The sequence below is a fragment of the Ferdinandcohnia sp. Marseille-Q9671 genome (genome assembly GCF_976954385.1).
This window is the reverse complement of the sequence record NZ_CDRJTA010000004.1, coordinates 1-57,671: the sequence shown is the minus strand read 5'-3', so window position 1 is coordinate 57,671 and position 57,671 is coordinate 1. Positions and strand designations below refer to the sequence as shown.

51 protein-coding genes and 1 riboswitch (1 of these 52 running past the window's edge) are annotated in these 57,671 nt (G+C 36.7%); of the genes, 16 read left to right on the top strand and 35 right to left on the bottom strand.

Annotated elements, in window-relative coordinates; all coding sequences use genetic code 11:
- From ACWNMY_RS15615 to ACWNMY_RS15600, 4 genes are all read right to left on the bottom strand, one after another.
- Positions 1 to 214 carry the 5' end (the start) of a vWA domain-containing protein gene (locus ACWNMY_RS15615; RefSeq protein ID WP_449539185.1) on the bottom strand. It extends 422 nt beyond the left edge of the window, so the window shows 214 of its 636 coding nt (coding positions 1-214); the start codon lies at positions 212 to 214; its stop codon lies off the left edge, out of view.
- An 84-nt stretch (positions 215 to 298) separates the two neighbouring features.
- Positions 299 to 1,294 (bottom strand): macro domain-containing protein, encoded by a 996-nt coding sequence (locus ACWNMY_RS15610; RefSeq protein WP_449539184.1) that lies wholly within the window; start codon positions 1,292 to 1,294, stop codon positions 299 to 301.
- A gap of 53 nt (positions 1,295 to 1,347) precedes the next feature.
- Positions 1,348 to 2,238, bottom strand: a complete 891-nt coding sequence (locus ACWNMY_RS15605) for a hypothetical protein (RefSeq protein ID WP_449539183.1) — start codon at positions 2,236 to 2,238, stop codon at positions 1,348 to 1,350.
- A gap of 122 nt (positions 2,239 to 2,360) precedes the next feature.
- The gene (locus tag ACWNMY_RS15600; protein ID WP_449539182.1) at positions 2,361 to 2,975 is read right to left on the bottom strand and encodes a LysE/ArgO family amino acid transporter; all 615 of its coding nucleotides are present in this window, start codon (positions 2,973 to 2,975) and stop codon (positions 2,361 to 2,363) included.
- Positions 2,976 to 3,084: 109 nt separating this feature from the next.
- Between ACWNMY_RS15600 and uvsE (ACWNMY_RS15595) the strand changes: the two genes are divergently transcribed.
- A complete protein-coding gene (gene uvsE / locus ACWNMY_RS15595) occupies positions 3,085 to 4,038 on the top strand; it encodes a UV DNA damage repair endonuclease UvsE (RefSeq protein ID WP_449539181.1) in 954 nt (317 codons plus the stop codon).
- Between the two features lie 92 nt (positions 4,039 to 4,130).
- The gene (gene uvsE / locus ACWNMY_RS15590) at positions 4,131 to 5,096 is read left to right on the top strand and encodes a UV DNA damage repair endonuclease UvsE (RefSeq protein ID WP_449540462.1); all 966 of its coding nucleotides are present in this window, start codon (positions 4,131 to 4,133) and stop codon (positions 5,094 to 5,096) included.
- A gap of 62 nt (positions 5,097 to 5,158) precedes the next feature.
- Here uvsE (ACWNMY_RS15590) and ACWNMY_RS15585 read toward each other — a convergent pair whose 3' ends face one another.
- Positions 5,159 to 5,584, bottom strand: a complete 426-nt coding sequence (locus tag ACWNMY_RS15585) for a YugN family protein (RefSeq protein WP_449539180.1) — start codon at positions 5,582 to 5,584, stop codon at positions 5,159 to 5,161.
- Positions 5,585 to 5,763: 179 nt separating this feature from the next.
- Between ACWNMY_RS15585 and ACWNMY_RS15580 the strand changes: the two genes are divergently transcribed.
- The 4 genes from ACWNMY_RS15580 (at position 5,764) to ACWNMY_RS15565 (ending at position 7,669) form a co-directional block, all read left to right on the top strand.
- Complete coding sequence (locus ACWNMY_RS15580) at positions 5,764 to 6,012, top strand: transcriptional regulator SplA domain-containing protein (RefSeq protein WP_449539179.1); 249 nt, start codon at positions 5,764 to 5,766, stop codon at positions 6,010 to 6,012.
- Positions 6,009 to 7,037 carry a spore photoproduct lyase gene (gene splB / locus ACWNMY_RS15575; RefSeq protein ID WP_449539178.1) on the top strand — a complete coding sequence of 343 codons (1,029 nt, stop codon included), beginning with the start codon at positions 6,009 to 6,011 and terminating at the stop codon, positions 7,035 to 7,037. The genes ACWNMY_RS15580 and splB overlap by 4 nt, the downstream gene beginning before the upstream one ends.
- Positions 7,038 to 7,133: 96 nt before the next feature.
- Complete coding sequence (locus ACWNMY_RS15570; protein WP_449539177.1) at positions 7,134 to 7,277, top strand: hypothetical protein; 144 nt, start codon at positions 7,134 to 7,136, stop codon at positions 7,275 to 7,277.
- Between the two features lie 26 nt (positions 7,278 to 7,303).
- The gene (locus tag ACWNMY_RS15565; RefSeq protein ID WP_449539176.1) at positions 7,304 to 7,669 is read left to right on the top strand and encodes a carboxymuconolactone decarboxylase family protein; all 366 of its coding nucleotides are present in this window, start codon (positions 7,304 to 7,306) and stop codon (positions 7,667 to 7,669) included.
- 536 nt (positions 7,670 to 8,205) lie between these two features.
- Here ACWNMY_RS15565 and ACWNMY_RS15560 read toward each other — a convergent pair.
- Positions 8,206 to 9,201 carry an LLM class flavin-dependent oxidoreductase gene (locus ACWNMY_RS15560; protein WP_449539175.1) on the bottom strand — a complete coding sequence of 332 codons (996 nt, stop codon included), beginning with the start codon at positions 9,199 to 9,201 and terminating at the stop codon, positions 8,206 to 8,208.
- A 210-nt stretch (positions 9,202 to 9,411) separates the two neighbouring features.
- Between ACWNMY_RS15560 and ACWNMY_RS15555 the strand changes: the two genes are divergently transcribed.
- The gene (locus tag ACWNMY_RS15555) at positions 9,412 to 10,749 is read left to right on the top strand and encodes an FAD-dependent oxidoreductase (protein WP_449539174.1); all 1,338 of its coding nucleotides are present in this window, start codon (positions 9,412 to 9,414) and stop codon (positions 10,747 to 10,749) included.
- A 55-nt stretch (positions 10,750 to 10,804) separates the two neighbouring features.
- Here the strand turns inward: ACWNMY_RS15555 and ACWNMY_RS15550 are convergent, their stop codons facing one another.
- From ACWNMY_RS15550 to ACWNMY_RS15525, 6 genes are all read right to left on the bottom strand, one after another.
- Positions 10,805 to 11,581: a formate/nitrite transporter family protein gene (locus ACWNMY_RS15550; RefSeq protein ID WP_449539173.1), complete on the bottom strand. Its 777-nt coding sequence runs from the start codon at positions 11,579 to 11,581 to the stop codon at positions 10,805 to 10,807.
- 139 nt (positions 11,582 to 11,720) lie between these two features.
- The gene (locus tag ACWNMY_RS15545) at positions 11,721 to 12,698 is read right to left on the bottom strand and encodes an L-lactate dehydrogenase (RefSeq protein ID WP_449539172.1); all 978 of its coding nucleotides are present in this window, start codon (positions 12,696 to 12,698) and stop codon (positions 11,721 to 11,723) included.
- A gap of 177 nt (positions 12,699 to 12,875) precedes the next feature.
- Complete coding sequence (guaD, locus tag ACWNMY_RS15540) at positions 12,876 to 14,240, bottom strand: guanine deaminase (protein ID WP_449539171.1); 1,365 nt, start codon at positions 14,238 to 14,240, stop codon at positions 12,876 to 12,878.
- 168 nt (positions 14,241 to 14,408) lie between these two features.
- A complete protein-coding gene (locus ACWNMY_RS15535; RefSeq protein ID WP_449539170.1) occupies positions 14,409 to 14,633 on the bottom strand; it encodes a DUF378 domain-containing protein in 225 nt (74 codons plus the stop codon).
- A 140-nt stretch (positions 14,634 to 14,773) separates the two neighbouring features.
- On the bottom strand, positions 14,774 to 15,829 hold the full coding sequence (locus tag ACWNMY_RS15530) for a C45 family autoproteolytic acyltransferase/hydolase (RefSeq protein ID WP_449539169.1): 1,056 nt from the start codon (positions 15,827 to 15,829) through the stop codon (positions 14,774 to 14,776).
- 51 nt (positions 15,830 to 15,880) lie between these two features.
- Entirely contained in the window at positions 15,881 to 16,060 is a 180-nt protein-coding gene (locus ACWNMY_RS15525; RefSeq protein ID WP_449539168.1) for a hypothetical protein, read from the bottom strand.
- A gap of 672 nt (positions 16,061 to 16,732) precedes the next feature.
- Between ACWNMY_RS15525 and ACWNMY_RS15520 the strand changes: the two genes are divergently transcribed.
- Positions 16,733 to 17,497: a TerC family protein gene (locus ACWNMY_RS15520; RefSeq protein ID WP_449539167.1), complete on the top strand. Its 765-nt coding sequence runs from the start codon at positions 16,733 to 16,735 to the stop codon at positions 17,495 to 17,497.
- 288 nt (positions 17,498 to 17,785) lie between these two features.
- On the opposite strand, the gene pdxR is transcribed toward ACWNMY_RS15520, so the two are convergent.
- Positions 17,786 to 19,222 (bottom strand): MocR-like pyridoxine biosynthesis transcription factor PdxR, encoded by a 1,437-nt coding sequence (gene pdxR / locus ACWNMY_RS15515; RefSeq protein ID WP_449539166.1) that lies wholly within the window; start codon positions 19,220 to 19,222, stop codon positions 17,786 to 17,788.
- A 683-nt stretch (positions 19,223 to 19,905) separates the two neighbouring features.
- On the opposite strand from pdxR, the gene ACWNMY_RS15510 reads away from it, so the two are divergent.
- Genes ACWNMY_RS15510 through ACWNMY_RS15495 form a run of 4 tightly spaced genes read left to right on the top strand, consistent with a single transcriptional unit; the run spans position 19,906 to position 24,333 of the window.
- Entirely contained in the window at positions 19,906 to 21,387 is a 1,482-nt protein-coding gene (locus ACWNMY_RS15510) for a spore germination protein (RefSeq protein WP_449539165.1), read from the top strand.
- An 8-nt stretch (positions 21,388 to 21,395) separates the two neighbouring features.
- On the top strand, positions 21,396 to 22,490 hold the full coding sequence (locus ACWNMY_RS15505; RefSeq protein ID WP_449539164.1) for a GerAB/ArcD/ProY family transporter: 1,095 nt from the start codon (positions 21,396 to 21,398) through the stop codon (positions 22,488 to 22,490).
- A 4-nt stretch (positions 22,491 to 22,494) separates the two neighbouring features.
- Positions 22,495 to 23,625, top strand: a complete 1,131-nt coding sequence (locus ACWNMY_RS15500) for a Ger(x)C family spore germination protein (protein WP_449539163.1) — start codon at positions 22,495 to 22,497, stop codon at positions 23,623 to 23,625.
- A gap of 24 nt (positions 23,626 to 23,649) precedes the next feature.
- Complete coding sequence (locus ACWNMY_RS15495; RefSeq protein ID WP_449539162.1) at positions 23,650 to 24,333, top strand: DUF421 domain-containing protein; 684 nt, start codon at positions 23,650 to 23,652, stop codon at positions 24,331 to 24,333.
- Positions 24,334 to 24,580: 247 nt separating this feature from the next.
- Here the strand turns inward: ACWNMY_RS15495 and ACWNMY_RS15490 are convergent, their stop codons facing one another.
- The 17 genes from ACWNMY_RS15490 to ACWNMY_RS15410 form a co-directional block, all read right to left on the bottom strand.
- Entirely contained in the window at positions 24,581 to 25,903 is a 1,323-nt protein-coding gene (locus tag ACWNMY_RS15490) for a Na+/H+ antiporter NhaC family protein (RefSeq protein ID WP_449539161.1), read from the bottom strand.
- 42 nt (positions 25,904 to 25,945) lie between these two features.
- Complete coding sequence (locus tag ACWNMY_RS15485) at positions 25,946 to 26,710, bottom strand: SDR family NAD(P)-dependent oxidoreductase (RefSeq protein WP_449539160.1); 765 nt, start codon at positions 26,708 to 26,710, stop codon at positions 25,946 to 25,948.
- Positions 26,711 to 27,004: 294 nt separating this feature from the next.
- Positions 27,005 to 28,108 (bottom strand): 5-methyltetrahydropteroyltriglutamate--homocysteine S-methyltransferase, encoded by a 1,104-nt coding sequence (locus tag ACWNMY_RS15480; RefSeq protein ID WP_449539159.1) that lies wholly within the window; start codon positions 28,106 to 28,108, stop codon positions 27,005 to 27,007.
- 205 nt (positions 28,109 to 28,313) lie between these two features.
- Positions 28,314 to 28,415, bottom strand: a riboswitch (SAM riboswitch).
- 200 nt (positions 28,416 to 28,615) lie between these two features.
- A complete protein-coding gene (locus ACWNMY_RS15475) occupies positions 28,616 to 29,878 on the bottom strand; it encodes a mechanosensitive ion channel family protein (protein WP_449539158.1) in 1,263 nt (420 codons plus the stop codon).
- Between the two features lie 244 nt (positions 29,879 to 30,122).
- Positions 30,123 to 32,720 carry an ABC transporter permease gene (locus ACWNMY_RS15470; protein ID WP_449539157.1) on the bottom strand — a complete coding sequence of 866 codons (2,598 nt, stop codon included), beginning with the start codon at positions 32,718 to 32,720 and terminating at the stop codon, positions 30,123 to 30,125.
- Positions 32,717 to 33,400 (bottom strand): ABC transporter ATP-binding protein, encoded by a 684-nt coding sequence (locus ACWNMY_RS15465; RefSeq protein WP_449539156.1) that lies wholly within the window; start codon positions 33,398 to 33,400, stop codon positions 32,717 to 32,719. The genes ACWNMY_RS15470 and ACWNMY_RS15465 overlap by 4 nt, the downstream gene beginning before the upstream one ends.
- A 154-nt stretch (positions 33,401 to 33,554) precedes the next feature.
- The gene (locus tag ACWNMY_RS15460; protein WP_449539155.1) at positions 33,555 to 34,550 is read right to left on the bottom strand and encodes a sensor histidine kinase; all 996 of its coding nucleotides are present in this window, start codon (positions 34,548 to 34,550) and stop codon (positions 33,555 to 33,557) included.
- A gap of 1 nt (position 34,551) precedes the next feature.
- Positions 34,552 to 35,241 (bottom strand): response regulator transcription factor, encoded by a 690-nt coding sequence (locus ACWNMY_RS15455; protein WP_449539154.1) that lies wholly within the window; start codon positions 35,239 to 35,241, stop codon positions 34,552 to 34,554.
- A 423-nt stretch (positions 35,242 to 35,664) separates the two neighbouring features.
- The gene (gene xylE, locus ACWNMY_RS15450; RefSeq protein ID WP_449539153.1) at positions 35,665 to 37,086 is read right to left on the bottom strand and encodes a D-xylose transporter XylE; all 1,422 of its coding nucleotides are present in this window, start codon (positions 37,084 to 37,086) and stop codon (positions 35,665 to 35,667) included.
- 329 nt (positions 37,087 to 37,415) lie between these two features.
- Entirely contained in the window at positions 37,416 to 38,981 is a 1,566-nt protein-coding gene (locus tag ACWNMY_RS15445) for a response regulator (RefSeq protein ID WP_449539152.1), read from the bottom strand.
- Between the two features lie 20 nt (positions 38,982 to 39,001).
- Complete coding sequence (locus tag ACWNMY_RS15440) at positions 39,002 to 40,423, bottom strand: sensor histidine kinase (RefSeq protein ID WP_449539151.1); 1,422 nt, start codon at positions 40,421 to 40,423, stop codon at positions 39,002 to 39,004.
- Positions 40,416 to 41,420, bottom strand: a complete 1,005-nt coding sequence (locus ACWNMY_RS15435; RefSeq protein ID WP_449539150.1) for a sugar-binding protein — start codon at positions 41,418 to 41,420, stop codon at positions 40,416 to 40,418. The genes ACWNMY_RS15440 and ACWNMY_RS15435 overlap by 8 nt, the downstream gene beginning before the upstream one ends.
- Before the next feature lie 230 nt (positions 41,421 to 41,650).
- Positions 41,651 to 42,991, bottom strand: a complete 1,341-nt coding sequence (locus tag ACWNMY_RS15430) for an MATE family efflux transporter (RefSeq protein WP_449539149.1) — start codon at positions 42,989 to 42,991, stop codon at positions 41,651 to 41,653.
- Positions 42,992 to 43,253: 262 nt separating this feature from the next.
- Positions 43,254 to 44,738: an extracellular solute-binding protein gene (locus tag ACWNMY_RS15425; RefSeq protein WP_449540461.1), complete on the bottom strand. Its 1,485-nt coding sequence runs from the start codon at positions 44,736 to 44,738 to the stop codon at positions 43,254 to 43,256.
- 817 nt (positions 44,739 to 45,555) lie between these two features.
- Positions 45,556 to 46,062, bottom strand: a complete 507-nt coding sequence (locus ACWNMY_RS15420) for a DinB family protein (protein WP_449539148.1) — start codon at positions 46,060 to 46,062, stop codon at positions 45,556 to 45,558.
- 30 nt (positions 46,063 to 46,092) lie between these two features.
- Entirely contained in the window at positions 46,093 to 47,061 is a 969-nt protein-coding gene (locus tag ACWNMY_RS15415) for an NAD(P)-dependent alcohol dehydrogenase (RefSeq protein WP_449540460.1), read from the bottom strand.
- 130 nt (positions 47,062 to 47,191) lie between these two features.
- Positions 47,192 to 47,776 (bottom strand): Crp/Fnr family transcriptional regulator, encoded by a 585-nt coding sequence (locus ACWNMY_RS15410; RefSeq protein ID WP_449539147.1) that lies wholly within the window; start codon positions 47,774 to 47,776, stop codon positions 47,192 to 47,194.
- A 220-nt stretch (positions 47,777 to 47,996) separates the two neighbouring features.
- Here ACWNMY_RS15410 and ACWNMY_RS15405 point away from each other — a divergent pair, with 220 nt between their 5' ends.
- The 3 genes from ACWNMY_RS15405 (at position 47,997) to tnpA (ending at position 50,167) form a co-directional block, all read left to right on the top strand.
- Positions 47,997 to 48,389 (top strand): GntR family transcriptional regulator, encoded by a 393-nt coding sequence (locus ACWNMY_RS15405; RefSeq protein WP_449539146.1) that lies wholly within the window; start codon positions 47,997 to 47,999, stop codon positions 48,387 to 48,389.
- An 18-nt stretch (positions 48,390 to 48,407) separates the two neighbouring features.
- A complete protein-coding gene (locus ACWNMY_RS15400) occupies positions 48,408 to 49,499 on the top strand; it encodes a DUF1648 domain-containing protein (protein WP_449539145.1) in 1,092 nt (363 codons plus the stop codon).
- Positions 49,500 to 49,696: 197 nt separating this feature from the next.
- Positions 49,697 to 50,167, top strand: coding sequence for an IS200/IS605 family transposase (tnpA, locus tag ACWNMY_RS15395; protein WP_144929329.1), 471 nt, complete (start codon positions 49,697 to 49,699; stop codon positions 50,165 to 50,167).
- 165 nt (positions 50,168 to 50,332) lie between these two features.
- Here tnpA and ACWNMY_RS15390 read toward each other — a convergent pair whose 3' ends face one another.
- The 5 genes from ACWNMY_RS15390 to pqqB all read right to left on the bottom strand — a co-directional run bounded on the left by ACWNMY_RS15390 (position 50,333) and on the right by pqqB (position 54,868).
- Complete coding sequence (locus tag ACWNMY_RS15390; protein WP_449539144.1) at positions 50,333 to 51,607, bottom strand: MFS transporter; 1,275 nt, start codon at positions 51,605 to 51,607, stop codon at positions 50,333 to 50,335.
- A 158-nt stretch (positions 51,608 to 51,765) separates the two neighbouring features.
- Entirely contained in the window at positions 51,766 to 52,899 is a 1,134-nt protein-coding gene (gene pqqE, locus ACWNMY_RS15385) for a pyrroloquinoline quinone biosynthesis protein PqqE (RefSeq protein WP_449539143.1), read from the bottom strand.
- Positions 52,877 to 53,197: a pyrroloquinoline quinone biosynthesis peptide chaperone PqqD gene (pqqD, locus tag ACWNMY_RS15380; protein WP_449539142.1), complete on the bottom strand. Its 321-nt coding sequence runs from the start codon at positions 53,195 to 53,197 to the stop codon at positions 52,877 to 52,879. The genes pqqE and pqqD overlap by 23 nt, the downstream gene beginning before the upstream one ends.
- Positions 53,198 to 53,224: 27 nt before the next feature.
- The gene (gene pqqC / locus ACWNMY_RS15375) at positions 53,225 to 53,959 is read right to left on the bottom strand and encodes a pyrroloquinoline-quinone synthase PqqC (RefSeq protein WP_449539141.1); all 735 of its coding nucleotides are present in this window, start codon (positions 53,957 to 53,959) and stop codon (positions 53,225 to 53,227) included.
- Positions 53,960 to 53,962: 3 nt separating this feature from the next.
- Positions 53,963 to 54,868, bottom strand: coding sequence for a pyrroloquinoline quinone biosynthesis protein PqqB (gene pqqB / locus ACWNMY_RS15370; protein ID WP_449540459.1), 906 nt, complete (start codon positions 54,866 to 54,868; stop codon positions 53,963 to 53,965).
- A 458-nt stretch (positions 54,869 to 55,326) separates the two neighbouring features.
- On the opposite strand from pqqB, the gene ACWNMY_RS15365 reads away from it, so the two are divergent.
- Complete coding sequence (locus ACWNMY_RS15365) at positions 55,327 to 56,871, top strand: LysM peptidoglycan-binding domain-containing protein (RefSeq protein WP_449539140.1); 1,545 nt, start codon at positions 55,327 to 55,329, stop codon at positions 56,869 to 56,871.
- Positions 56,872 to 57,671: the final 800 nt, after the last annotated feature.

Genomic DNA, 57,671 nt, shown 5'->3' with positions numbered 1-57,671 from the left:
CATACTCCTTATTTGTAATAGGTGATATCCCTTTTACATTTATGCGATCATGCAGCAACTCATACTGGTGATCAAACAATACTGTCGTTACAATTGCTTCTCCCTCTTCCTTCTTTTGCTTTTGAAGCATAGAATTATATCCACCAATTGTATCTGCTTCAAGACCAGACATGGATCCACTTTTATCTAAAATAAATACTAATTCTGTTTTCATCTTGTTATTCCTCCGTTCTTGTCTACTACATGATTAGAATAACAAGATTACAAACCAAACGGGTCGCTTCAAAAGCGACAAATGTTAAGCCCCAAGTAGCGGTTGATCAAACATAAATAATGCTTCATTTATTTCATGGATATTATAGTTTCCTTTAGTTATAAAAAATTCAATGATTACATCGAATTTACTACTATGTGTCAATGTATAGCCTGCTGCCGATAGCAAATTTATCGTTTCATTCAAATCCAGTTCCAAGGCAATTGCAAACGCAATGGCCGTTTTCTTTTTTGGTGTGTATCCTGTCTCATTCCGAATCTTTGAAAATAAGCGACGATCGATATTGGCTCTTTTATAGGTTTCTACATCCGTCATCTTTTTCTCATCAATTAACCGAAGGAGACGGTCTGAAAAGGACTCATCTAGCTGGTTTACAAGATCAACTAAGTTTTCCACAGAATGATTTTCATCAATTTCATAAAGTTTATCCTGTAGAGGCTCCTGAAAAATTAGTTCTTCTCTCCTACGTTCAAACGTACTCTCCATTTCCTCCACATAATGCTCATCAATATATTGATGAATGGATGTAAATACTTTTTTACTTAAACCAAAGGATGCTTTATCAAATACAACAAGATATACAAGCAAATCATGTTGTAGTAAAAATTCACTAATCGTTGATACTGCAATTTGTAATGCTTCCTCTTTTGGATAACCGAAGATTCCAGTCGAGATCAGTGGAAATGCAATGGATTCACATTGATTTTTGATCGCGAGTTCCAAAGAATGTACGTAAGATTTTCTTAATAGAATTGCTTCATTGTGACCTCCACCTTGCCAAACTGGACCTGGTGTATGAATAATATAGGTTGCAGGAAGATTAAAACCATCAGTGATAACAGCTTGTCCGACAGAACAACTACCAATTTCATCACATGCTTCTTGAAGTTTTTCAGCACCTGCTGCACGAAAAATCGCCCCACACACACCGCCACCCATTTTCAACTCTGCATTCGCAGCATTTACAATCGCATCCACACTCATCCTCGTAATATCATTACGAACAATCTCCAATGGCATGAACTACTCCTCCTTGCTGGGACAGGGGGACAGGTTCCCTGTCCCACATTATTTTACGAAAAAACAACTTTCTCAAAGGTCTCGCCATTACTATATACTACTTTTATCACCAGTTTCATATTTTCAAACTGTTTTAGTTGAGTCAATTGGAACATATGCTCACCAAATTCGGGCTGTTCTGTAGTAGATTTCATTACTTCCTCAGCTATGAGTGTATCACCCTGATACGTTAGAAGATGTGCCTCATCGATACCAACAGTCGATTCGTTTATTTGAAAACTAGACATGACGATATCCATCTTTTTTTCATAAAAATGCGTATCTATTTGGAGGATTCCGTAATAACTTGTTCTCAATTCATCTAAGTATTCCGTATGAATCTCGCTGCTTTTAACCAAATCGCCATAAGAAGCTGTTACATAAAAGTTTATTGTGTTTTGTTGAGCTTCAATTGCTTCCTTCTCTGATACGTCTTGGCTATAGACTGAATCAGAAGTACTATGACTCACGTGCCATTGTGGTTCAGTATCCACATCAATTGCCACCTCGGCTTGAAAAAGTCCTTTCTGAACCTCTTTTGCCGATAGTGTAGTGTATTGTTCGCTATTTCCAATTGAATAATGGAATTCAACCTCCGAATTTTCTTGTAGTTCCTTCACTTGCCACGAAAATCTCGCTTTTGCCTTACTATCGTTTATGGGTTGATGTTTCAAATCCATTGTTATGTGACTTATCCAGCTTTGCTCTTCTTTAAACTCATTTAGTATTTGATTAACATGACTTGCTTGCCCATCCATGTTTGAATGAATGTTTGCTTCCAAATTTATCAACGAATTCTTTATTTCACTCATTCTATTAACTAACACAATGTTCAAAATAAGACTGCTCGCCAATGCTACAGCTACTATTATGCGAAAGTATATTCCTACCTTCTCTTCCCTCAACCTATTCCCCCCAGTATCGCATTCTACTTTTTCCATTTCCTTCTACTTCTTCCTAATCCTGAATAAATCCTTCTATAAGTCTCTTTTTTAACAGGAATTTATTTGTAGGTGAGTGGCAAAAATCATACGAGGATAAGCAGTTGATATCCCAAGTAGATTGCCATCACCCACACGATAATAGCCGAAACCTGGTTAATTCGTCTGAATAACAACGCGTTCCCACTTAGTTGTCCAACCTTCCTGCCGACAAAGGCAAGGGCAAAGAACCATAACCAGGATACGGTAATGCAAGCTATAGTAAACATCCACTTTTCGTAACCTTTATAAACGAGAGAACTCGTTCCAATTACCCCGATGGTATCCATTATTGCATGTGGATTAAGCAGTGATACAGAAAGAGCAAATGTAATCTGACGTCTAGCCGTAAATGGAATTTCGTTTTGATTTTCTATGTCTCCTGTACTTCTCCATATAACTAATCCCATGTATATCAAAAATAAAAAACCAACACTAAATAAGAGAATGGATACCCATTCATACCCGAATACTATTACAGAAACCCCGGTAACTGCTAACGAAATTAAGATCGTATCGCATATACTTGCCGTTATGATGGCAGGTAGTACATAGGTAAATCTCTTTTGTGTAGCACCTTGATTAAAAATAAATACATTTTGCACTCCTAACGGCAGTATTAAACCAAACGCCAAAAGAATTCCATGAAATAAAGCTACCATTTGTTATTCCTTCCTTTATCGCTATTTATATTTGCATAATATAGAAGCATTTTCCTAACATTAACTATATCAAGTAGCTGAAAATTTTCTATTAAAAAGAGGCAATCAAATGAAAATTCGTTTTGGTTATGTAGCAAATGCTTTAGATTTATGGGAATCGAGTCCTTCGAAGGCATTAACTTTTACAAGATATGCAGCACTTCCGAAAAATGAACGAATGGATAAATTAAAGTCGGTAACAGCTCAAAACTTACAAAATACAAAAAGAATTCTACATTACAATATTGCACATGAAATAGAAGTCTATCGCCTTTCAAGCTCACTAGTTCCTCTTGCAACTCATCCAGAGGTAATGTGGGACTTTGTTACTCCATTTAAAAAGGAATGGAATGAGCTTGCTGAACTAATCGAACAATACAATATGCGAGTTAGCTTTCACCCAAATCAATTCACACTCTTCACCAGTACAAGAGACGAAGTAACAGATAATGCATTATTGGACATGGAATTTCACTACAAGATGTTGAAAGCTTTGAATGCCCTTGAAAAAGGTGTCCTTAACATACATATTGGTGGGGCATATGGAGATAAAGAAACATCTCTCAAGCGGTTCCACAAAAACATCCAACGAATTCCACAAGAGATTAAAAAGCAAATGACCCTTGAAAATGATGATAAGACCTACAATGTCGAAGAAACACTACTGGCCTGTGAAAAGGAAAATATCGCGATGGTACTAGACTATCATCACCATATGGCAAATCAAGGAGACCTTGACCTACCACTATTTTTAGAACGTATTTTTACTACATGGGAAGATAGGGAAACAGTACCGAAAGTGCATATATCATCGCCAAAATCAGAAAGTGCCTTCCGTCCCCATGCTGATTATGTATCACTCGAATTTATCATGCCTTTCTTAAAAATGGCCAAAGAACTCGATCAAGACTTCGATATCATGATAGAAGCAAAACAAAAAAACCTTGCTATGCAACGTCTAGTCCAAGACATATCAGCAATTAGAGGAGTAAAGCGAATAACAAGTTCATCCGTAGAATGGTAAACATGAGACAGGGTATAGATGGGTCAGGGGGACAGGTTCCCTGACCCAATACTGGTGATTAGAATCGTCCCAAAAGAAAAGAGGTGACTATGATGACAATTGTTCGTCTTGGTTATGTTGCAATGAGCACGGAACTTAAAAATGCATCCCCATCAAAAACCATGACCTTTGCTCAATTTCAAAAGATTGAGGACAGGGAAGCAGCAATACGCAAATTGGAGCGAATTGCCCTTACAAACCTCCATAATACACTTAGGTTATTAAAGCACAACGCAGCTTCCAATATACATTTCTATCGTTTAACATCTCGGCTCATTCCTTTAGCCAATCATGAAGAGCTCCTAAATTGGAATTATATAAAACCACTACGAGAGAGTCTTCGTGAGATTGGAGATTTTGTGAATAAACATAATATGAGGATCGATTTTCACCCCGACCACTTTGTACTGCTAAATTCCTCACAAACACATATTTTAAAGAATTCAATAAGTACACTGAAGCTACATTATTTACTGTTGAAGGGAATGGGAATTGATTCAACTCATCGCTGTGTCATGCATGTGGGGGGGAACTACAAAGAAACAGAGGCTTCACTTGAACGTTTCGTGACGAATTGGATGGACGTTCCAACCAAAATTCAAAAGATGATTATGCTCGAAAATGACGACACATCTTTTACCCTAGAGGATACACTCTACCTGTGTGAGAAATTAGAAATACCACTTGTTTTTGATTATCACCATCATCTCGCCCATCACGAAAATAGTGGGTGGGAATCACATTGGGAACGAGTTATTCGGACATGGGAACATTCCCCCCTTCCTATAAAAATGCATATCTCAAGTCCAAAAAGCAAAGAGGCATTTCGTCATCACTCAGATTATGTTGATTGTGAGATGTTTTTTACATTTTTAAAGGAAATTAAAGGGAGTGTTACCCAAATAGACTGCATGATTGAAGCCAAGCAAAAAGACGCCGCTCTGTTTCAATTAATGGAGGAAATTAAAACAAGAGACGACGTCGAAATAATTGATGGCTCTTCTTTTTACTTAAGATAGACCGGTGAGATATGTTCATGGCGCTAAAAAAAATGGGACAGGGAACCTGTCCCCCTGACCCATTATGAAACTAAGTCTCTCATGGAGTTATAGATACGATCAACAACTTCAACACCCGCTTGTTCCCATCTGCTTTTATCTGATATAGATCCATCTTTGTCTAATGGTTCTTGGAATTGATCGAGTCCTGTAGTGGCAGTAACAAATGAGTTTTGGTCATAATCTAATCCAAAATTCACGATATGCTTTATCACATAAGGTGTACCAAATTGAATTTGAGCACTTGAATGGTCGAGCATCCCTTCTACTACAAAGAAAGGAACCCGTAAATAGATGGTTTCACCGTTTTCTCGAGACAGTACCGCATCAAATTTCCCTTGGTCATATTCAAAATTACTACAAAAACTACATCCATGGGAATCAAATATATCTCTAACAGCACCAAAGCTAGCCTTCTTCCCATCAATTACTGAATTTAATGCAATCACTTTCCTTCACCTCAAATTGATAATGTGTACTATTGGTATTATTTTCATAAAGGGGTCGAAACATACGTTTCTTGAAAGAATTCAGCTTATTTCCAAATTCAAGTAGACATAAAGTTAGAACGAAATAACAAGACTGAGTAATAAGGATAGTAACGCTATAAAAATGAAAAGGTGATGTCATGGAACAAATGTATCAAGCTGGAGATGTTGTCTATGTATTTTATCGGAATCCACATACTCAAGATGTAGCCAATGTTCAGGCAGCCGCTGTGGTCAATCATCCTGAGGACCCGGATGAATTAGCTCTATTTTTGTATGAAACGTATTATCCACTTTCAAACGATGTAGCTGTATATTCCTCAGAAGAAGAAGCAAATCAAGCCTATAATTATTACTATGGAGACGTTTCAGAAGGGACATTGGAATGAATAAACCGTTTAATCCAAAGCTTATTTATTTCGAACCAAAAGCGTTAGAATATCCTTTAGGAAAGCTGCTTTACGAAAAATTTCAAAAAATGGATGTAGAAATTCGTCAAACAACTTCACACAACCAGATAAGAAACTTACCTGGCGATAACGATTTCCAAAAATACCGGGTGGCAAAATCGACCCTTGTAGTTGGCATAAGGAAAACCTTGAAATTTGATACCTCAAAACCTTCTGCAGAGTACGCAATTCCTTTTGCAACAGGCTGCATGGGTCATTGTCACTATTGTTACTTACAGACGACAATGGGAAGTAAACCTTATATTCGTACATATGTAAATGTCGATGAAATTCTGGAAGCAGCAGATAAATACATGGAAGAGCGTGCCCCAGAAATCACAAGGTTTGAGGCATCCTGTACATCAGATATCGTCGGTATTGATCATTTAACACATACTCTTAAGAGAGCCATTGAACATTTTGGAAAATCCGAGCATGGAAAATTGAGATTTGTAACAAAATTTCATCATGTTGATCATCTACTTGATGCTGATCATAATGGAAAAACAAGATTTCGTTTTAGTATTAACGCTGATTTTATTATTAAGAACTTTGAGCCCGGGACATCCCCGTTGGAAAAACGAATTGAAGCAGCCGGTAAAGTTGCCAGAGCTGGTTACCCTCTTGGATTTATTGTTGCCCCAATCTATCTGCATGAAGGTTGGGAAGATGGATACTATAAAATGTTTGAACGACTAGAAGCAGAGTTACCTTCAGAAGCAAAAAAAGACTTAACCTTTGAATTTATACAGCATCGCTTTACAAAACCAGCAAAAAGAGTAATCGAGAAAAACTACCCTATGACCAAGTTAGAATTGGACGAAGAAAAAAGAAGGTACAAATGGGGGAAATACGGAATCGGTAAATATATTTACCAAAAAGATGAAGAAGAAGATATCAAAAAACATCTCTATTCTTACATGGAAAAATTTTTCCCAAATGCAAAACTAGAATACTTCACATAATAGGTAGTGTGGGACAAGGGGACAGGCTCCCTGTCCCAGTCTTAAAAATTTTGGGACAAGGGACCTGTCCCTCTGACCCAGTATGAGGTGAAAAGAATGGCTAAGAAGAAAGGGATTTCTAATGGGAAACAACGTAATAATGATGTAGGTTCTGGTTCAAGCTATCATGAGAAACACGCGAGTCATGTTCCAGATTACGGAGCAAACAGCGTTGATCCAAATGCTAAGGGTGCAAAATAGACCACTTTCGAAAGGGGGAAATCATTATGGAAATTGAAGCTAGAAATTCAACCGAGGCTGCACTTCTCCACTATAAAACTGGGCTAGGAACATTTACACAAAAGATGCCTGAACTTGCTGCAAAATATAATGCTTTTACTGAAGAATGCTTTAAAGAAGGAAAATTATCTCAGAAAGAAAAACAGCTGATTGCTTTAGGAATCAGCCTGTATTCACAAGATGAATATTGCATTATTTATCATACAAAAGGATGTTTAGACCAAGGCTGTACCGAAGAAGAGATTCTTGAAACAGTAGGTGTAACTGCTGCATTTGGTGGTGGAGCAGCTATGAGTCAAGCTGTTACCCTTGTTCAAGAATGCATGGAAGAACTAAGTCAATTAAAACAATAGATCGAAATGACATTGTGACAGTCTTCATAGACTGTCTCAGACTGTTGACAAACGCTCGCATACTGCGTTGCTTGCCTCTCTCGTCCGCTCATGAAGGCAACTTCTATTCGCGTCTTCGATCGGCTTCACGCCTTGTCTGACAAGCGTTTTCAAGACAGTCTGAGTACATAATGTAACCAGATATTTTCATACTAAAAGAGTGTAGGCAAAGTCATTTCTGACTTTGTCTACACTCTGTGACAGTCTTCAAAGACTGTCTTTTTTCATTAAAGACACATTTATTATTTATTAAGTGTGTCTTTATGACTATAATTTCTTTTATCGTTTTACTACTGCTACGTTATACAGTGAATAGATTAGGAAGCATCTATGTCCAATAAGAATATTCAATACAAAAAACTGGATTCAAATTTTGAAACCATAACATTAAAGTAAAAAATGACCACATCAACGAGATTTTTCATGTTAAAGGTAAACAAGAAAAAAATAGTCATTGAAAAGATGCCTAGTCCAAATGTTACGGACTAGGCATCGCTTTATAACAATTCTCTTGCCAACAAACGATACACATTCAAACGCTTTTCTTGAGAATGTGGAATACTACAAATCATAGCCTCATCGAATCCATACTGATCCTTCTCTTGTTTAAGCCGTTCAGCAATCTGTTTAGCTGCCCCGACCAAGTGCAAGTTTTTACGATTTTCTTGGATAGTCATTCGTTCAATCTCCGTTAATGGATAACTTTGAGCTTCCTCTGGAGTTAATAGTTGTCCTAACTTCCCCCTCATTAACCACAGACGCCCAATGTCATGGGGAAGGGCTTCGAATTCAGCTTCTTCCTGTGTTTCAGCAACGGTTACCATATAGGAAACAGAAATAGCTGGCTTCTCTATGAACTCTGATGGTTTAAATTCTTCCTTATACAAATCCAAGATTTCCTTTGTCATTTCCCCATTAAAAAATTGAGCAAATGAATAACCAACACCCATTCGTCCTGCGTTAACTGCACTGTTTCCTGTAGATCCCAGTAACCAAGCCTCTGGTAATACTACTTGTGCCGGCGTAGCAATTGTATTTTGATATAACTGGTGTTGTGGAACTTCATCTTTAATCAGTTTTAATGCGATTTCAAATTTCTCGTACATATTGTTTACCATTGGTTGGCGGCCTTCTGATAAAGCATAAATAGCGAATTGGTCCCCACCTGGGGCACGACCAACTCCAAAATCAATCCTTCCAGGTGAATACGAGCTAAGCGTTTTAAACACTTCCGCAAGTTTTAATGGTGAATAATGCATCATCATCACACCACCTGTACCAATTCGAATGCGCTTCGTCTTGGCTGCCAAGTGAGCAACTGAAATCTCAGGAGCAGAACTGGCGTATGCCCCGGTCCCATGATGTTCCGCCATCCACATACGGTAATAGCCTAATTCATCTGCCAATATTGCAAGCTCTTCGGCCTTCTTCAAAGAATCAGCAGGAGCATTTCCTTTTGTAATAGGAGCCTGGTCAAGTACACTCAACCTCATATTGTCCTCCCCTTTCTATATATGTAAAAAACGAGTAAAAACCGTTTCACCTTACACGTTTATTATAGACTTCACTACTCTGTTTTACGAAAAATACGCTTAAAAACCAGTTGCGTATATTTAAAAACCAATCAGATTGTTCTAGAGTTTTTTCTCGAAATATATCATAATTTGAAATGGATTCATTACATTTTAGGAGTGTTTTTTGCATTGGCTCATAATGACAAAGTAATTATTATCGGCGGAGGGATAGCAGGAAAATTAGCCGCACGTGTCCTTTCTGATCAATTCAAAGAAGTCATAATTGTAGAACGGGACTCGGAACCTCTAGGACCAGTTCCAAGAAAAGGGGTACCACAAGGGAAGCATATCCATGCATTATTGCATGCTGGAGAAAAAGGACTCGAGGAGTTATTTCCGGGTATAACAGAAACGTTCCAAACAACAGGTGCAGTTCAAATAAATTCTACAAAAGATCTGGCTTGGTTTCATCATGGTGTATGGAAACTTCGCTATGACGGTGGGTACACAACAACACTACAAACTCGTCCTCATCTTGAATGGCATATTGAACAGTACATAAAAGACATTGAAAACATTACTGTTCAATACAACCTCTCAGTTAAAAATTATATTTATGAAGAAGATCAAAATCGTATTATCGGCATTGAAGTCCAAGATAATAACCAATCCCTTACGTCCATGTACGCCGATCTAATCGTAGATGCAAGCGGCGCAAGCAGTCTTTCAAATCGCAGGTTCAAGGAAATGGGTGTACATATCCCAAGTGAAAAGGTTAACATCGACTTAACCTATGTAAGTCAACTAGTTGAACTTCCGAGTAAAGAAAGGGATTGGACAATTAAACTTATTTATCCAAATCCTCCCCAAGAAAAATTGGCTGGATCCATATCGAAAGTTGAGGGGAATCGTTATATCGTCACATTTATAGGCTATCATGGAGTAATTACTGATAAAGAATTTCTTTTTAAAAAAGGAAGTTTACTAGAACTAGCCGAAAAACTAGAAAAGAAAGACATCTTCCATGAGTTACAACAGGCTAAGCCAGTAAGCGAAATTGCCCTTTACAAGGTCCCACATATTAGTTGGAAAAGGATGGATAAGAGTAAGAATCTGCCTAAAGGGCTTTTGCTGATTGGTGATACCCTTTGTAGAATAGACCCTTTCTTTGGACAAGGAATGAGTATAGCTGTACTAGAAGCACTAGCTTTGAAAAATTTGCTTCGCGATAAGACAAAGACTACGCAAGAAGTCATTCATGCTTTTCATAAAAAAGCAGCAAGAATCATTGCTCCTATATGGAATATGGTAGTAACAGAGGATTTTCGTTATCCCGCTACTTCTGGAAAAAAAATCATAGGTCTTGCCTTTCTACAATGGTATTCGAAACATATATTTCTTCTTTCCTCCAAAAACGCGAAGGTTTATGATAAATTTATCAACGTAATGAACTTAGTTCGTCCCATGACTATTCTAATGAATCCAACAATCATAGTTCGCGTAATAATGAGAACTATTTTTAAGTAAACAAGTAGAAAACACAACAAAACATTCCAGGAGAAATTTCTCCTGGACTACCTGGCTACTCGATATTGGCTTTATTTGCATAGAAGTACATCCATGCCATAAACCCGCCTCCACCAATTAAATTTCCTATTGTGACAGGAATTAAATTATGGATGACACCGTTAAGTGTAACTGAATCGGGATGATTCATAATAAATGAAATAGCAAATGTGCACATATTCGCAATACTGTGTTCATAACCGGAAATAAAAAAGCAAAATACCAATAACATCATGATAAATATTTTAGGTCCGTCCCCGCGCATACCCATTGGTAAAAAGAAGGCGAGGCAAACGAGCCAGTTACAGAGGATAGCCCGAAAGAATAACTGAACTGTGGTAAATTGGGTCTTGTTCATTGCAACAGTTAATAGAAATTCATTTACAGATTCACCTTGAAACAAACCAGTCATATATATGAAAAAGGCAAAGAAAATGGCGCCAATAATATTTCCTATATAGCTATACAGCCACATTTGGCCAACCACTTTCCACTTCATTTTCTTACGTAATGCCGCATAAGTGTAATAGAAGGTATCTCCGGTAAATAGATCTCCTCCTCCATATGCTATAAGAATAATAGCTGCACCAAATGTAATAGCAGCAATGGGAAAGGCACCAGGGGATTGTACCTCAAAAAAGAAGTTCCCCGTTCGAAACGCAACAATTACCCCAAACCCAATAAACATACTAGCTAATACTGCTCGTAAAAAATAAATGAACGTACTTCTTTGAAATGTATCTCGGCGTGATAACGCAAGTTTTTCAATCTTTGATAGTGGTTTCGCTTCCAACATTTTCACCACGCTAACATAGTAAAAAGCCCTTGGCCTTTTGTTTGTGCTTCCCGAAATCGTGGCAACCTCCAGGGTTTTTCCACTATATTCATTTACATTGTTCCCTCATAGAAGTAGGGACTATGGTCGAAAGTAATTAATTATTTGGTTTTACTTCATCAAAATAGGGTGCAAGAATTTTCTTTAACACATTTGCACTATTCTCGAATTTTTGTTGCTCCTCTTCATTTAACTCTAATTCCATTATTTCACGAATTCCATTTCTGTTGATAACGGCCGGTACACCGATATATACATTATTTTGGCCATAATGACCATCCATATGAGCAGATACAGTTAATACTGCATTCTCATTCGAAAATATCGCCTTAGTGATCCGGGCAAGTCCCATTGCAATTCCGTAATAGGTAGCCCCTTTGCTTTTAATAATTTCGTAAGCAGCATCACGTACCCGAATAAAAATATCATCTAAGTCTTCTTTTTTGTACTTCTCATTACGCTCAATTACCTTCATGATTGGGAGTGCGCCAATGTATGCTGAACTATAGACAGGTAATTCACTATCCCCATGTTCCCCAATAATATAAGCATGAATATTTTTAGGAGCAACATCAAAGTAATCTCCCAATAAATATCGAAAACGAGCGGTGTCTAAAATTGTTCCAGAACCAATCACTCGTTCTTTCGGAAGCCCACTAAACTTCCAGGTTGCATATGTTAATATGTCAACGGGATTTGTCGCAACTAGAATGATTCCATCAAATCCACTTGCCATCACGTTATCTACTATTTCTTTAAAAATTCTAAGATTCTTTTCAACAAGGTCGAGTCTCGTTTCACCAGGTTTCTGATTAGCCCCTGCACAAATGACAACCAGGTCAACCTTTCTACAATCCTCGTATTTTCCGAATTTAATTAGAGTTGGATTTCCAGTAAAAGCTTTGCCATGGTTTAGATCAAGTACATCCCCTTTTGCCTTGTCTTCATTCATATCAATTAAAATTAATTCATTTACAATTCCTTGGTTCATTAGGGCAAATGCATAACTTGATCCAACGAATCCAGTCCCTATTAGAGCAACCCGACTTATACGATCTTCTATATTTATGCTCATCTTATGACCTCCAAAAACTCCATATATTGCTTACAATTCACAACATCTAGTATTTGTTCCATTAGCCAATCTATTCAGTTAAAGTAACTAAATCAACCATAATAAAAATCTGCAATTGAGAAATAAACGACTACTTTTCTCTAAACAATATTAGGAGTAGCATTAAATTAACTCACACTACCGTGAATGAACCTTCTCACCCTGCACCCATACTTCTCGGATGTTCTCTGGCCGCGCAAGATACATGATCTTTTGAAAAACATCATATAAATCTTCAGTTACATCGTATAACGGCAGCCTCGCAGACTCTATTGTTGTATCTATGATTTGAACGTCCCAACTGTAATTTTCAGATAGTTTTCCAATAGGTAAATCTAAACTTTCACCGCCACCAGCAGTTGCAAAATAAAAAGCATCATTCAGTGTAATCCTTGAATGAGGCACTCCCCTTTCACTTACAGATAAAGACGTATCCACTCCATCCTCTAGCATTCTAGAAGACATCACGGCTTGTCTCACATTATCAAATAAACTTGGCGAAAAACCTCCGGAAATATCTGAGCCTAACCCTATTTCAACCCCTTTTGATTGCAGTTTTGCAATTGGTAGTACACTATTTGCAAAATAAGCATTTGAGATAGGACAATGACAAACTGCTGTACCTTTTTCAGCAAATAAATCTGCATCCTTTTCATCTAAAAAATTACAATGTGCCATAACGGTTTTTTCTCGTAGTAAACCAAAATCATGTAGGGCAAATGCATCATTTTTACCAAAGCGGTCCTTAACATACCCATGCTCCCAATCACTTTCGCTACAATGCGATTGTACATATGTATCATATTTTGCTGCTAATTCACCTAGGCCTTTTAGCGCTTCATCCGTGCAGCTCGGGATAAACCTAGGAGTAACTACAGGGTATACCCCCTGTTTTGTCTTTGTAGCTAACTCATTAACTGCTACGATAAAATCTTCAGTTTCCACTAATGCCGTTTTTGTATCGTGATCACGATAATAAGCCTCGGTTTGATCTGGATTATCCATTACTACCTTACCGATTAAACCGCGTTGGCCTTTCTCAGAACAAATTTTAGCAAGTTGAAAGCTAGCTTCTTTATGGATAGTAGCAAAATAAAGAGCGGTTGTGGTTCCGTTTGCAAGCAAGGTACCAACGACATCGGTATATACCTTCTTTGCAAATTCCACATCGGAAAATTTAGATTCAATTGGAAACGTATAAGTGTTCAACCAATCATAAAGAGGAATATCCAATGCTGTACCCGCTTGCGCCCATTGTGGAGCATGAACATGCAAATCAATAAAACCAGGTAAAATGTATTGTCCTTCTCTTAACTTATGATACACTCTTGAATGTTGATATTGCTCTATTATTTGTTGGTAAATGACATCATCCTTTCTCACTACTTTTTCGATTATTCCCCTTTCATTTACACAAAAAAGAACGTCCTTTAAAATTTCTACTCGCTTCGGTGAATGGCTTGTGAAAGCAGTTCCGTGAAATATTCTGGTATAGTCATTCATGTTAAACACCCTATTTCTATAAATTTCCTTCAATGTAGGTATTATACCAATAAGGTGGAAGCATTGGGTACAACACATGTATGCAACATCAATATTTATATGAGGAAAAAGAAAACGACCAAGCCGAAAAAACGGGCTTGGTCGATTATGTTTCATATCCTTCACTTTTTACGTACGGCTTGTCTCAGGAGCTACTTCTCGATCTGGCTTAAATAAAAGGGATAAACTGTATAATCCAGCTAATCCAACCAAACCATAGATAATTCTTGATAGGAAAGAGTCCTGACCACCAAAAATTGCAGCTACTAGGTCAAACTGAAAGAACCCAATAAGCCCCCAATTGATTGCTCCAATAATAACTAATAATAACGCCAATCGTTGTAGACCATTCATGTTGATCTCTCCTTAAACTTAAATTTAGTCATTTTAGGTTTAGCAAGAAGATATTCAATTATTCATGCCTCTTATATTTTTTTATATATAAAAAAGCCAAGGTCGAAATTATTTCTCTGTCCTTGGCTTTTGCTCCCTCTTCACTTATACCAATCTGCTTTTTCCATATTCACAAAAGGGATTTCTGTGTCAACTTCGCCCTCCACCCGCTCTTCTGGGAAGTTTGTCCCTTTTACCCATTTTGAAAAATCAAATATAATTGGTTGTTGGTCACCACCAAGAGCAGCCCAAGCTACCATTTCTTTAGGAAAATAGGCAGAAGTATGGATTGTTCCAGCCCAACTTCCATATAATTTAGAAAAAACTCCTTTATCTGTATCGTTAAGAAGCCTGAATGCTTCAAGCCCGCTTAATTTTTCGTTGTCTTCAATAGCCTGTAGTCTCTTGTTTGAATCATCAAGTACGCGCCGATTTTCCTCAGTTAATATTTTAAAATGATTTGTACAAGTATAGCCTTGCCTCACTTCGACCCTTCGTGGTGATGTTTCTACAATAAATGGCATCTCACAGCTAGAATCAAACAAAACGTAACTAAAGGACCCCCGATGCGGGATCACTTTTAACATTTGGACTGCTTCCTCGACATTCCCGCAGTATTCAAGAAGTAGCCTACCTATCATATGACAGATAAAACCATTTCCAGGGCGTTTCCGATTCATAAAGGTATAGCCCATTGAAAGGCCTTTATCATTCATACCATCCGATCTGCCAGTAATTTTCTGAGTGAATCCTATAGTTGCATTTCCTCCATCCGTTGGTGCAAACGCAACAAATCGTCCATCATACGTTTTGGGATGGTAATCATAATTTCGGATCATGTAATTTTGGCCGACAAGTATCGAGCATCCCGAACGAGTCACATTTACTCTATATCCACCGAATTCCTGCAATACCTTTTCTATCGGCCATTCAAGAGCATCCTGTAAGCCCAGAAATTCCTCCCATAAACGTGGAGCCAACCTGCTGAAAACGGCCTCGGTCTCTTTTACATTTATCTGAAAAAGTGGCTTACGTACTTTCCATTGACGCTCCCTATTTTTCACCAATATAGAATCCCTTAGCAATTTACCTTGTCGAAAGCCAAAATCATAATGTGTCCCTCGAAATTGAATAACATCTGCATAAATGTGCTTCAAGACATTCCCTCCTAAAACTGTCACACCCTGCTCCATACAACTTATTTTTTATTATGTAAAATCAAGCCCATGCTTAATAAAAGGAATCGCTGACTTAATCATTTCTTCTGGAGTTACTGTTTTACGATTTCTTCTCCACTCAACAGAAGCTCCGTAGATCCCCCAACTTAACAGAACAGCCGTTACCTTTAGAGCTTGCTCGTCATCCTTGGAACGTTTTCTAACCAGCATTTTATAGAAAATTACTGTATTGTAGCTAGTAACTCGTGCCTAGTTCTTTTTCTAGTCATTTTTAGAGCAACTAAAAGAACTAATATTACTGTTACTATAAATATCTTCACCAGGAGGAACACCTCGTTTTTTAAAAACACAATATCAACCATATTATCCTTATTTATTCGATGAATTATTCTACTTAAACGGTAATTTCTTGATGCCCTTTTAACCATATTTTAGGGTAGATATTATCAAAAAAAGCTTATTGACAGTTATATATATTTCAGATAATATAAATATAATTAAATAAACGTCTCCTAAAGGGGAGTAGCTTTAACAGCAAAGTCGTCATTTCAGGGGTTATCCCTCGGCTTTGTTGGCAACATAATGTTGTTAGCAAGACCTTTACCTTTCTTGGTAGAGGTCTTTTATTTTTCATAAAATTGACCTTTACCTTTCTTGGTAGAGGTTTTTTTATTTGAATAAGGTCAAATATAATGAAAGGATAGATTATCAATGATGAGATATCAAAACAACTGAACTTTTTATGATTAACCTCTTAGGCTTACAAGGGTGATTCAAACCTATCCAGTATCGATTAAGGATAAATATGAATTAATATAAAGTTTAAAAGAAAAAATAAAATGAACTGTTTACTAAACGTTTTTATAATGGAGGGATACTAATTTGGAATTATCTATTTTATTAGAATACGCGTGGGTGCTTTTACTATTAATTGCTATTGAAGGCTTGCTTGCAGCTGATAATGCCCTTGTTTTAGCCATCATGGTTAAGCATCTGCCTGAAGAAGAAAGAAAACGGGCATTGTTTTATGGTTTAGCAGGGGCATTCGTGTTTAGATTCGCTTCCTTATTTGCGATATCGTTTCTTGTTGATGTATGGCAAGTTCAAGCTATTGGAGCCCTATATTTATTGTTCATTGCAATTAACCATATTACGAGAAAAATTGTCTTTAAAAAGGAGAAACAAAAGGAAAAAGAGGAAGAGAAAAAATCAGGCTTCTGGATGACAGTATTAAAAGTAGAGCTGGCAGATATCGCATTTGCTATAGACTCTATTCTTGCTGCTGTTGCATTAGCTGTAACACTTCCAAACACAAACTTACCTACGATCGGTGGACTAGATGGAGGTAAATTCCTTATTATCTTTGCTGGAGGTTTAATTGGATTAATTATTATGCGTTTTGCAGCCAACTTCTTTGTAACACTTCTTCAAACAAGACCTGGATTGGAAATCGCAGCATTCATGATTGTTGGTTGGGTAGGGGTAAAGCTAGCTGTTTACACACTTTCACATCCGGAGTTGGCTATTTTACCGAAGACATTTGCTAAATCTCCAGAATGGAAAATTACATTCTATGTAGTACTTCTACTAATCGCAGCAGGTGGTTGGATCTTTTCAAAGCCAAAGAAGGAAATAGATAAAACATAAGAGATAGAAAGTTATATTTAGGTTAGATAAGTAAAACAGTTGATAATAAAAGGAACACACATAGTATATATGTCTAAAATGTGTGGTGCAATTTTATCTAATTCTCAATTAAAGCTCCCGTTCGTATTAAAAAGTCAATCAGAAAAGAAAATTTTTCTGGTTGACCTTTTTTTATAACGGTATATGATAACCGTAACCGGGGTAGTGCTTAAGCACCCGTAATAGAGCTTTAAATATTCGAATGTCATCATTGATCTCACTTTCTCTTTTCGGAAATTAGCATAAATGTTAATTAATACCTTTCAGTGCACTAGCAAATCTTCGAATCCCTTCATGAATGTTTTTTTCATTTTCCCTTGCAAATGTAAATCGAACACAATTCTTATTTGAGCCCATCGTGGAACCAGGAAGATAAATAACTCCCTTCTTTATTGACTCTTCTAATAGTTGCATTTCATTAAAACACTTGTTAATTTTACACCAAATATGAATACCGCCTTCAGGGATATAATATTCAACTTGTTCCCCTAAATACTCGGATAGACTGGAAACAATTTGATCTCTTCTACTTTTTAAATGTACAACTAAGTTTTTTATATGAGAGTCAAATTTGTCCGATTCTAAAAAGTCATTTGCAATCCACTGGGTAAAACTAGCATGGCCAAAATCAATCTGTTGTTTTGCATCTGATAATCTTTCAATAACAGGTTTAGGACCAATTATCCAACCAATTCGTAAACCAGAGGCAACAATTTTTGACAATGAACTAATGTATAAGACATTGCCATTAACATCCATAGATTTTAATGATGAGACTTGTTCACCTATGAAAGAAGTTAAACTGTATGGATCATCTTCAACAACAGGTATTCCGTGTTCAGATGAGATCTCCAAGATTTTTTTTCTTCTTTTTTCATTTAATAATGTACCAGTAGGATTTTGAAAAACTGGATTAAGGAATATCATTCTTATCCGATGTTTTTTATATAGAGTTATGAGATCATCTGGGTTAATTCCATCATTATCTATGGGCAATGAAAATGTTCGAATGCCTGCCGATTTAAATGTGGGAAGACTATAATGATAAGATGGCTCTTCTATAGCAACAGCATCCCCTGGCTTTAGGAGGCATTGTACAACTAAATGTAAAGCCTGCTGAGCACCAGATGTGATAAGTATAGACCCCGGACTCGTCTCTATTCCTCTAAATTCTTTAACATGTTTTGAGAGTGTTTCCCTTAATATTTTGTTTCCTTGGGGGTGATCGTACCCAATATTGCCGATATAAGATCTTGTGGAAGTGATACTCCGTAAGACCTCAATGGGAAAAAGGTCTTCAGACAATTCCCCACTCGCCAAATTAATCAAATTATGTTGTTCCTCGGTTTCTTTCCGAATCTTTTGTGCAACGGGCAAGTTTGGTAAAAATGATCCAGCTTCTACGTATCTATTCCAGCTCGGGATTCTCTTTTTAGTAATACCCCATATATCTTTACTTATAGTTGTACCACTTCCACGCTTTCTCTTTATTAGTCCATTAGATTCTAGCTCATCATAAGAAGCAACAACCGTACTTCTATTTACATTTAATTCCCTAGCTAAATATCTTTCGGAAGGCAATGGCTTATCCGGTGGAAATGAACCATCTGCTATCCCATTTTCAATATATTCCGCAAGTTGTTTATAGATTGCCTTCTTTGCTTTTCTATCAGGTTTCCAGTTCATATCAAACATTCCTTACAGTTAATATATATCCTAACAAGATTAGTATCATCATTTACAAATAAAGTAATTTAGCTCCATAAAAAAATAAGAATTTGCGTCTACAACATTACTATATAAATCCCTAAGGCAATAACTGCTAAAGGTATAATGACAACATAGATAAGAGTTAAATTAGTAGTGTTCTTTTTGGTTGCACTACTATAGTTTGAATCACCCCTTCCTGCAATCAACAGCGTTCCAATTAGTGAAATAACTCCTATGATTATAACTAAAGATATTAATATCTTCATAACACACCTCACAATATTTCTAATAGAAAACCAAAAAAGGTTATATATAAAGTCATTCAATAAATCATTTTCCAAATAAATTTATTGTATAACAAGAATTCCACCACAAAACCATCCACTTTATCAACAATTAAACCATCCATTCCTCTCTTTAATAGATTAGTTTTATTTACCCTCTTATTCAAAGCATTATTTATCAACAAATTCCATATGACCAGCCGTAAAAATAAACGAGTAAATAACTGACAAAAGACCATCCTCTTAAGCCAGACACAATAATGGTTTAACACTGTCCATGATGATGTGTTGGTTCACTGTCCTTCTATCCCATATTCTGTATAACTTATTTGTTTTTACAGACACTATTAAAAACGGTTGAAGGATATGTTAAGAATGACAGAGCGTCATAATAATTATAACTCCCCAGGTTATGAAAAAATTAAATTGATTCTTAATGAATCTCCCGACTTAAAATGTCGGAAGATTGAAGCTGGACAAGAGGAGATTCATATTATTTTCATGAAGAATTTAATTAAGCCAGAGATTCTAAATGAATATGTCATTAAATACACGGAAGAACTTTCTGTAGAATTCTTACATTACACCTATTTAATGAAAAACATACCTATAGAAGAAATAAAGGTAAATATAGAGGCACAAGAGGTAATCTCTTCCCTATTAAGTGGATTTGCTTATATTTATTTCTTAGACGAAAAAAAGGGATTCATGGTGAACTGCGCAAATCCCATTGAAAGATCTATTGAGAAAGCAGAAACAGAATCGTTAGTATATGGCCCTAAAATTTCGTTTACCGAATCAATAACTTCTAACGTTAAGATAATAAGACAAAATCTAAAAGATAAGAATTTGTGCACGGATGAAATAAAAATTGGGGAACGTGTTCAAAAGCAAGTAAGAATTGTATATATAAAAGATATTGCGAACGATGACACTCTTCAGACACTTAAGGACAGGATTAATCATTTAAAAACGGAAAATATAATTGACAGTTCCGTTTTGGCTCAATGCCTAGAAGATAATCATTACTCTTTACTTCCGCAATTTATTTTAACAGAGCTTCCCGATCGGTTCATCTATTCGATTTTAAACGGAAGAATTGGAGTTTTTATAGATGGTAGCCCAGTAGCCATTATTGGGCCAGCTAATTTTTTTTCATTTTTCGAATCAACAGAAGATATCTATTTGAGATGGTCTCTAAGTACATTTATTCGTTTTATACGATTATTTGCTATGGTAGGTTCTCTATTTTTAACAGCCATATATGTGGCTACCATGACTTATCATTTTGAACTTATACCATCTAAATTGTTAATTATCATTGGACAATCACGTTCACAAGTTCCTTTTCCTCCCTTATTAGAAGCACTCTTACTAGAATTTTTAATTGAGCTACTTAGAGAAGCTGGGGCCCGCCTTCCTACAAAAGTAGGACAAACAATGGGAATTGTAGGAGGAATTGTCATTGGCCAAGCAACGGTTGAGGCAGGGTTAACTAGTAATATTTTAATTATCATTGTTGCATTTAGTGCATTAGGGGCATCTTCGGCACCTATTTATGAAATGGGGACTGCTGTCAGAATTGCTAGATTTCCAATCATTATTTTAGCAGGTGTTTGGGGGTTAAACGGAATCATTGTCGGTATATGTATTCTAATGGTTCACTTGTTAAAATTAACTTCTTTAAATAAACCTTATCTTGCACCTCTATTTCCGCTAATAATGAAAGATTTTCAGTATTTTTTAATACGTCTCCCCCATCATTTTTATATGAGACGACCGTTAGTAAATCGACCAAAAGACTTTATTCGCCTAAAGGAGCGATTAAAAAACCCAACAGATTTAGATGAATTTTGAGGTGCAAAATGAAATCAAATATACGTTTTGTTAACGCATTTATGGCATTTTTTATCATACACACGTCGCAAATTGGTATGGGGATTCTTGGAGTTCCAAGAATTATGTATCTAGAATCAAGAAAAGATGCTTGGATATCCATTTTACTTTCTGGTTTATTCGTTAGCTTAATTACATGGTTAATGATATCTATCCTAAATAAAAATGAAGGTGGTACTTTATTCGAAATTCATGAACATATATTTGGACGTTTGATTGGTAGTATTTTAAACTTCCTTATTGTCATTTACTATATTGCCGTCCATTATTCGATTTCCATTAGTTATGTCGAGTTGTCACTAACATGGGGATATGAAGGAGTCTATGAATGGGTCGGGGTATTGGCTTTATTAATGATAACCCTTTATGCTGTATCAGGCGGATTTAGGGTAGTTACAGGTGTTTCCTTTTTATCCTTTTTATTGACTATATGGCTGCTATTTATTGTTTACCAACCACTTAAAACCATAAACTTGACTAGGATTTTACCTATAATGACGACAACTCCTTCAGAAATTATGAAAGGCGTTTTCAAGAGCAGTTATACAATGTTAGGTTTCGAGACGTTGCTTTTTATTTTTCCATTTATAAAGGAGAAAAATAAACTTCAACTTTTTAGTCAAATAGCAGTCTGGTTTACAACCATTCTTGTTTTAATAATAACTGTAGTTTCTATCTTGTTTTTTAGCGCTAAAGAATTAGAGAAGAGTGTATGGCCTGTTGTCAGCATGATTAGCACAGTCCATTTTCCATTTATTGAACGCTTTGAATTTGTTGCGGTTTCATTATGGATTTTAGTTATTTTCCCAAACCTATGCATCACTCTATATATTTCATCCAAGGGTATTAAACAAATTTTTCATATAAAACAAAAACATGGAATATGGCTCATCTCCATTATCCTTTTTATCTGCAGTTTTTTTATTACTAAAAGAGTAGATAATAATTATTTTTTTGATCAAATTGGCAAAACTGGATTTTTCCTCTGGTTTATCTATCCGATTTTCTTGTATGTAATCATCTTTATAAGAACAAAAATCAATACTCGTTCTAGACGGAGTTGAAAGAATGAAAAAAATTATTATTCTGCTGTGTTCTCTTCTTTGTACTGCATGCATGGCCCCTGAAAAAATAATAGAAATGCAAGGAATTTCAACGATTATTGGTTATGACTTGCTTGATGACAATACCTACAAAGGCACTATCAGTTTGTTACAATTTGACCGAAAAGAAGAAAAGACCAGTGTAACCCTTTCAGCTGAAGGAACGACTAGTAAACAAATCAGACAAAAACTAGAAGAACAAACAAGCCATGACATTTCGTCTGGTCAATTAAGGACCATACTGTTTAATAAAAACATGGCGGAAACAGTAGGAATTACTTCTTTTCTGGATACAATGCAACGAGATAGTAGTATCAGTTCTTTAATCTTTTTGGCCATTACTGATAATGCTGAGGAGACAATTAACAATTCAAACTATGAAGAATATCCCGAAATGGGATCCTATATCTATCAACTATTGGATAAACACGAGAAGAAAGAAATGTTAGTCAACGCCAACCTACATGATTTTATAACTACACTAAATGAAATTGGTATCGATCCTACACTCCCCATTATTAAAAATGCAAATGGGGTAGCACCTTCTATAGGTGGTGTTGCATTATTCAAAGATGATAAAATTGTGGGGTCTATTTCGTTGATAAACACCTTTTACCTAAAATTATTCACAAATAATAAGGCATTTTTAGGTGATATAACTGTAGAGATTGCTGCTGAAGAACTAGAGAAAAGGGGGATGACAAAACTCAACCTTCCTAAGAGTGATATTTATAAGATTACACTCCATCCAATAAAGTACAAAGGAAACATTGAAATAAAGAACGAAGAATTTGTTCATTTAAATGCAACGATATCCGTTTCAACATTAGAATTTCAACCCACTACTTCTTTGAAAAATAAAGACTCACTAAACAAAATGGAGCAACTAATTAGTGAAGCCCTAAACAAAGACTTTGGATATATACTTGAGGAATTAAAAAATTTAAATACGGATCCCATTGGCATTGGAAGAAAAATAAGAAGTTTTAGAAGATATTCCCATTTAAATGATGGAGATTTAAGACTAAATTATTCAACACTAAAGATAAAACCAAATATAAAGGTAGAAATTGAGCGAACTGGATCAGTTGATTAATGATTTAAATTGGAGGAAAAAACTTTGGAAGAAGTTAAAATTGGATTACTGACGATCAAAGTCATCGTTGGTTTTGCAACTTTATTTTTTATCATTATTTTAACAGGCAGAACATCCATCTATCAGTTAACCCCGTTTCACTTAGTTTTTGTGTTAGTACTTGGAGATTTTTTAGGAAATACCATTTATGAAGATAAGGTAGGGATTTTTCATTTTTTATATGCCATCGGATTGTGGACGTTTCTTATGTTGGGAATAGAGTTTATGACTCTAAAAAATAAATCGACACGTTCACTCTTATTAGGCAATCCTAACATCATCATTCGAGATGGTGTTATGGACAGAAAGTTACTTACAAAGAACAAATTGGATGTAAATCAAGTATTGAGTATACTCCGTCAAAATAATGTCTTTTCAGTTCGCGAAGTCAAATACGGTATATTGGAAGCTAATGGGCAAATAAGTTTATTATTAAAATCCAAGTATCAAAAACCAGACAAGCAAGATCTCAATCTTCCAGAAAGTCCAGTAGACCTCCCAACATCGTTAATTATAGATGGGGAAATCTTATGGGATAATTTACATGAACTCGGATTTGATCAACAGTGGTTAGATAACCAATTAACTACCAATGGATATGATAATGTAAAGCGAATACTTTACGCAGATTGGCGAGAGAGTGAAGGCTTACATGTAAGTCCTAAATAAAAATTTGTTAGGATAGGAGCACATCAATTTTCTTGGTGAATATAATGTGGATTTAAAAAAAGATGAACCAGAGAATCCGTTTTAGGCACCACCTGTTTATCAGATGGGGCCTGTTTTACATACTTGGTGAGAAATATTGGGTCAGGGGGACAGGTTCCTTGTCCCAATAAAATGGGTCAAAGGGACAGGTCCCTTGACCCAAAAAGGATGGAGAATCTCCATCCTTTTTTATTACGCTCTATTAAGCTTAAGCTACATCTTTATTTACTTTCTTATCTTTTGCACGATTATATTTAGGGAATCCGATTAGTATTGCAATAATCCCACATACCAAAAGAGCAATTGGATAAAAGGAATATGGGAGAATACTAATTGGTGAAATAGCTGCTAAACCTGATGCCACAAGCATTTGTCCACCATACGGAACAAGGCCTTGCCAACTACTTGAAAAAATATCAAGGATACTTGCTGATTTTCTTGGGTCAATATCATACTCATCTGCAATATTTTTTGCTAACGGACCAGCAATAATAATCGAAATCGTGTTATTCGCAGTTGCTAAATCAGTTGCACTAACCAAACCAGCAATGCCAAACTCGGCACCTTTTTTCGATTTGATTTTACTAGTTACAAAGTTTAATAACCATTGTATACCGCCATTATGCTGAATAATTCCAATCATACCACCAATTAAAATCGCAACAATCGCTAAATCTTCCATATTTATGATTCCTTGAGAGACAGCTTTGATAAATCCAGCCATTGTATAAGAACCATCAAGTAAACCAATGATTCCTGCAAAAATTGTTCCTCCAAGAAGTACAATTAGAACATTGATCCCAGCTAATGCAGCAATAAGTACAGCAAGATAAGGTACTACCTTTACTAATTCATATGAATAATCTCCTAGTGTATCTATATTGCTTCCCATAGTAACAATCCAAAGAATGAGGGCGGTCACGATAACTCCAGGTAAAACAATTAAAAAGTTCGTTTTAAATTTATCACTCATTTTCGTATGTTGAGTCCTAGCTGCCGCAATTGTTGTATCAGAAATCATGGAGAGGTTATCACCAAACATTGCCCCACCAATTACTGTTGCCATCGCTAAAGTAATAGGTATTCCAGTTTGCTCTGCAATACCGATTCCGATTGGAGCTAGTGCAGCAACCGTCCCCATGGATGTTCCCATCGATATGGAAATGAAACATCCCACAATAAACAAACCAACCATTAAAAGATTACTAGGTATTAAAGTTAACCCCATATTTACAGTTGCTTCAACTGCACCCATGCCTTTAGCCGTTTCAGCAAATGCACCAGCTAGAACAAAGATAATAGCCATTAATATGATGTTGGAATGGCCCGCTCCCTTTGTAAACACATCAATTTTTTTCGATAATTTTTCTTTTCTGTTCATTCCTAGTGCTAGAGCAGAAGCAATAATAATCGCAACATTTAAGGGCATGTTTGAAAAGTCTCCAGAAATAATTCCTGTACCTACAAATAGTAAAACAAATATTAGTAACGGAAGTAGTGCATATAAGCTTCCTTTATTTACATTACTCATTTAAAAATCATCCTTTTCTATTTGATCCTTTAGGAAACAAGTTTAGTTCATCGTCATTCCACCAGTAACATTGATACCTTGCCCGGTCATATAATCTGAATATGTTGAAGCCAAAAACACAACAACATTTGCAATATCTTTCGGTGTAGCTGTTCTACCTAATGGAACTTGAGAATAGTCCTCCTGCTCAATCAAATCAGCATTTAGCCCCCTAAGGTTTCCCCCAATTACTCTTTCACGGCGCTTCATATCCGTTTCTACAATTCCAGGACAAACGGCATTTACATTAATATGATCTTGAGCCAACTCGATCGCCATAACCTTAGTAAATCCTAATACAGCATGTTTCGAAGCAACATAACTCCCCATTAATCTGTATCCATTTTTCCCAGCCTGTGAAGAAATATTGATGATTTTCCCACCTTGACCTTGTGCTTTCAAGAATCGCGCAACGAATTGGCTACATAGGTAAACGCCTTTTGCATTTACGTCCATTACTCGGTCCCAGTCCTTCTCCTTTATGTCAATCGCATAATCCATCGTAGAAATTCCAGCATTATTCACCAGAATATCCAACCTACCAAAATGATCAATCACTTGTTGTACAATCTCTTCCACTTGATCACTTTGTGTTACATCTGTTTTTATGTACAATATACTTTCATCCGAAATTTTCAAATCCAGTTCTTGATCAATGACAGCTACCTTGGCTCCACACTCTAAAAATGCATCAACAATACCTTTTCCAATTCCTTGAGCACCACCTGTAACAATCGCAACTTTCCCTGTTAAGTCCATAACATACATGCCTTAAACCTCCCTATGAACAAATACACTTTTCTTTTCCTGTCTATCTTCTAATCTAATGTTCTTTCAATTACTCACGGCGCGCCTTACTAGTAAGGATATTTCCTACTGATGGTGTAGTTTTAACAACAATGACTAGAATGGCCACTAACAGATAAGTTGAAATTAATTTTCTATATTTTATATTCGCATGTGAATACTTGGTTTTTAAGCTATACTATTATATGTATTTTATTCTTATGCCACAAAAAATCTATAAAATGCGAACACCACTACTGGTGTTCGCTATATACCTTAACCCCAAATCTCTTTAGAAATATCAACAATATATTTTAATTTTGCCCATTGCTCTTCTTCAGTTAATATATTTCCATGATGTGTAGAGGCAAATCCACATTGTGGACTAATACATAATTGCTCTAATGGCACATATTGAGTTGCTTCCTTCACTCTAGCAATTACGTTTTCCTTATCTTCTAAAGTACCATGCTTTGATGTAAAAACACCTAGCACTACTTGTGGGCCACCATTTGGAATGTATTCCAATGGTTTGAAATCCCCAGAACGATCGTCATCATATTCTAAGAAAAATCCATTTACTTTTTCTTTTGCAAATAAAGTTGGAGCTATTTTCGCATAACTACCTTCAAATGCCCAGGTAGATCGGTAATTTCCACGGCAAAGATGGGTAGTCACAATTAAGTCTTCAGGTTTATCCTCTAGTACACCATTCGCTACACGCAATGCTAACTCAATTAATTCTTCACGAGAATATCCACTATCATTAAACGGAATTTCCGGTGCATTGAGACCTGCAATGTATACATCATCTAATTGTAGGTATCGACAACCTGCATCATAAAAGGCTTGAATTGCATTGCGGTATGCCTTGATAATGTCATTTGCATAGTCTTCAATATCTGGATAGATTTCTAGATTGCGAATTCCTGCATTAAACAACTGATTTGGACTAGGGATTGTTTGTTTAGCTACAGCACGATTTCCAACAATTTCTTTAAATTCTATAAAATCTTTTACATGTGGATGCTCCGGGTTAAATGATATCTTCCCGATTACACGTACATCATATCTTTCCGTTTCCTCACCTTTGAATGAAAAGCCGTGATCTGGTACGTACCCTTCTACCCCGTTTAAGTGCTCTAAAAAGTCGGTGTGCCAAAACCTACGACGAAACTCTCCGTCAGAAACAGCTTGCAAGCCAACCTCGATCTGCTTATCCACTATTTTAGTAATTTCCTCTGTTTCGATATTATGTAGTTCCTCAGCCGTAATCGTACCAACTTGGAAATCCCTTCTAGCAATATGTATTCTCTCAGGTCGTAATAAACTTCCTACGTGATCTGCCCTAAATGGTGCTTTAACTAATGTTTTTGTCAATTGAATCTCTCCTTAGTATCATTTTTGGGGTTCACCGGGTGGGTCACGGGGACAGGTACCTTGTCCCACTTCTACTTTTGGGTCACGGAACCTGTCCCTCTGACCCACGAGACAAGGTGACCGTCTCTTACGTCCCTGCAACACAAAAACCCCTCTTCTAAAAGATAAGAAGAGGGGTTAAATTGACAAAGTAAGATACCTGCTCTTCTTATCTTCTAGCTTAAAGCTACTGGAATTGGCACAGTACTAGTAAAAGTCCGCTGCCGAGGTATCAATGGGCCAGTCCCTCCACCTCTCTGGATAAGAAAATTTCGATTATTAAGTTATAAGCTTCACTATACGCTTCGAAAATTTGTATGTCAATAAAATTTTTGGAAGTGCAGGAAATTTGCTCCAAGCAAAAAAGTGACTGTCCCATTTATCTCTCCAAATCTCAATTTTAGTGAATCTAAGTTCTTCTCACTTCAAACTGTATACTCAAGTTTAAGGGCCTCTTTTCAAATAATATTAATACTCTCTAATCTTTCCATCTTCCTTTGATTCATCAACTAGAGCCCTGAAATCATGTCCAGAAGGATTCTGGAATAAGCGAAGTCCAAACTCTGGCGCTACAGCAAAGAGATGATCAAAAATATCAGCTTGAATTGTTTCATACACGTCCCATCTTATATCATTTGTGAAGGCATAAATTTCGATTGGGAGTCCATGCTCTGTAGGTGCTAACTGACGAACCATTAAGGTCATACCTTTATGTATCCCGTGGTGATGTTGAAGGTAATTGCTAATATACGCACGAAATACACCTATATTCGTAAGAGCTCTCCCATTTACAGGATTGCTTCGGTCAATTTCATTTTTACTATTGTACTCTTCAATTTCATTTTCCCTATAGGTAATATAATCTGAAAGATAATGGATCTTTTTAAACTTCTCAATCATTTCGTCCGAACAAAAAGTAATGCTATTTTTATCAATAAATAAGGATCGTTTAATTCTTCGCCCTCCGGAGGTTTGCATCCCTCTCCAATTGATAAATGAATCAGATATCATCGCATAACTCGGGATTGTCGTAATCGTTTTATCAAAATTTTGCACCTTCACTGTATTTAAAGAGATATCTATAATGTCTCCGTCTGCCCCATATTTCGGCATTTCTATCCAGTCGCCGACCCGAACCATATCATTCGAAGTCAACTGAATCCCTGCAACAAGTCCTAATAATGAATCTTTGAATACTAACATAAAAACAGCGGAAAGTGCTCCGATCCCACTAAGGAGAATAAGCGGACTCTCTCCCATAAGGTTTGCGATAATCAGAATAACCCCAAGTGTTATGATGATGATTTTCACAACTTGAACGTACCCTTTTATAGGTCTAGTCTTCGATATTTCATAGGTTTGATAAATATCGTTAGCTGCATCTAGTAAGCTGTTGATAACAAGTAATCCCACGAGAATTATATAAATATTTGCTCCCATTACAATCAAGTTTTCATAATTCGGAAACGTTCCAGCAAACTGATGAATGATAATTGCAGGAACAATATGTGATAGCCTTCGAAAAACCTTTCTCTCTAACAGCATGTCATCCCACGTAAATTTGGATTTTGTTACAATCCGACTAATAATTCTGATGATAACCTGTTTAGTAATAAAATTTGCTAGAACACAGATTAATGCAATAAAAAGAATCATGATTATAACAGAAAGATACCTAGCCAATGTAGGATCCATATCATAGTCTAACAAAAAGTTGTTGATGTATTTCATATGCCCCTCCAGTGTATGTAGTATGATGTAGTATGTTTATATGCACAATACACGTGCTTGCAATATGTCCTATTATATCAGAACTGGTATATCAATACCTGATTCATTTGGATGGGAAATTTCAAGAATTTATACAATAAAAATACCTGAGCCCCACTGCAGTACATTCACTACAATGAAGCTCAGGCATAAGTTTTGGGACAGGGAACCTGTCCCTCTGACCCACCGGAAGGAGGCAATCCGACTAGATACTTTCTTGTTTTAATCCGTCGATTATATTTTCTTTTTTTATTTTTTGTATGGAATAGAGCATTGCTAAGCCCACGATAACGAAAATGATTACGACTACGAATATGATACTTAGCCATGGAAGTGTAAATCCATACTCGAACGTCTGCCCGAGTGACAAGTAGATCAAATACATGACACCTAAGCTTATTGGAAGTCCGTATAGTAATGATTTGACACCATAAAATATGCTTTCGTAATTGATCATCTTGTTAAAGCCTTTTGGAGTCATTCCTACTGAGCGCAGCATTGCAAATTCACGTTTTCGAAGTGTGATGCTTGTTGAGATTGTATTAAAGATATTCGCAACTGAAATTAATGAAATCAACGCGATAAATCCATAGGTAAAGACTTGCATTAAAAGGACTAACTGTTCTTGTTCCTGCTTTCTTTGATAGACATTATATACATGTGTTGAGGAGTTCGTCACTTTATCTAATTCTTCCTGTGTTCCCAATGGGTCTGAACTATTCATGTATAACTCAGTTTGAACTTCACTTTTTGCCCTCTCATTATTCGAGACAATCTTATTTAATACATCCTCTGAAACAATTATATCTAAGCCACCTAATCTACTCGTAGTAACACCCATCGGCAGCTCTTTCGTTAATGCTGCAATTTCAATTTTATTTAAAAATTGTTCCTCTATTTCTTCACCTTCGTAAACCACTGAATTCAACTCAATTGAATTCCCTACATTTGTATGAATTGACTTCGTTTCAACAAATTTACCTAACTCATAATCCTGGTAAGAGATATGATCGATTACAATCGCAGCAGGTGTATCTACATTCTCAAATTTTTCAATATCTGCGCCCACTTTTTTGACATAGTCATTAAAACTAGTCTGATCTAAACCATATATTCTTACGTAATAATTAAATTTACCATCCTGTAACAAAGCTGGTTCAGCTTTAGCTTGTTTTAGCAATTCGTTTGGAAGTTGGTCTACTTCTATCCAAGTGCTTAAATACGCTGTTTGAACAATACTGGAATCTGTTACATACTTAAGTTTGGTAAGTGGTTGAAGATCTTCTTTGCCCATGTTATCACCAATCACTTGAATATCAAAACTAATGTTTTCCTGGGATAATTCAAGTGACTTTTTAAGATTATCTGTAAAAAAGGAAACGGTCAAAAATAGTACGATACTAATCACAAGGGAGAAAACAGTCGCTTGATATCTCTTTTTATTACGTTTTAAGTTCTTTAAACCAATCTCCGCTTCCATTCCAAAGAATTTGCGAACCATCTTTGATGTTTTTACTGCTTTTCTTGACAATTTAATATCCTGTGTTTGACGAATAGCATCAATTGCAGACACCTTGGAGGCTCTTCTTGCAGGTACATAGGTTGATATAAAGATGGTTACAATTGAGATTACACACGCAACAAATAACGAAGCAGGTGTAATAATAACCTCTAGTTTTGCTGAAACATTCAACGCTTTACCAAGAAAAGAATTAATGAATGAGAAGGTTATCCCAATTCCCACTATACCTGAAATGATTCCAATCGGAATACTGATTGCACCTATTACAGCTCCTTCAAAAAAGACAGAGTTACGCTTTTGTTTTTTTGTTGCCCCTACACTTGATAACATCCCTAAGTGTCTAGCTCGCTCTGATACGCTGATTGCAAAAGCATTGTATATTAACGCAACCGAGCCAATGATAATTACTGCCATGATAATCCCTGCTAGAGAAAATAATGTCATGCGTAGGCTATCGTTATCAGTTACACCATAGTACCTTAATAATTCTTTGTTATAGGAAATGGATTCAATTCCGTTTTTCTCTGCGAGTGTTTCTGAATGTTTATATAAAGAGCTCTTTACTTTTTTTAATACGACTACTGCGTCTACAGTTTCATTTGCACCAAGTTCTTTTTCATCTACATATTTAATAACTGTATAACCCGGCGACCATGTCGGTTCCCAAGTCGGACGTTTAACCGTCCCTACTATAGTAAATGTCTGAGTAGTATGGGGTTTAAATTCTTCGGCTACATTTCCATTTTCGTCTGTATTCAGAGGAAAGTTCTGACCAAGGGGTGCTTCTTCTCCCTCTGCCCATCTTTCACCAATCTCAACTGTCAGTTGATCACCGATGTTATATATTACTTTGGCGTTACTTCCAATTTCTTCTGAAATGACAACTTCATTACTCGAAAAAGGTAGTCGTCCCTCTTTTAACTCGATAGGAAAGTTTTGGAAACCAGCTGTATTATATTCCTTAAGGAACATATAGGGCTTTCCATTATTTTCAGACCCCTCTAGTGGTGAATATCCAAGATCATTGGCGAGTATTACTTCTTTTGTTTGACTATCTTTATCAATAGCTTCTATTTGTTCCGTGTTTACATTATTGTACTTAACATGCCATTCCCCATTCGATGCAATTTCTTCTCGAATGAGTAGGTTCAAAAACGATACCCCAAGTGTTGCAACGGCTGTTATCATTGCAACTGAGATGATGACACCAATAATCGTTACAAGCGTTCTTCGTTTGTTCTCCTTAAGGTGCCGAATTGTTAATTTATTGATGATGTTCATGGACGAATCACCTCGTCCTTAGCGATCTTTCCGTCCTCAATTGAAATGACTCGATCTGCCTGAAGAGCAATTCGATCATCATGTGTAATCACTAGTAAGGTTTGATTAAAGGTTTTATTAAACATTTTTAATAACTCAATGATTTCGCTACTATTTTTGCTATCCAAGTTACCAGTCGGTTCATCCGCTAGCATAATGGCTGGATTACTAATAAGTGCACGTCCGATAGATACCCGTTGCTGCTGCCCACCTGAAAGCTGGTTTGGCAAATGAGTCAAACGGTTTTCTAAGCCAAGAATTCTAACAACATCAGCAAACTGCTTAGGATCAACCTTATGTTCATCTAGTAACATGGGAAGTGTGATGTTTTCTTCTACTGTCAAAATAGGAATTAAGTTATAAAACTGATAGATAAGCCCAATTTGTCTTCTTCTAAATATCGCCAATTGTGTTTCGTTAAGGTCATAGATATCCGTATTGTCGATAAGAACCTTACCACTTGATGGACGATCTACCCCTCCAAGTAAATGCAATAACGTCGATTTCCCTGAACCAGATGGCCCAATGATCGCAACAAATTCTCCCTTTTTCACTGAAAATGACACATTATCAAGTGCCTTAACAGCCGTTTCACCTTTTCCGTACACCTTAGACAGATTTTCAATTTGTAATATATTCATTTCATAACCTCCATAATTTCGATGTTACACTCAGTATATCTGCCTAAAATGACTATTAAGTGACTCCAAAGTGACAATTTATTCACTTTAAGTGGGACACGGGGACAGGTTCCTTGTCCCACCTGGGACAGCGAACCTGTCCCTTTGACCCAGTTTATTTATAAAACTTAATCATAAATGTAGTGCCTGTCCCAATTTCGCTCTTCACTTCGATGTCGCCCTGTTGATTTTTAATAATGCTGTAGGCCATTGCTAGACCAATACCAACACTATCCTCGCCTGCATTTTTCCCTTTATAAAAGCGTTTAAAAATATACGGCAAATCTTCTTTCCCAATTCCCTTGCCATTATCAGAAATGATAAACTCGGTAAAAAGTGCATTCTCTGAGAACGTAATCGAGATTGTTCCACCATGCTGTGTATGCTCCACACAGTTTTTTAAGATATTAAGCAATGCCTCTGCCGTCCAGTTAAAATCACCAAGAAAAGAGACTTCTTTTTCTCCGCTAATCTTTACATTCTGTTCTTTAATGTCCATTGGAACAAGCACAGGCTGTATCGCCCGCTCAATCAATTCGGCTACATAGATTTTGTCCTTTTTAAAGAGTACAGTACCTGCGTCAATTTTTGAAAGCTTTAATAATGAAGATACAAGCCATTCAATCCGTTCTAGTTGAACCCGAATGTTATTTGTAAATTCGGCCCGCTTTGAATCCTCTAACTTCGCATCCCTTAATAAATCGGCCATTACCATCATGGATGTAAGTGGTGTTTTTAGTTGATGGGAGATGTCTGAAATAGCATTTGTTAACTTTACCTTATCCTCCTGAAGAAGTGCGCTATGCTCAGATAATTTTAATGTCACCTTATAGATATCACTCTTTAAAATGCTGAGTTCTCCCTCATAGTTATCTCTTACATCTAGGCTGTAATCTCCACTTGAGATCTTGCGCAGATAGCCAGAAAGCTTTTCAATTTCTTGATATCTCCATCTAGTAAAAAGTAAACTACACATAATTAATAAAGTACTAATTAGAAAAACAAATATTGAAACTTGTAGTGAAAACAAGAAAAAAGCTACCAAAATTGCAACGAGAGATATTCCAAGTAACATAGTTAAAAAAAGTTGTATTTCTCGGTTACGTATCAAATTAGTCACCAACCTTATAGCCCATACCGCGAACTGTCTTTATAATTCTTGGGCTTTGTGGTTCATTCTCAAGCTTTTCTCGTAATCTTTTTATGTAGACTGTAAGTGTATTATCGTTCACAAAATCACCTGCTACATCCCATATCCGATCAAGCAATTGTGTTCGTGTAAGGACTTGTCCTATATGATTGGCAAAAATCAATAAGAGGCGGTACTCTAACGCTGTCAGTAAAACCTCTTCTCCATTTTTATAAACCTTTCCTTCTAGCGTATTAATTCGGATGTTTTCTATTTCAATATTATTCTTCGGTAGTGTTGTAGTTTGCTTATTATATCGCCGTAGCACAGATTTAATCCTTGAAAGAAGCTCACGTATCCTGAACGGTTTTGTAATATAATCATCTGCTCCCATATCAAGCCCCATTACTACATTCACTTCATCATCAAGTGCAGTTAAGAATATAACAGGTTTATCACTTTGCTTCTTCACAAGCTCACATAACTCATAGCCACTTCCATCAGGTAAGGATAAATCAAATAAACACAGATCTATTCCAGACAATTCCTTTGCAATGATTTTCTTTGCATCTTCCGCATTATGACAAACCACCGTCTCATATTCATCCTGTTTCAATGAATAATCTAATCCAGATGCTATCGTTTTATCATCCTCAACAAGTAAAATTTTCATAGTGACACCTTTTTCTCATTTATTTACATACAATGTACTAGATTATTTTATCAAAATCCTTATGAAAACATATAAGAAAAGGAAATCTTCTCATTCATCTATATCCCATATCTAAACATACATACTGCGTATATACTTCGATCGTTCAATATTCATGTGTTAGAATTGCTAAGGTTAAAGCTAGCAATGCAATAAGATGCTAGACGGTTCTAGAATCAGCGTTATTATAAGAACAAATTTCATTAAAGTTTTGTAAAAAAAAAGTAGCAAGAGATCAACCTTAGGTTTTTCTCTTGCTGCTTTTTAATAACTCTTTATTATAAAATTTTCTTCTATCAACATGTGGAACCTTAAAGATTGATTCAACTTTTAAGCTCTAAAGTGAAAGGGATAGCTTCCATATGCATGCATCAACTACTTCATTCATGCAATAGATTTATTTTGATTTGTTTCATCTTTCGTCTTTACCAAAATGTTTTCCAGCTCTTCTAATGAACGCCCTTTTGTTTCAGGGATAAACTTCCATACAAAGATTGCTGAAAGAAGGCTCATAATTCCGTAGAAGGAATATGTGAGTCCACCGCTAAACTCCATCATTGCCGGGTATGTGGACGAAATGAAATAGTTTGCAGCCCATTGTGCTGCTACAGCAATCGCTACAGCCTGACCCCTGATTTTGTTAGGGAAGATTTCTGCAAGAAGCACCCATACCACAGGACCCCAAGACATCATAAACGATGCTGTATAAATAATAATGAAAATCAAGGTACCAATTCCGATTGCATTTGTAAAAGACATACTAGCTACACCAAACATCCCAATTGTCATACCTATTGAACCAATAATTAATAAAGGTTTACGTCCAAATTTGTCAACGGTGAAGATGGCAATTAGTGTGAATACCACATTAACTAACCCCATGATAATCGTCTGAAACATGGAAGCATCTCTTCCCGCACCCATACTTTCAAATATTCGTGGTGCATAATATAGGGCTACATTGATTCCAACGAACTGCTGGAAGACTGATAACAGAATCCCCACTATAACAATCGCTTTACCGAATGAGAAAAGTTTTGATTTAGTATTATTATTATCAAAGGATGACTTGATTTCTATCAGAGTTGCTTTTGCAACTGCTTTCTCATACAGTCTATTTAGAACTGAAATCGCCTTGTCATCTTGGTTCTTTAACACTAGATAACGTGGTGTTTCAGGGACTGTAAATAATAGGACAAGAAATAGAGCTGCTGGAATAATCTCTGAAAGGAACATATAGCGCCAACCGATATCATTTATCCATTCAATTGTTTGTCCATTCGCAATTCCCCAGTTTACAAAATACACCACAAGCATACCAAAGATAATAGCAAATTGGTTTAATGATACCAATGTGCCTCGAATTTTTGGCGGTGCCATTTCCCCAATATACATTGGTGATACAGCTGAAGCAAGTCCTACCCCGATCCCACCAATAATTCTATAAATATTAAAAGTAATTAATAGACTCATTGTCGGCTCGCCTTTTGTGAAAAATAAAAATTCAGGGTATGCTGAACCGAACGCAGATACAATAAATAAGACAGCTGCTACAACAAGCGAATATTTCCTTCCAATTTTTGATGAAAAGTAACCGGATACAAAACCACCAATAATACAACCTATTAAAGCACTTGATACAGTGATTCCATGAACAAGTGAGCTAAGCCCTAGACTATCAGTAAAGTATTTTTGAAGAGCCCCTTCCGCTCCTGAAATTACGGCTGTATCATAGCCAAATAACAAGCCCCCAAGAGTTGCTACTAGGGTGATTAACACAATTGATAATGTACTATTTTTTTTCATAATCTTATAGAAAGAGACTGCCCTCTTTCTTCCCCCTCTCTTCCTTTGAAAAGGATTCTATTTGATAACCCTTACAAATATGATTTATACCAGTTACCTACCCAAACACTCATTGAGGTATTACCTTCAGAATTAGTGTCGCTTACATTATGTTTCAGGGTAACTAACATTTCATTTCTATGTAATTACATTATCATGTAAACGCAATCTTGGTTTCGCTTTCATCTGCACTATCTTGTTACTTTCTAGACAATCTTGTTTTTATCGGATAATTACGACCTACTATACATTCTGGCAAAGAAAAACAACGACCACTTAGTGAGCGTTGTTTAGCTTTGAAATTTCGATCGATATTCACTTGGGCTTATTCCAAATTCCTTTTTAAACACCCTGCTAAAATAATTCGGATCTTTATAGCCGATAGTTAGTGCGATTTCCTTTAATGACAGACGTCGTACTAATAGCTCTTTTGCTTTTTCTAATCTCGTATTTGTCAAATACTCGATAATCGTAACGTGATACCTCTCTTTAAATAACTTACTTAAATAAAAGGAACTGATCCCAATTTGTTCAGCAATCTCGTCTAAGGAAATAGATTTATCATAATTTTTATCTATGTATTCTTTTGCCTGTAAAAGCAGTGTTTGTATTCCATTTGAACGATATTCTGCCAAACCTTCGATTATCATGAGGAGATGTGTTTTGGCTGCTTCCTTTATTTGCATTGTAGTACCATACTGCCCTAAGCTTGTTTCAATATCCTCATCAAACCCTAGTTCGTTTATGTATCGTGATAATACAATAAAGAAATTTTCCATTGCCTTATGGATTTTTCCTACCTGATAATCTGTGGCCTGTTCAATCGATTGAAAATATAACTCAAACATATGTAAGCTCTTTTGGCTGTCACCTTTTTTCACGGCATCCACTAGCTCCTTCTCAATTTCAAAAGGAACTAATTCCTTGCGTTTTTGTTTCATTCGTTCATTAAATACCATATAGGATCCACTTGGTTGAGTATAAACAAGTTCTAACGAATCAATTGCTTCTTTGTAGGATGTAGAAAATTGGTTTACATCCGTTACGATACTCCCAACCCCTGCTAATAAGCGACTTGTTTCTAAACCTTTTTGTACTTGGTGAATAATAACTCTAGCAAAACTTTCTCTTATTTCGTAATCTTTATGTTCGTTTTCTGTTAGTAATCTTAACACTGGTACTTGGAAGCCTGTCAAAGGACCAACTAGACAATGGGAGTAGTGGTCGTGAATTGCTTGTTTCAATTCTCGATACCAGTCCCTTTTTTCATCCCTACTAGGAATCGGATTATCTGATTCAAATGTGAAAACAGCAACAAAGCCTTGCTTATCCTCGAGGTCTAACCATTCTTCCCAATCCTCCTGGTTAAACTCATGAACGTGATCCATAATGAGCGACACGATAAACTCTATTTCAATAAAGGAACTTGCCCTTTCAAGACGTCGATTGATTTGCGTGGTTTCACTTTCCTTTTTCTTTTCACTTTCAATTTCACTGACTGTACGATCATAAGCCTCTATCACTTCAGACAATTTACTTGGCTTTACTAAATACTCCTTAATGCCGTATTTCATCGCTTCACGTGCATAATCAAACGTATCGAAAGCTGAAACCATAATAAATTTTGTGTGCGGAAGGACAGGTAGGATCCTTTTTATCGCTTCTAACCCATCAAACTCAGGCATTTTTATATCCATAAATATTATATCCGGCTGGTGTAAAATAGCTAAATCTACTGCTTGTTTTCCCGTCTTAGCCTCAGCAATAATTTCGAAATTGTTTCGCTTTTTACTAAGCATCAACTTAAGTCCTTCTCTTTCTAGCTGTTCATCATCCACTAGAATGATTTTCACCATAAATACCCCCCCCTTACTAGTTACATTCGTTTAAGTTTAATTCGCACGGTAGTTCCTTCACCAATAGTAGAGATTATCTCCACACTGCTCTCTTTTTGAAACAAAGCAAGACGGTTGATCACATTCCTCATTCCGATACCAGTTGAATGTCCCATTCCTGTCTTTGTTATAGTCCCTTCATTCTCCTCGTCTGTATTCAGCAAGCGTTGTTGGGTTTCTTGGTCCATTCCTACTCCATTATCTTTGACCTCAATACAAACCATTTCGTTATCTTCATAAATACGTAGTTCAATTATTGCACCCTCAACCATATCCTCAATTCCATGGATAAATGCGTTTTCAACAATCGGTTGGAGAGTTAAAGCTGGTATTGGAATAGGTAAGCATGTTGAATCAATGTCTTCTACAAATTCCACTCGATCCCCAAACCGTGTCTGTTGGATAAAAAAGTATTCCCTTACAATGTTCACTTCGTCCTTCAATGTCGTATGTCGATCAAGGTTCCCGATATTGTATCGGAGCAAGGTTGAGATAGATGAAATTAGTTCACTAGTACGTTCCGCTCCCTCTATAAAAGCCGTTTTGGAAATTGTGTTCAATGTATTAAATAGGAAATGCGGATTGATCTGATTTTGTAGGCTCTTTAATTCCATTTCCTTTAATAATTGAGCCATCCTTGCTTTTTCTTTTATCTCACTCATTGATTCACGTATATTTCTTTTCATTTCATTAAACGTCTTCGTTAAAAACCAAAGTTCGTCCTTGCCAGAAACGATAACATCTTCTACCGTATATCGCCTTGCAGAAATTTCTTGAGCTGCAAGGGTAAGTCTATCAATGGTTCTAGTTATTCCATTAGAAAACCACAAAGCAAATAACATACTTAATAGAATAATGGCACTAAGAATGGTAATACCCATTTTTTTTGTATAAGTAATCTTTTTATCCATTAGCTTTGATATTGCTTGATAGTTTGTAAGTTCTTTATTTATTAATTCCAGCGTTTCCTCATGAATATAAGTTGAGGTCATATTCGCTTCTTTAATAAAAAGTGAATATGTCTCAATGTCCTGTTCCTCAACAGCTTCGACTGTCCTATTTGTTTGTTCGAGAAAACTGATCATTGTATGTAAAAAATTTTTCTTTGCTACATTTATCTCTTTCGAATCCTTAAATTTTTGCTGCAGCCTCATTAGTTGTTTCTTATTTTCTTGAAAATCAGACAGGTTTTCCGGTAAAGGTTCATTTACGTATATTTGTAAGGTATCAAAGGTTTGACTTGTCTCTTTCGAAATCTCATTTAAGAGTAATAAATACGCATCGTTTTCCTTATAAAGCTCCATGACTCTCTGATTACTTTGATCACGAACAAAAAATAAAATAACCAATAAAAATAGGATAGTTGTAAAGAAAATGAGTAATTTCGTCCTAATTCTAATCATGTGGAACCACCATTCTTCCTGCTTCTGATTGGATAGAAGAGTTACGTATGATAGAAGAATTGGTATGTAAAACTTCTTGAATCTGGGTACCATTCATAAGGTCGAACATTCTTTCCACACTTACATATCCCATTTCATAAGGATGTTGTTGTACAATTGCATCAATGTCACCATTACGCAATAATTCCAGGTTTTCACCGATAGGATCAAAGGTAATGACATAGATATCATCTTGCTTTTGTAAAGATTTAGCTGCAGACACGATTCCTATCCCATTGTAAGAACTTGTTCCATAGAAGGCTGTAATATTCTTATGCTCTAGTAACATGTTATACGCTTTTTCTTCTGCTTCCACTCTTGTAATCTTTGATTCATTAATGGCAACAATCTCTATCCCATCTTCTTTTTCCACAACATCTTTAAATCCTTGTACGCGCTGACGGTGATGGGGATTATCTAAACTAGGAGTGATGATACCAACAGTAGCTTTCCCATTCGTATCCTCTACTAACGCTTTCCCAGCTAATTGACCCGCTACATAATTATCTGATCCGATATATGCATGTCGCATACTTTCGGGAGAATCAGTATCAATTGTTATAACTGGAATACCCTGACGCTCCGATTTGTTAATCAGTTCAGTAAATTCTTCATTGAGGCCTTGTACAATAATTCCATCTACTCTCGATTTAATCGCTTTATCAAAAAGCTTCAATTGCTCTTCTGGATTAGATCTTTCAGGACCTACATATTCAATGAAAATATCATATTTTTTCTCAGCGTCCTTTGCCCCTTCTTCAATTAATCTCCAATAATCATGCTTCAGTTCCTCAACAATTAAGACAAAATGATACTTCGGTAAATGCGTGTCAGAAGAAATCGCTTCCTCCATTTCTTGAGTATACCTTTGTATTTGATTATAAAAGTAAACAGAGAAGCCCACTGCTGTAACAAAAGACAAAATCAGTATGGTATATATAAAAGTTCTCCGCTTCATACTGCCCCCTTGATTGTTTATGTTGTAAGAAACATTATATCATCATAGCTTTTTGTACAAAAATAAACACTCTCAATCCCAATCTAAAATCCACCTATGGCTTTTTATTCCTACTTATCCTGATGCAACTAATGCACATAAATATCCGCAAAAATGCCCTCAAAACCAATACGTTAACGTAACGTATGTATTGAGGGCATTTCTCTCACCATCAAAGGATGATCGGCTTACTACTTCCCAGTACTAAACAACGCTTTCGTCTTCCACCCTCCCCATTTATAATAGGAAAAAGCGAAGATACTGCTTATAACAAAACTAATCCCGATTCCAAGTGCAATCCCTTTCTGCCCGATAAGTTTCGAGCAAATATATGTGAACGGATACCGAAGCAGCCAAAAGGAAAGTAAGTTCAATACTAACACTTGATACATCGCACCTGAACCTCTGACAATACCATTTAAGATAAAATTAATCCCTAGAAACGGATAGGAAAACGCAATGATCTTCAAATAGTCCGTCCCAAAGGTAATTGCGTTTTTGTCCTGAATAAATAACGTTGTTAATCCTCTTGCAAATAAAAACACAAAAAGGGCTATTGTTAACATGATTCCAATAGTAAAAAATGTCCCGTTCATTGCAATTTGATGTACCCGATCCCACTTATTGGCTCCAATATTTTGTCCAGCCATACTATTCACGGCTGTGCCTAATGCCATCGCTGGTATCGTTATTAAACTATCAATTCGTTGAGAGGCACCAAATCCAGCTACCACTGCGCCATCGAATGAATTCACCACCGAAAGAATTGCGGTGATACCAGCATATATAACCATCATCTGCAACCCTGCCGGGATTCCTAATTTAAGAATTAACCATACTTCCTCTTTTTTAGGTATACGTGGCCGAATATATGGCACAAGTTTGTATCGCATTGTATAAACCAATGAGAGTAGAAAAGAAATCCCTTGAGCCAAAATGGTCGCATATGCAGCACCATGAATTCCCCAATCAAAAACAGATATGAATAACGGATCCAACACAGCATTTAAACCCACCGCTAAAAACACAAACCTTAAGGGAGTTTTACTATCGCCCAAGGCTCGTAACAATGTACCAATAAAGTTATAACCCATGATAAATAAAATACCAAGGAAGTTAATTTCTAAATAAACAACTGCCTCGTGCAGCATTTGTTCTGGTGTATCTAAGAAACGTAAAATAGGTTTTGAAAAATAGAACCCAACTAATGCAACTACGATTGAAAGAGTAGTGAGTATAACGATAAACGCATTCACATACATTTTTATACCATGGTCATCCTTCATACCTTTTTGTTGAGATAAAATCGTTAACGTCGCATTGTTAATCCCGATGATGAACGCCAAGATGGTAAGCACGACGGTCGTAGAAATGGTAACCGCGCCAAGTGCATTCGCGCCTAGTAGATTTCCTACCCATAAACTATCAATAAATTGATAGGATACTTGAAGGAGATTGGTCAACATAATTGGGCCAGCATAGGTAAATAATTGCTTTCGGATTGATCCTTGTGTAAAGTCCTGTTGCGCCAAAATAAAAAACACTCCTTATGTTCATATATCATTTAACACTGATCCTGCACATACTAATATAGACTTAAAGATACCATCTATCTAAAGCCTGAGATCATTTTTCATAGTCTACTATTCTCATTTTTTACATTTATGTTCATTGTAACAAAAATAAGTACTAGATAAGACATATCCTTCTTCGATCAAAAAAACCAGAGGAATGATCCCCTGGCTGTTCACTCACTAAGAAGCCTCATTAAACGAAGCCCCTTATTCACATTAATTATTTATTGTACTCTTCAATTGCGTCATTTCCGCCAGCATTTTTCCATTTTTCGATAGCAGCCTCAAATCCAGCTTCATCAATATTACCAAGAATATATTGGATAGTAGCATCTAAGATAATTTGATCTAATGACCCAGCATTTTTATTAAAGGTTTCTGAGTCAAGTGTTACTGTTGGATCATCAATTACATACTTATCATTGTCTGCATATAACTCATATGCTTTTGTTGCAGGTTCATAGTCGTAATATGCTTCATAGCGACCATTCGTTAATGGTTCACCAATCTCAAGAGGTGTATATGGTTTAATTTCTGTATCAAATTTATCTTGATCAATCACTGTAGCTTTACCATCAATTACTTCATAGTGTTCCCCTTCTACTCCCCAAATTAGTAGATTAGCACCTTCACTTGACATTAAATAATCAAAGAATGCAAGTACCTTTTTTAATTCTTCTTCATCATCAATTCCAGATTTAGGGAACATAATTAAACTACCATATCCCGGTATCGAACGCACACCATATTCTCCGTGTGGTCCCTCTACATAGTTATGCACATCGAAAACTACATCCGGATTTAGTTCTTTTGCATCATTATATAATCCAAAGACATCCTGCATAGAACCGATATAAGCACCCGCTGCCCCATTCTTTAACAATGCTTGTTGATCCTGTTTACTAGTAACCGGTGCATCATGGTTCATATAACCATTACTGTGGAGATCTTTGAAATAATTCATCGTTTCAATATATTCAGGGAACATAAAATCAGGCACCAATTTACCGTCTTTTTCTCCCCATCTATTTGGCAACCCATACCATGAACCTATTACATTAAATGCCCCTAATCCTTCTCTAACGGTTAGACCGATTGTGTCATCTTTGCCGTTACCATCAGGGTCATTTTCTGTAAACGCCTTCAACATTTCACGAAACTCTTCAGTTGTTTTTGGAGTATCAATTCCTAATTTGTCAGCCCAATCCTTTCTGTATATAAAACCATCACGTGAAAGTGGTCTACCCATATATAAAGAATAAAGCTTGCCATCAACCGATGAGTTTTCCAACGTACTTTCTCTTAGTTTACTTAGGTTTTCAAATTCATCTAAATAAGGACCTATTTCCCAAAACTGACCATCGCGTACTGCTTCTTTAAATTGGACAAATTGTCCGGCTTTCACTAAGAATGCATGTGGAAGTGTACCTGATGCAAATGCAGTATTTACTCTTTCATCGTAAGTTCCGTCAGGTACCCATTGGATATCAAGGTCAGTGTTTGTTTTTTCTTCAAGTAATAACTCCAAACGTTCTTGTGGAACCTCCGGTGTATGTAGATTTAACATAATAGATAATTTAAAGTTTTCCTCTGTGTCACTCCCATCACCTGATCCAGTTTTGCTAGAACTTTTTTCATTGTTACATGCTGCTAATGTGAGTAGTAGAAATAAAGAACATAAAATAATAAAGTGCTTACTTGCAATTTTCAATTAAACTCTCCCCCTTTGGTTTGTTTTTACCATCCTTTTGCTATATCATCATCGATGCGAAAGAATATTCTTACTTTTAAAAACTAAAAAAAAGAAAAAACACTTTTTTACCTGACCCCCTTTACGTTTTGGTGTATTTTTTTATTCAAATTTACCTATTAAGAAATTAATAAGTAGATGTGAAAATCTTTAATACTACTAATTTATTTTCAGGTGTTGCTATCTACAATCAAGAAATAGCTTATTCTGTGTACGACATGTTTCCTATGTATGCACGTAAGATGCAGCAGTCAGGTGTAACGTTCAGGATGTTATTAATTAAAAAGATAGGTAAGACGATCACGGTGATATTCTTTGTTGAGCATAGAGGTATATGAAGCAGAAGAGGTTAAAGTTTAACGACATATATAGCTAGAGTTACTTATTATCTAAAAAAGGTGACGAGATCAAGATGCAATTTACCTAATAGTAAACGCTTTCAACACTATTGTCAATATACTTTGTTTAATAAAAACACAAAGTAATTATGTGAAATTTCCTATATAGAAATGAGATTATTTGATTAGGGATTATAGACTGAACCTTTATACCCATTGACTGAACCCTTATAAAGTCATATACCAAAACTAAAAAATGTTATTCAGAAATGGAATACAGAATAATGAATATTTGATATTACGATAATAAATCGACAGAAAGCATCTCATAGCTAAGAAGCTTTGTTTTATTGATATACTAAGTAAACATACCATAACAAAAGAAAGGACCTAGGAATATATTGACAAGTTCGTCAAATATCCTTAAGTCCTTATCAGTTAGTTATATCTAATTTCATTTCGCGAATTTGCATAATATGCCGCTGTTCATGTAAATAAACGAGGTCAATCCATTGATCAAGAGGAATGATGCCAAAAGCGGGATGCTCCATTGACTTCTTCTTCAAAATTGTAGGATCATTGATTTCTATTATTGTCTCCAGTAGTTTTTTTCTTGAATGATCTAGCATCTTGATAATCTGTTGTACTTCAAATCGTTCCGAAGAGGGTTCAACAATCTGTGGTGCCTTCATTTTTCGTGTGCGATCTAAAATTAAACTTATATCTTTACGTTTCCTGTTACTATTTTCGGTTTCGTTTAGCCCCAAATCAATTACCTTCGCAGTTACAAGTTCTACTAACACTAGATGATGACAAACTTTCGCAATACTCCATTTATCTTCTCCAGGTCTTTCATTGAATTGAGCATTATCCAATGACTCTATTTCCTGTATCAACTCATTTCTCGTCTCAAACAAACTGTCATTGATTACATAGCTCATAATATCCCCCCTTATTTAAATCCGTACCTATCATAAGGTAATCACAACTTTCCCTTGGGCGTGCCCTTCTTCAAAATAAGAAAAAGCCGCGGGAACTTTACTCAACGGAAATTGTTTATCAATTACTGGTTTTACTTTGCCAGCTTCAATTAATTCCTTCAAAAAGAGTAAATCCTCCTGGTTCGACCTTTGTAAAAATGCACTCATTTTCTTACTACCGTTTATTGATACCATTGGCCCCACTAGCATCGTACGGAATAATTGTGAACCCGCCCCACCGACATGAATAAATCTTCCATGGTCATTTAAAAGGCGCTTATATGTTGAAATCGCTTCTGAACCATTAACACCTAAGATAAGATCATATCGCTGAACATGGTCTCTTATACATTCACTTGTGTAATCAACCACTTTGTCGGCCCCAATTGATTGAGCGATGTGTACATTCCTGGTACTTACCACAGCAGTTACCTCTGCACCGAAGGCTTTTGCAAGTTGAACCGCAAATGTCCCCACCCCTCCTGAAGCACCATGAATCAGCACCTTCTGCCCGAATTTTAGCTTTCCTACATCCCTCATTGCTTGTAATGCTGTTACCGCAGCCATGGGAACGGAAGCTGCCTCTTCAAAAGATAGATTACTAGGTTTTCCTACTAATGCCTTTTCAGGAACTGCGACATACTCAGAAAAAGCTCCCCAACCATAGCTCGATAAATCACCGAATACTTCTGCACCAGGTTGAAATTGGGTGACATTTTTCCCTACTGCTTCCACTGTTCCTGCCATATCACCACCTGGTATTGCAAATTTGGGTTTAAAAAGCCCAAATGCTAACCGAGCAAGATACGGCTTTCCTTTCAATAGAACCAGATTCCCATAATTTATAGATGCTGCATGAATTTTAATCAGCACTTGATCATCCTTCGGTATTGGTTTCTGAATCATTTTTAATTGGAGAGAGTCGGGTGTACCATATTTATCAGAAACAATCGCCTTCATCATATTCATTCCTCCAAAATCCTTAAATTTTTAAAACCTATATTATTTTCATTTTAAAAAGAGGATTCTGGTTCGTCATTGACTTAAGGTAAGATATAAAAAATGTAACATTACATTTACATATGGTGATTTATGTTGCCTCGTTTATTCGTTTCTTAATTCGACTTAGAGACTCAGGTGTCATACCAAGATAACTTGCCAATTGATGCTGTGGTACGCGGCTTACTAGCTTAGGTCGTTTTGCAATAATTGTTTTGTAGCGTTCTTCTGGAGTGGAGCTGATATAGCTAGCAAACTCATTTTGTACATCGCTAAAGAGGTTTTCCATCATTTGACGTGTCATTGATTCTAACTGTGAATATTGTTGGTACATTTCTTGTTCAAGTTCGAATTCCCCGACAACTAATACACAGTCTTCTAGACAGGTATAAGAGTATCTAGACGACTGATCCTGTTCTTGAAATTGATAACATAAAATCGCTTGTTCTTCTGTGTAAAAGTTCGCAGTAACTTCCTTCCCTGATTCATCAATCGTATATTGCCTGACACAACCGTTTAATACGAAGTAACATTTAGTAGTAGTGGCATCTCCTTGCCGAATAAGATAGGTCCCTTTCTTATATTCTTTTATTACAATCCCTTCAACTATCTCTTTTTGCTCTTCCTTAGACAGATTTGTATATTCTGTCATATACTTCAACAATTTTTCTCTCATGGTTATCCCCTTTAGTCGGAGTAGAATGTAAATACTACAAGCTTCATTTTTTTTAACGCGATTACTACATTTTACCTATATTACCGTTCTAACGAATATATACTTCTGAAGTATATTTTCTTTTTTAGATACAATCGATTGTATCTTTTTTATATTGTTATAGATATAATAGAACAGAGGTGTTATAATAAATATATAACAGGTTATTGGAGGGGAATACATGATTATACAAATTGAACCTGAATCCGATATTCCAATTTACCAACAGATCACGAATCAAATCATTGAAGGGATTGCTGAAGGTTCCGTTCAGCCAGGTGACTCCCTACCATCCGTTAGGTCCTTTGCTGCTGACCTCGGCGTCAATATGCATACAGTAAACAAAAGCTACCATCAATTAGAAAAAAAAGGGATTATCCAAATCATTCCTAAATCTGGAGCTGTCATTTCCTTTCCACAGAACTTCAACAAAGCGGCCTTTGAACGGCTAAAAAATGAGTACAAACTTCTCATTGCTGAATCACTCGTTGTAGGTATGCCAAAAGAACATATTCAAGAGCTCGTTTCTAGGATTATTACAGACGTAACGAAAAGCAATAAAAACCTTTCATAACACAAGGAGGAATTTTGTATGACGTTAGCAATTATTCTTTTCATCGCAATCTTCATAATGGGAATCCAGATAGCCATCCCTTTCCTAGTCAAACGTACCGTCATTTTTGGGGTCACTATCCCAGACCCATATAGTAAAAATGAAAAGCTTGTTTCTTATAAAAAGAAATATGCACTTCTGGTATCCTTTCTCTCGGTTATCGCTTTAGGCGGTTTTCTTCTTTGGGCTCTCGTAAATGAGCCTTCTGAAGAACAAACAGTGCTTGTAGGTACAATCCTTCAATTTGGTATTATTATTTTCAGTCTATGTTTGTACTTTTACTTCCACGGAAAAACAATTCAAGTTAAAAGAAAGCAAAATTGGGGTGTTGATGGGAAAAGGGTAAAAGTCGCCGACCTATCTGTACGTTCTCAGGATGAAATGCTTCCATGGTATGTTTATTTAGTACCGATTCTTATTACAGTCGGAGTCATCGGATATACTGTTCTCCAATATGACCTCTTACCCGAACAGATTCCGACACACTGGGGAATTAACGGGGAAGCTGATGCATTCACTGAAAAAACACCAATGTCTGCCGTTCAGATGCCACTAGTACTTCTAGTCATGCAGATTATGTTCTTAGCAATCCAAGTGGGGACGAAAAGGTCTGGTATTAAATTAACTGCCACAGGTACAAATGCGTCTCGCATTCGCCAACTAACGTTACGGAAATATTCAAGTTGGTTTATGTTTTTAGTTAGCTTCTTACTGACAATCATGTTTAGCTTCTTCCAACTTACTACAATACACCCAGATTTACTTGATGGAATAACTATGATTGCAACACCAATCATTTTCCTTGTTGTTGTTTTAACAGGAACAATTGTCTTTGCTATCAAGGTAGGGCGTTCAGATAAAATCGATATCGAGGTAAATGAAAAGGGAACTGCGGATTATGACGATGACTCCCATTGGGTAGGTGGACTCTTTTATTTCAACCGTAAAGACCCATCTATCTTTGTTGAAAAAAGATTTGGGGTTGGTTGGACCATTAATTTCGGCAATCCGATTGGTTATCTAATCATCTTAGTGCCGCTAGCAATAATCTTGGTGCTCAGTTTTATGTAAGTTTCTTTTGATCACAACAAGTAATCCCCCATCGTAAGAACATGGGGGATTTTGATTATTGTATCTTTTGAAAACCCCTGGCTATGCCGGGGGTTCCAGAGAGCTTATAGCGAGGTATCAAAAAAAGCCTCACTTCGTGATAAGATATAGTTGGTTTCCCGACCACTACATCCAATATACGAAGGAGGCATGTCCAAATGCAGGACAAGAACAGTTTAGCACATACAACATGGAAATGTAAGTATCACATAGTGTTTGCACCAAAGTACAGAAGACAAATTATCTATGGAAAATACAAACAAAGTATAGGGAAAATACTTAGAGAACTATGTGAAAGAAAAGGTGTCACTATTCACGAAGCAAATGCATGTCGAGATCATATTCATATGTTAGTGAGTATCCCACCCAAGTTAAGTGTTTCTCAATTTATGGGCTATTTAAAAGGGAAAAGTAGTTTGATGATATTCGATCGACATGCAAATTTAAAATATAAATATGGAAATCGAAAATTTTGGTGTCGAGGATTCTATGTCGATACAGTGGGCAGAAATAAGAAGCAAATAGAAGAATATATTAGAAATCAGCTCAGAGAAGATTATATGGCGGATCAATTAACGTTATTCGAAGAGTTTGATCCATTTACCGGAGAAAAAAATAAGAAGAAATAAGAGATTCTTTAGAATCAGCGAGTAGATGTGGTGCATAAGGGGAAACCATTCAGTGGGCCTTTTAGGCCGAGGCCGGTAAGAGAGGCTTTCAGCCGCAGAACAAACCACCAGTTCACACTGGTGGTTTTGATTTACTTCGTTTCAAATTAACTAGTGTACTCCAAATCACCCAGATGAAGGATATAACCTCATAGTAGCATCATAGGATTTAAAGGTCTTTCCATAAAAATAAGCAAAACTTATTTGTAGACCTGAGGCAATATAAAACGGAAGCGATAATGCGCCTAATCCAAAAAGGTAACCAGTAAGATACGGTCCAATGGAGATTGGCAAACGCATTGAAAAGAGGTTCATGCTTGATGCAAATCCACTTCGTTTCCCTCTAGTTAAACTTACACTAAGCGCTTGTTGTGCCCCTTGAGTTCCCCGATTTAAAGCTGTTCGAAGAATATATACAATCGATACAAGTGAATAAGACGGTAGTAATGGCATTAAAAGTAAAAGTAAGCCCGCTACGTAACGGAATTGTACAACGGATCGCACAGTTCCATGTTTGTGGGAAATTTTTGCTTGTGCAATCGAGGTTACACCTGTCGCGAAGAAGGTTATTGCCAACGTTCCACCGATTTGACTACTGCTTACCCCAAATTTCACTGAGAACCAGTAGGACATCATCGGCCCAGTTAATCCTATGGCAATACCATTTAAAACATTCAGCCCTGCAAGCTTAAAAATTGCTGCATTTTCCTCTTGAATGATTTTCTTTTCCAGTTTCTCTGTTTCTACATTTCTTGATTCCACATTGTTTGATACTCTTCTAGAGCTTTCACCAGGAATTGTTATAATTATCGTAGTTGTAGCGATTGCTAACATAAACGTAAAATAAAATGCTAAACGATAGGATGATATTACTAAAAAGGTGGGTTCCCATATACTCATAGTCCCAACTAACATTGCGCCAATGGCCATTCCAAAGAAACTCAGAGCGTTGTTAAGACTATAAATCTTTCCTCGATTATTCTTTGAGATATAGAATGCGAGCCAAGCCTGCTCTGCCGGGGCAAACGGGCTTGCTGATCCTGCATCGGCTTTTCCAAATCCAGAAAATGCAATCGCTCCAGACAATAAGATCGGGTTTATTGACAATATTCCAATCAACGCACATCCTGCTGTAACTAGTTCGGAAAAGAGAATGAATGGTTTCCTACCAAATTGATCACTCAATACACCTATAATCGGTGCGAGAAAGACATTTAGTAAGCCTCCTGCTGCAAGCACACTCCCGATTGCAACTGTCCCCCATCCTAATGCATCTAGGTATAAGGCTAATACGACAATCATCATGCCTTGTCCAATACTTCTTATAAAATTGACAATCAATAATTTTCTAACAACCGGATGAATTTGTTCATTTCTGTGATTCTCAACACTAACAAGCACGTAGTTACCACCTTATATTTGCTAGGAATTTTAGTAAAGTTTCTACTTAAAGCCTTCCATACCATACTCTAAATTATTCATAACTTAGTAGGGTAGCTTGCGGTGATACTCACAGAATACTTGTCCTTTCCAAGAAAAAGGTGCAATGGCGATCATTATCACCGTTGCACCGTATTTTTTTGATATTCTAGATAGTTACGATATATCATAGGCGTTGGCTGCTTTTCTGCTTTGCTATTAGCATCCTCAAGAGCATTTTTAATAATATGATGTTCTGGAGCCAATTGACAAACAGGATCCGTGGCAAAAGCATCTCCAGTTAATGCAAAAGCTTGACAGCGGCACCCACCACCATCTTGCGGTAATAACTCACATGAACGACAAGTGTCTGGCAACCATTCTACACCTCGAAATTGATTAAAGGAATCTGATTCGTACCAAATTTGATGAAGGGAACGTGCTTGAACATTCTCATAAGTAATTTCTTCAATCATTCCCGCAGTCGGGCAAGGTAGAACATCTCCATTTGGAGCTACTGTAAGAGCTATGGCTCCCCACCCTCCCATACAAGGCTTTGGAGTCACTGCATAATAATCAGGAATAACCCATATAATTTCCATTTCTTTCTTAAATCGTACCTTTGCTTCTCTATAAGTATCACTAGCCCGCTCAATCTGCTCTTTACTAGGTAAAAGTTGGTCCCGGTTCAGTAATGCCCAATTATAAAATTGAGTATTGGCAAGTTCCAACCGTTCAGCACCTACTTCATGAGCAAATGATAGTATGTCATCCAAGTGATCAATATTCAAACGATGCAACACTACATTTAAGGATAAATGCATATCTGTTCTTTTGACAGCTTCAACTGCTTTTCGTTTTTTTTCAAACGCCTTATATCCACCAATCATATCAGAGAGCTTTTCTTTTCCTGCCTGAAAACTTATTTGGACATTTGCTAATCCAGCCTCTTTTAATCGGGTGGCCTTCTCCTCGGTTAATCCGACACCACTTGTTATTAAATTCGTATACATATCCAATGAACTCGCATGTTGAATAAGATCTTCAATGTCTTTTCTTACTAATGGCTCACCACCTGAAAAATGCACCTCAACTACTCCCAGTTCCTCAGCTTCAGATAATACACGGCACCAGTCATTCGTTGAGATTTCATTTTCTTTCAAGGTCATTTCAAGTGGATTTGAACAATATGGACAGTGCAAGGGACAACGATGCGTTACTTCGGCCAGTAACGAATACGGTGGCTGTGCCCTAGTTGTCTTCGACTCTATCATCTTGCATCACCACCCATCCTTGATCAACCATCTCCCTAAGAAACTTCGTAATGTCTGCCATCATCTCTTCAAAACCGGGTAATGCATTTGTACGGATGTCTGAACTGGTCTCAAGCGAACTTCTCAATTTTTCGGTGATGGTGTGAATTGATTCATTTCCGTCACAGAGTACAAGTATAGATGCGGCAGTTTCATTCAAGACCACAACTTTTTCCGGCAACAAGAGGAGTTGTTTTCCTCTTACCCTATCAAATTTTAATCGGCCTTTTTGTGCAAGTTTTGGGTAGATACTAGCCATACTCTTCCCACCACCAATCCTTATTTCTTACTTCGAAAATGCCCTTTCAATAGCATCAAGCTGTGCCCACAACACATCACATTTGAACTGCAATGCATCCACTGCTCTTTGTTGTTCTTCTGCTGTCTTGCAATGTTCTAGAACAATTTTAAGAGCTACATTCGTATCACGAGGTGCTTGTGTTAAGCGATTTCGAAAATAGCCAAGACCATCCCGATTAATCCACGGATAAAGTCTTTCAAGTATCTTTATTCTCTCTGAGATAAGAATAGGAGAAAATAACTCCGTTAACGAGGATGCAACTGCTTCGATCCATGGCTTTTCCTTTGCAAATGTAACATAAGCATCCACAGAGAATCGGACTCCAGGAACAACTTGTTCTTCACTCAGAATTTCGTCACGGGATAGCCCCACAACTTCCCCGAGTTTTAACCATGCCTCAATACCGCCTTCTTCCTTTTGATTCCCATCATGATCGATTATGCGCTGTATCCAATCACGTCTGTACTCCCTCGACGGAAGTTTCGAAAGAATAACAGCATCCTTTATTGGAACAGATTTCTGGTAGTAATATCGGTTTGCTACCCATCCCCTAATTTGTTCTCGGCTTAATTTCCCTTCATGCATTGCTACATGAAACGGATGTTTGTCATGATAGGATGTACGACCTACATCTATTAATTTTTCTTTGAATTCTTCTGGAGTCCAAGGCTTTCTTTGAAAAACCTTTTCCTTTGTTGCAAACCCTCCTTGCTCTACCATTTATCAAACCTCCAATTCCATACCTTCATAGGCTATCTCAATCCCGTGCTGTTTCAATATACTTGCTTCCCTTGAGTCACTTTGTAAAATTGGATTACTATTGTTAATGTGTATCAAAATTTTACGTTCAGCAGGTAATGACGAAAGTTTCTCTAGTATGCCTGATGGACCACTAATTGGTAGATGTCCCATATTTCTTGCATTTCGCTCAGTAGCACCCAATAAAACCAATTCATCTTCCGACCAAAAGGTTCCATCAACCAATAAAATATCGGCTTTTTGCAGGCAAGCCTCTATTTCAGGTGTCATTTTGTCGAGTGTAGGGAAAAAAGCAACGGACTTACCCGAACTCTCATTCTTTAGTAGTAAACCAACCTCCCACATATCCTCATTTTCATTTACCTGATCGGACTGGACATATAGGGGCGGCTTTTTAGAAACTGTTACAGTCTCAATAATCAAGTTTCCTTCACTTATACGTAGAGTAGAATCTAGACTAAGGGATTGCCATTCCCACGAACAGTAGTTTTGTAGCATGGGTAACACAGGAAAAGAAGAAGCCAGACAATTTCTTACAGCATTCGTTCCATATATCGTCAAATGTGAGCCCTCTCGAAGGGACAACAGCCCAATCGTATGATCAAGTTCAGCGTCGGTTAAAATAACCCCAGCTAAAGGTGTGTCTCTTATACCGGGACCTGCGTGTAATGCAGAATAGGATTCAATCTGTCTGCTCACATCCGGTCCCGCATTGATAAGATACCAATCTTTATTATTAGCACTTATTGCAAGGGAAGATTGTAATAACGATTTGAGTTTCCTGTCTCCCTCGCGAACCCCGTTACAATTGGGACACGCGCAATTCCACTGTGGAAATCCTCCTCCAGCCGCTACTCCTAAGACTCTAATTCGAATTTTGCTTCATCCTTTCAACCATGATTCGAGAATCGTTTTAATATAAAAAAAGAGGAAGACAAGTAGGTTTTATCCTACTTGTCAATGTAGGCATACATTGTCACCTCTGCCGCTGTATTAATCACTTCATACTCAGGTATCACCCACATGCTATTCACCCCCTTAAGGACAACAACAAATTGCTAATGAAGTTTCAGAGCTAAAATTTCACCCTTTCAAGCTAATCTTATGTTGATTCTTACTGCATAATAACCAAGAATTTCGACATAAAGTTGTCCAATTTGCCAATAACAAAAGGACAAGTACATAAGAGCCAAGCATACAAACCAATCATACCTCGAAGCTATGCTCCCTAAGAACAAAAATCAATTCGCTACAGACGACCATTAGGAATTTATATTGTAAAAAAGCAAGTTATGGGGATAGTAAAAGAAAAATGGAGGGTGGAAAAGTTGGAGCATTTTACTCATTATAGAATAAACGAAACAGCACAAGGAAACGAAGTAATCTTATATCTAAATGAAAACACAACAGAATTCTCTGCAGAGTTAGGAACTGTCTCCAGTGTAGAAGAGTCGAATATTAATAAGGAAGCAGTTAGCTATGTAAAAAAAATGCTTCCTTCGTTAAAAATTAATTCTATTAAAATTATGGCAGGAGGCATGCTGCTATCAGTTTTAGGGCTTGGAGCACTTCCAACTCAAAAGGCCTCTGCAGCTAAATCTACTGTACCTCAGTCACAGACTGCTACTTTACCATATACGGTTAAAGCTGATGATACTCTGTACAGTATTGCTCAGAAAAGCGGTACTACTGTTAATGATATAAAGAATGCAAATCATTTATCTTCGAACATTTTACAAGTAGGGCAAATTTTACAAATCCCTACTGGTGTATCAGTACCCCCTACTTATACTAATAAAACTACGTACATGGTTGTTTCCGGAGATACTTTATATGCAATTGCCAACCGTAACGGTACAACAGTTGACGCGATAAAGAAGGCCAATGGATTAACATCGAATTCCTTAAAAATAGGGCAAGAGTTAACAATACCATCTAACAATCCATCGGTTCCAACACCAAAAGTACTGACTCACCAAGTTGTTTCAGGTGATACTTTGTACGGTATTGCAGCACGTAACGGAACGACAGTTGATGCGATAAAGAGGGCGAATCAACTAACATCTAATTTTTTAGAAATAGGAATGGAGTTAACAATTCCTTTAGGTCATAAGCCAACTCCAACAAAAACAAATGAATTTACATATAAAGTCATTTCCGGAGACACTTTATATAGTATTGCTAAACGTAACGGCACTACTGTTGATGCCATCAAGAAGGAGAATCAATTATCCTCGAATTCTTTGAAACTCGGGCAGTTATTAACAATTCCTTCTGGAGAAACATCATCTCCAACTACGGACACAAAAGCGACGTACAAGGTCGTTTCAGGGGATACATTGTATAGTATTGCTAAACGTAACGGTACTTCCGTTGATGCCATCAAAAAAGCAAATCGTTTAACATCGGATTCGTTAAAACTCGGACAGGTATTAACAATTCCTTCTGCAGGTACATCGGCACCAGCTAAACAAACTGTTACATTAGAAAAACAAGCTGTTGATAATCAAGAAGAGGTCGATTGGCTTGCGAAGATGATCTATAGCGAAGGTAGAGGAGAAACACTAGAAGGACAAATTGCCATAGGAGCTGTTATCATGAACCGAGTAAAAAGTCCTTTGTTTCCAAATAATATAAAAGACGTTTTATTTGAAAAAAGCTATGGATATTATCAATTTACACCTGCAGAAACGGGTGCAATAAATACCGCCACGCCTAACGCACAAAACATAGAGGCCGCAAAACGGGCAATCAATGGCGAAGATCCAACAAATGGAGCATTATTTTTTTACAACCCAGATAAAACATCGAGTTCTTATCTTAGGAGCCGAACCGTCTCGACTACTATAGGTAATCATGTGTTTGCTTTTTAAAGATAGTAATTATGAGGACTAGCTTTTGAATATGGCGTAGGGTGAAAGTAGTTATTCTTGAAAAATAAAGTTAGTAATGATTTTGTTCAATGAGTGTTATTGATCCGTATTTTAAAAAAATACCTACAAAAAAGAGTAGCTACATGTCAGCTACTCTTTTGCTTAACTATGACCCACTCTCACAATTATAAAGTCCCAGTTACGTGGTCACTTGATCAGTAATTTTACAATGCTTCTTTGCTATTCCTTTTAGTTTGTCTTCGGTATATCACTTATCGTTTCTCAGCTTTACTTTATATCGTTTAGATCGCTTGCGATATATCATTTATCGTTTGTTAGCTTTGCTTTATACCGTTTTGCTCTTTTACGGGATATCATTTATCGTTTGTGAGCTTTGACTTATACCCAACCTAGTTATTCTTTATTGTTTTTATTTAGAACCCAATGCTTCTTTGGCTCCACTAACCTTTCGGTTTATAAAGACAAAAAAAGATCAGCCATATAGACTGATCTCTCGTTTGCTTAGCGACGTCCTACTCTCACAGGGACAAAGTCCCAACTACCATCGGCGCCGAAGCTTAACTTCCGCGTTCGGTGGTTGGCTTCCGATGAACTTCGGATTTCTGCGTCAGCTTCACTCCCTCCAATCCTCATGTACGCTGTACACTCCGGTTGTCGCTCACTTGCTTCCTTGAACTCCTTGCTCCTCGAAACCCAACCATTTATTCTTCATTTTCTTTATTTATATCCTAATGATTCTTTGCTTCCACTAAACCTTCCGGTTTATTAAAATCAAAAAA

Bases quoted from the DNA above. Each gene is read 5' to 3' on its own strand.
- ACWNMY_RS15435 (WP_449539150.1), bottom strand. From the start codon at position 41,420: ATGAAGCGGAGAACTTTTATATATACCATACTGATTTTGTCTTTTGTT.
- ACWNMY_RS15500 (WP_449539163.1), top strand. From the start codon at position 22,495: ATGAAAAAAATTATTATTCTGCTGTGTTCTCTTCTTTGTACTGCATGC.
- ACWNMY_RS15505 (WP_449539164.1), top strand. From the start codon at position 21,396: ATGAAATCAAATATACGTTTTGTTAACGCATTTATGGCATTTTTTATC.
- ACWNMY_RS15470 (WP_449539157.1), bottom strand. From the start codon at position 32,720: ATGAACATCATCAATAAATTAACAATTCGGCACCTTAAGGAGAACAAA.
- pqqD (WP_449539142.1), bottom strand. From the start codon at position 53,197: ATGGCTAGTATCTACCCAAAACTTGCACAAAAAGGCCGATTAAAATTT.
- xylE (WP_449539153.1), bottom strand. From the start codon at position 37,086: ATGAAAAAAAATAGTACATTATCAATTGTGTTAATCACCCTAGTAGCA.
- ACWNMY_RS15545 (WP_449539172.1), bottom strand. From the start codon at position 12,698: ATGAGCATAAATATAGAAGATCGTATAAGTCGGGTTGCTCTAATAGGG.
- ACWNMY_RS15475 (WP_449539158.1), bottom strand. From the start codon at position 29,878: ATGAAATACATCAACAACTTTTTGTTAGACTATGATATGGATCCTACA.
- uvsE (WP_449540462.1), top strand. From the start codon at position 4,131: ATGACAATTGTTCGTCTTGGTTATGTTGCAATGAGCACGGAACTTAAA.
- ACWNMY_RS15465 (WP_449539156.1), bottom strand. From the start codon at position 33,400: ATGAATATATTACAAATTGAAAATCTGTCTAAGGTGTACGGAAAAGGT.
- ACWNMY_RS15565 (WP_449539176.1), top strand. From the start codon at position 7,304: ATGGAAATTGAAGCTAGAAATTCAACCGAGGCTGCACTTCTCCACTAT.
- tnpA (WP_144929329.1), top strand. From the start codon at position 49,697: ATGCAGGACAAGAACAGTTTAGCACATACAACATGGAAATGTAAGTAT.
- ACWNMY_RS15445 (WP_449539152.1), bottom strand. From the start codon at position 38,981: ATGGTGAAAATCATTCTAGTGGATGATGAACAGCTAGAAAGAGAAGGA.
- pqqC (WP_449539141.1), bottom strand. From the start codon at position 53,959: ATGGTAGAGCAAGGAGGGTTTGCAACAAAGGAAAAGGTTTTTCAAAGA.
- uvsE (WP_449539181.1), top strand. From the start codon at position 3,085: ATGAAAATTCGTTTTGGTTATGTAGCAAATGCTTTAGATTTATGGGAA.
- ACWNMY_RS15525 (WP_449539168.1), bottom strand. From the start codon at position 16,060: ATGCTGGTTAGAAAACGTTCCAAGGATGACGAGCAAGCTCTAAAGGTA.
- ACWNMY_RS15610 (WP_449539184.1), bottom strand. From the start codon at position 1,294: ATGCCATTGGAGATTGTTCGTAATGATATTACGAGGATGAGTGTGGAT.
- ACWNMY_RS15440 (WP_449539151.1), bottom strand. From the start codon at position 40,423: ATGATTAGAATTAGGACGAAATTACTCATTTTCTTTACAACTATCCTA.
- ACWNMY_RS15415 (WP_449540460.1), bottom strand. From the start codon at position 47,061: ATGAAGGCGATTGTTTCTGATAAATATGGTACACCCGACTCTCTCCAA.
- ACWNMY_RS15535 (WP_449539170.1), bottom strand. From the start codon at position 14,633: ATGAATGGTCTACAACGATTGGCGTTATTATTAGTTATTATTGGAGCA.
- ACWNMY_RS15570 (WP_449539177.1), top strand. From the start codon at position 7,134: ATGGCTAAGAAGAAAGGGATTTCTAATGGGAAACAACGTAATAATGAT.
- ACWNMY_RS15410 (WP_449539147.1), bottom strand. From the start codon at position 47,776: ATGAGAGAAAAATTGTTGAAGTATATGACAGAATATACAAATCTGTCT.
- ACWNMY_RS15485 (WP_449539160.1), bottom strand. From the start codon at position 26,710: ATGTATGTTATGGACTTAACAGGGAAAGTTGCGATTGTTACAGGTGGT.
- ACWNMY_RS15405 (WP_449539146.1), top strand. From the start codon at position 47,997: ATGATTATACAAATTGAACCTGAATCCGATATTCCAATTTACCAACAG.
- ACWNMY_RS15490 (WP_449539161.1), bottom strand. From the start codon at position 25,903: ATGAGTAATGTAAATAAAGGAAGCTTATATGCACTACTTCCGTTACTA.
- ACWNMY_RS15560 (WP_449539175.1), bottom strand. From the start codon at position 9,201: ATGAGGTTGAGTGTACTTGACCAGGCTCCTATTACAAAAGGAAATGCT.
- splB (WP_449539178.1), top strand. From the start codon at position 6,009: ATGAATAAACCGTTTAATCCAAAGCTTATTTATTTCGAACCAAAAGCG.
- ACWNMY_RS15400 (WP_449539145.1), top strand. From the start codon at position 48,408: ATGACGTTAGCAATTATTCTTTTCATCGCAATCTTCATAATGGGAATC.
- ACWNMY_RS15420 (WP_449539148.1), bottom strand. From the start codon at position 46,062: ATGAGCTATGTAATCAATGACAGTTTGTTTGAGACGAGAAATGAGTTG.
- ACWNMY_RS15455 (WP_449539154.1), bottom strand. From the start codon at position 35,241: ATGAAAATTTTACTTGTTGAGGATGATAAAACGATAGCATCTGGATTA.
- pdxR (WP_449539166.1), bottom strand. From the start codon at position 19,222: ATGAACTGGAAACCTGATAGAAAAGCAAAGAAGGCAATCTATAAACAA.
- ACWNMY_RS15600 (WP_449539182.1), bottom strand. From the start codon at position 2,975: ATGGTAGCTTTATTTCATGGAATTCTTTTGGCGTTTGGTTTAATACTG.
- guaD (WP_449539171.1), bottom strand. From the start codon at position 14,240: ATGAATGACTATACCAGAATATTTCACGGAACTGCTTTCACAAGCCAT.
- ACWNMY_RS15510 (WP_449539165.1), top strand. From the start codon at position 19,906: ATGACAGAGCGTCATAATAATTATAACTCCCCAGGTTATGAAAAAATT.
- pqqE (WP_449539143.1), bottom strand. From the start codon at position 52,899: ATGATAGAGTCGAAGACAACTAGGGCACAGCCACCGTATTCGTTACTG.
- ACWNMY_RS15580 (WP_449539179.1), top strand. From the start codon at position 5,764: ATGGAACAAATGTATCAAGCTGGAGATGTTGTCTATGTATTTTATCGG.